Annotated in this window: 54 protein-coding genes (2 of these 54 only partly in view); 29 read left to right on the forward strand and 25 right to left on the reverse strand. The window is 66.9% G+C overall.

The window, feature by feature from the left end:
- Positions 1–118, forward strand: partial view of a 1,2-phenylacetyl-CoA epoxidase subunit PaaE gene (gene paaE / locus ACYVHH_RS16475; RefSeq protein WP_460566262.1) — the 3' end only. Its footprint begins 980 nt before the window's first position; the window shows 118 of its 1,098 coding nt (coding positions 981–1,098); its start codon lies beyond the left edge, outside the window; its stop codon occupies positions 116–118.
- Here paaE and ACYVHH_RS16480 read toward each other — a convergent pair whose 3' ends face one another.
- The 3 genes from ACYVHH_RS16480 to ACYVHH_RS16490 are packed head-to-tail and all read right to left on the reverse strand — an operon-like array spanning position 119 to position 2,498.
- Entirely contained in the window at positions 119–1,516 is a 1,398-nt protein-coding gene (locus tag ACYVHH_RS16480) for an ATP-binding protein (RefSeq protein ID WP_460566263.1), read from the reverse strand.
- Positions 1,517–1,518: 2 nt separating this feature from the next.
- Entirely contained in the window at positions 1,519–2,190 is a 672-nt protein-coding gene (locus ACYVHH_RS16485) for a response regulator transcription factor (protein WP_460566264.1), read from the reverse strand.
- The gene (locus tag ACYVHH_RS16490; RefSeq protein ID WP_460566265.1) at positions 2,190–2,498 is read right to left on the reverse strand and encodes a PepSY domain-containing protein; all 309 of its coding nucleotides are present in this window, start codon (positions 2,496–2,498) and stop codon (positions 2,190–2,192) included. Before ACYVHH_RS16490 ends, ACYVHH_RS16485 begins: the two co-directional genes overlap by 1 nt.
- Positions 2,499–2,624: 126 nt before the next feature.
- Here ACYVHH_RS16490 and ACYVHH_RS16495 point away from each other — a divergent pair, with 126 nt between their 5' ends.
- Genes ACYVHH_RS16495 through ACYVHH_RS16510 form a run of 4 tightly spaced genes read left to right on the forward strand, consistent with a single transcriptional unit; the run spans position 2,625 to position 6,868 of the window.
- Positions 2,625–3,038, forward strand: a complete 414-nt coding sequence (locus ACYVHH_RS16495) for a DUF1924 domain-containing protein (protein ID WP_460566266.1) — start codon at positions 2,625–2,627, stop codon at positions 3,036–3,038.
- Positions 3,039–3,064: 26 nt separating this feature from the next.
- Entirely contained in the window at positions 3,065–3,583 is a 519-nt protein-coding gene (locus tag ACYVHH_RS16500) for a diheme cytochrome c (protein WP_460566267.1), read from the forward strand.
- Between the two features lie 21 nt (positions 3,584–3,604).
- A complete protein-coding gene (locus tag ACYVHH_RS16505) occupies positions 3,605–4,336 on the forward strand; it encodes a cytochrome b/b6 domain-containing protein (RefSeq protein ID WP_460566268.1) in 732 nt (243 codons plus the stop codon).
- A 39-nt stretch (positions 4,337–4,375) separates the two neighbouring features.
- Entirely contained in the window at positions 4,376–6,868 is a 2,493-nt protein-coding gene (locus ACYVHH_RS16510) for a cation-translocating P-type ATPase (RefSeq protein ID WP_460566269.1), read from the forward strand.
- Here ACYVHH_RS16510 and ACYVHH_RS16515 read toward each other — a convergent pair.
- Together ACYVHH_RS16515 and ACYVHH_RS16520 are read right to left on the reverse strand one after the other, a co-directional pair.
- Positions 6,855–7,580 (reverse strand): hypothetical protein, encoded by a 726-nt coding sequence (locus ACYVHH_RS16515; RefSeq protein ID WP_460566270.1) that lies wholly within the window; start codon positions 7,578–7,580, stop codon positions 6,855–6,857. The genes ACYVHH_RS16510 and ACYVHH_RS16515 overlap by 14 nt on opposite strands.
- Complete coding sequence (locus ACYVHH_RS16520) at positions 7,577–8,281, reverse strand: phosphatase PAP2 family protein (protein ID WP_460566271.1); 705 nt, start codon at positions 8,279–8,281, stop codon at positions 7,577–7,579. Before ACYVHH_RS16520 ends, ACYVHH_RS16515 begins: the two co-directional genes overlap by 4 nt.
- Before the next feature lie 143 nt (positions 8,282–8,424).
- On the opposite strand from ACYVHH_RS16520, the gene ACYVHH_RS16525 reads away from it, so the two are divergent.
- The 4 genes from ACYVHH_RS16525 to ACYVHH_RS16540 all read left to right on the forward strand — a co-directional run bounded on the left by ACYVHH_RS16525 (position 8,425) and on the right by ACYVHH_RS16540 (position 12,471).
- Complete coding sequence (locus ACYVHH_RS16525) at positions 8,425–9,099, forward strand: response regulator (RefSeq protein WP_460566272.1); 675 nt, start codon at positions 8,425–8,427, stop codon at positions 9,097–9,099.
- Positions 9,099–10,466 (forward strand): sensor histidine kinase, encoded by a 1,368-nt coding sequence (locus ACYVHH_RS16530; protein ID WP_460566273.1) that lies wholly within the window; start codon positions 9,099–9,101, stop codon positions 10,464–10,466. The genes ACYVHH_RS16525 and ACYVHH_RS16530 overlap by 1 nt, the downstream gene beginning before the upstream one ends.
- 57 nt (positions 10,467–10,523) lie before the next feature.
- Positions 10,524–12,179, forward strand: a complete 1,656-nt coding sequence (locus ACYVHH_RS16535; protein WP_460566274.1) for a phosphoethanolamine transferase — start codon at positions 10,524–10,526, stop codon at positions 12,177–12,179.
- A 145-nt stretch (positions 12,180–12,324) separates the two neighbouring features.
- Entirely contained in the window at positions 12,325–12,471 is a 147-nt protein-coding gene (locus ACYVHH_RS16540) for a hypothetical protein (RefSeq protein WP_460566275.1), read from the forward strand.
- A 68-nt stretch (positions 12,472–12,539) separates the two neighbouring features.
- On the opposite strand, the gene ACYVHH_RS16545 is transcribed toward ACYVHH_RS16540, so the two are convergent.
- The 15 genes from ACYVHH_RS16545 to eat all read right to left on the reverse strand — a co-directional run bounded on the left by ACYVHH_RS16545 (position 12,540) and on the right by eat (position 28,285).
- Positions 12,540–13,832: a TRAP transporter large permease gene (locus ACYVHH_RS16545; RefSeq protein WP_460566276.1), complete on the reverse strand. Its 1,293-nt coding sequence runs from the start codon at positions 13,830–13,832 to the stop codon at positions 12,540–12,542.
- Positions 13,829–14,338, reverse strand: coding sequence for a TRAP transporter small permease (locus ACYVHH_RS16550; protein WP_460566277.1), 510 nt, complete (start codon positions 14,336–14,338; stop codon positions 13,829–13,831). Before ACYVHH_RS16550 ends, ACYVHH_RS16545 begins: the two co-directional genes overlap by 4 nt.
- 86 nt (positions 14,339–14,424) lie before the next feature.
- Entirely contained in the window at positions 14,425–15,432 is a 1,008-nt protein-coding gene (locus ACYVHH_RS16555; protein WP_460566278.1) for a TRAP transporter substrate-binding protein, read from the reverse strand.
- Between the two features lie 308 nt (positions 15,433–15,740).
- Positions 15,741–16,172 carry a PIN domain-containing protein gene (locus ACYVHH_RS16560; RefSeq protein WP_460566279.1) on the reverse strand — a complete coding sequence of 144 codons (432 nt, stop codon included), beginning with the start codon at positions 16,170–16,172 and terminating at the stop codon, positions 15,741–15,743.
- The gene (locus tag ACYVHH_RS16565; protein ID WP_460566280.1) at positions 16,169–17,467 is read right to left on the reverse strand and encodes a THUMP domain-containing class I SAM-dependent RNA methyltransferase; all 1,299 of its coding nucleotides are present in this window, start codon (positions 17,465–17,467) and stop codon (positions 16,169–16,171) included. Before ACYVHH_RS16565 ends, ACYVHH_RS16560 begins: the two co-directional genes overlap by 4 nt.
- Positions 17,468–17,481: 14 nt before the next feature.
- Complete coding sequence (gene rpoN, locus ACYVHH_RS16570) at positions 17,482–19,059, reverse strand: RNA polymerase factor sigma-54 (RefSeq protein ID WP_460566281.1); 1,578 nt, start codon at positions 19,057–19,059, stop codon at positions 17,482–17,484.
- A 7-nt stretch (positions 19,060–19,066) separates the two neighbouring features.
- A complete protein-coding gene (gene lptB / locus ACYVHH_RS16575; RefSeq protein WP_460566282.1) occupies positions 19,067–19,828 on the reverse strand; it encodes an LPS export ABC transporter ATP-binding protein in 762 nt (253 codons plus the stop codon).
- Positions 19,825–20,463 (reverse strand): lipopolysaccharide transport periplasmic protein LptA, encoded by a 639-nt coding sequence (lptA, locus tag ACYVHH_RS16580; protein ID WP_460566283.1) that lies wholly within the window; start codon positions 20,461–20,463, stop codon positions 19,825–19,827. The genes lptB and lptA overlap by 4 nt, the downstream gene beginning before the upstream one ends.
- 112 nt (positions 20,464–20,575) lie before the next feature.
- Positions 20,576–21,214 (reverse strand): thiol:disulfide interchange protein DsbA/DsbL, encoded by a 639-nt coding sequence (locus ACYVHH_RS16585; protein WP_460566284.1) that lies wholly within the window; start codon positions 21,212–21,214, stop codon positions 20,576–20,578.
- 100 nt (positions 21,215–21,314) lie between these two features.
- Complete coding sequence (locus ACYVHH_RS16590) at positions 21,315–21,947, reverse strand: SPOR domain-containing protein (RefSeq protein ID WP_460566285.1); 633 nt, start codon at positions 21,945–21,947, stop codon at positions 21,315–21,317.
- A gap of 6 nt (positions 21,948–21,953) precedes the next feature.
- Positions 21,954–23,627, reverse strand: a complete 1,674-nt coding sequence (argS, locus tag ACYVHH_RS16595) for an arginine--tRNA ligase (protein ID WP_460566286.1) — start codon at positions 23,625–23,627, stop codon at positions 21,954–21,956.
- 10 nt (positions 23,628–23,637) lie between these two features.
- Positions 23,638–24,576, reverse strand: a complete 939-nt coding sequence (locus ACYVHH_RS16600; protein WP_460566287.1) for an HTH-type transcriptional regulator ArgP — start codon at positions 24,574–24,576, stop codon at positions 23,638–23,640.
- 64 nt (positions 24,577–24,640) lie between these two features.
- The gene (gene eutC, locus ACYVHH_RS16605; protein WP_460566288.1) at positions 24,641–25,456 is read right to left on the reverse strand and encodes an ethanolamine ammonia-lyase subunit EutC; all 816 of its coding nucleotides are present in this window, start codon (positions 25,454–25,456) and stop codon (positions 24,641–24,643) included.
- A complete protein-coding gene (locus tag ACYVHH_RS16610) occupies positions 25,453–26,847 on the reverse strand; it encodes an ethanolamine ammonia-lyase subunit EutB (RefSeq protein ID WP_460566289.1) in 1,395 nt (464 codons plus the stop codon). Before ACYVHH_RS16610 ends, eutC begins: the two co-directional genes overlap by 4 nt.
- 43 nt (positions 26,848–26,890) lie before the next feature.
- Positions 26,891–28,285: an ethanolamine permease gene (gene eat, locus ACYVHH_RS16615; RefSeq protein WP_460566290.1), complete on the reverse strand. Its 1,395-nt coding sequence runs from the start codon at positions 28,283–28,285 to the stop codon at positions 26,891–26,893.
- A gap of 223 nt (positions 28,286–28,508) precedes the next feature.
- Between eat and ACYVHH_RS16620 the strand changes: the two genes are divergently transcribed.
- From ACYVHH_RS16620 to ACYVHH_RS16630, 3 genes are all read left to right on the forward strand, one after another.
- The gene (locus ACYVHH_RS16620; RefSeq protein WP_460566291.1) at positions 28,509–29,504 is read left to right on the forward strand and encodes a helix-turn-helix domain-containing protein; all 996 of its coding nucleotides are present in this window, start codon (positions 28,509–28,511) and stop codon (positions 29,502–29,504) included.
- A gap of 128 nt (positions 29,505–29,632) precedes the next feature.
- A complete protein-coding gene (locus ACYVHH_RS16625) occupies positions 29,633–30,301 on the forward strand; it encodes a LysE/ArgO family amino acid transporter (RefSeq protein ID WP_460566292.1) in 669 nt (222 codons plus the stop codon).
- Positions 30,302–30,314: 13 nt separating this feature from the next.
- Complete coding sequence (locus ACYVHH_RS16630) at positions 30,315–32,006, forward strand: flavin monoamine oxidase family protein (protein ID WP_460566293.1); 1,692 nt, start codon at positions 30,315–30,317, stop codon at positions 32,004–32,006.
- Between the two features lie 23 nt (positions 32,007–32,029).
- Here ACYVHH_RS16630 and ACYVHH_RS16635 read toward each other — a convergent pair whose 3' ends face one another.
- A complete protein-coding gene (locus ACYVHH_RS16635) occupies positions 32,030–32,365 on the reverse strand; it encodes an ankyrin repeat domain-containing protein (RefSeq protein WP_460566294.1) in 336 nt (111 codons plus the stop codon).
- Between the two features lie 109 nt (positions 32,366–32,474).
- Between ACYVHH_RS16635 and ACYVHH_RS16640 the strand changes: the two genes are divergently transcribed.
- On the forward strand, positions 32,475–33,293 hold the full coding sequence (locus ACYVHH_RS16640) for a carbon-nitrogen hydrolase family protein (protein ID WP_460566295.1): 819 nt from the start codon (positions 32,475–32,477) through the stop codon (positions 33,291–33,293).
- A 24-nt stretch (positions 33,294–33,317) separates the two neighbouring features.
- Here the strand turns inward: ACYVHH_RS16640 and ACYVHH_RS16645 are convergent, their stop codons facing one another.
- The 3 genes from ACYVHH_RS16645 to ACYVHH_RS16655 form a co-directional block, all read right to left on the reverse strand.
- Complete coding sequence (locus ACYVHH_RS16645) at positions 33,318–33,704, reverse strand: DUF2784 domain-containing protein (protein ID WP_460566296.1); 387 nt, start codon at positions 33,702–33,704, stop codon at positions 33,318–33,320.
- 160 nt (positions 33,705–33,864) lie between these two features.
- Positions 33,865–34,344 (reverse strand): cupin domain-containing protein, encoded by a 480-nt coding sequence (locus tag ACYVHH_RS16650; RefSeq protein WP_460566297.1) that lies wholly within the window; start codon positions 34,342–34,344, stop codon positions 33,865–33,867.
- 82 nt (positions 34,345–34,426) lie between these two features.
- The gene (locus tag ACYVHH_RS16655) at positions 34,427–35,359 is read right to left on the reverse strand and encodes a LysR family transcriptional regulator (protein WP_460566298.1); all 933 of its coding nucleotides are present in this window, start codon (positions 35,357–35,359) and stop codon (positions 34,427–34,429) included.
- A gap of 199 nt (positions 35,360–35,558) precedes the next feature.
- On the opposite strand from ACYVHH_RS16655, the gene ACYVHH_RS16660 reads away from it, so the two are divergent.
- The 3 genes from ACYVHH_RS16660 to ACYVHH_RS16670 all read left to right on the forward strand — a co-directional run bounded on the left by ACYVHH_RS16660 (position 35,559) and on the right by ACYVHH_RS16670 (position 39,304).
- Positions 35,559–37,763 (forward strand): malate synthase G, encoded by a 2,205-nt coding sequence (locus ACYVHH_RS16660; protein ID WP_460566299.1) that lies wholly within the window; start codon positions 35,559–35,561, stop codon positions 37,761–37,763.
- A gap of 105 nt (positions 37,764–37,868) precedes the next feature.
- Positions 37,869–39,083 (forward strand): polysaccharide pyruvyl transferase family protein, encoded by a 1,215-nt coding sequence (locus ACYVHH_RS16665; RefSeq protein ID WP_460566300.1) that lies wholly within the window; start codon positions 37,869–37,871, stop codon positions 39,081–39,083.
- Positions 39,080–39,304, forward strand: coding sequence for a hypothetical protein (locus tag ACYVHH_RS16670; RefSeq protein ID WP_460566301.1), 225 nt, complete (start codon positions 39,080–39,082; stop codon positions 39,302–39,304). The genes ACYVHH_RS16665 and ACYVHH_RS16670 overlap by 4 nt, the downstream gene beginning before the upstream one ends.
- A 7-nt stretch (positions 39,305–39,311) precedes the next feature.
- Here the strand turns inward: ACYVHH_RS16670 and ACYVHH_RS16675 are convergent, their stop codons facing one another.
- Entirely contained in the window at positions 39,312–40,424 is a 1,113-nt protein-coding gene (locus ACYVHH_RS16675) for a hypothetical protein (protein ID WP_460566302.1), read from the reverse strand.
- 183 nt (positions 40,425–40,607) lie between these two features.
- Here ACYVHH_RS16675 and hemB point away from each other — a divergent pair, with 183 nt between their 5' ends.
- From hemB to ACYVHH_RS16740, 13 genes are all read left to right on the forward strand, one after another.
- A complete protein-coding gene (hemB, locus tag ACYVHH_RS16680) occupies positions 40,608–41,615 on the forward strand; it encodes a porphobilinogen synthase (protein ID WP_460566303.1) in 1,008 nt (335 codons plus the stop codon).
- A gap of 14 nt (positions 41,616–41,629) precedes the next feature.
- Positions 41,630–42,745, forward strand: coding sequence for a magnesium transporter CorA family protein (locus tag ACYVHH_RS16685; protein WP_460566304.1), 1,116 nt, complete (start codon positions 41,630–41,632; stop codon positions 42,743–42,745).
- Between the two features lie 31 nt (positions 42,746–42,776).
- Complete coding sequence (locus ACYVHH_RS16690) at positions 42,777–43,187, forward strand: rhodanese-like domain-containing protein (RefSeq protein ID WP_460566305.1); 411 nt, start codon at positions 42,777–42,779, stop codon at positions 43,185–43,187.
- Complete coding sequence (gene recQ, locus ACYVHH_RS16695; RefSeq protein WP_460566315.1) at positions 43,187–45,100, forward strand: DNA helicase RecQ; 1,914 nt, start codon at positions 43,187–43,189, stop codon at positions 45,098–45,100. The genes ACYVHH_RS16690 and recQ overlap by 1 nt, the downstream gene beginning before the upstream one ends.
- Positions 45,101–45,689: 589 nt before the next feature.
- Entirely contained in the window at positions 45,690–48,437 is a 2,748-nt protein-coding gene (locus tag ACYVHH_RS16700) for a PAS domain-containing protein (protein ID WP_460566306.1), read from the forward strand.
- Entirely contained in the window at positions 48,434–49,069 is a 636-nt protein-coding gene (locus tag ACYVHH_RS16705) for a response regulator (protein ID WP_460566307.1), read from the forward strand. The genes ACYVHH_RS16700 and ACYVHH_RS16705 overlap by 4 nt, the downstream gene beginning before the upstream one ends.
- A 114-nt stretch (positions 49,070–49,183) precedes the next feature.
- Positions 49,184–50,194 carry a DNA adenine methylase gene (locus ACYVHH_RS16710; RefSeq protein ID WP_460566308.1) on the forward strand — a complete coding sequence of 337 codons (1,011 nt, stop codon included), beginning with the start codon at positions 49,184–49,186 and terminating at the stop codon, positions 50,192–50,194.
- A gap of 13 nt (positions 50,195–50,207) precedes the next feature.
- Positions 50,208–50,843, forward strand: coding sequence for a response regulator (locus ACYVHH_RS16715; RefSeq protein ID WP_460566316.1), 636 nt, complete (start codon positions 50,208–50,210; stop codon positions 50,841–50,843).
- Between the two features lie 4 nt (positions 50,844–50,847).
- Positions 50,848–51,654: a sensor histidine kinase gene (locus tag ACYVHH_RS16720; protein ID WP_460566309.1), complete on the forward strand. Its 807-nt coding sequence runs from the start codon at positions 50,848–50,850 to the stop codon at positions 51,652–51,654.
- Between the two features lie 127 nt (positions 51,655–51,781).
- Positions 51,782–52,984 carry a methyl-accepting chemotaxis protein gene (locus ACYVHH_RS16725; RefSeq protein WP_460566310.1) on the forward strand — a complete coding sequence of 401 codons (1,203 nt, stop codon included), beginning with the start codon at positions 51,782–51,784 and terminating at the stop codon, positions 52,982–52,984.
- A 14-nt stretch (positions 52,985–52,998) separates the two neighbouring features.
- The gene (locus ACYVHH_RS16730) at positions 52,999–53,367 is read left to right on the forward strand and encodes a response regulator (RefSeq protein WP_460566311.1); all 369 of its coding nucleotides are present in this window, start codon (positions 52,999–53,001) and stop codon (positions 53,365–53,367) included.
- A 10-nt stretch (positions 53,368–53,377) separates the two neighbouring features.
- The gene (locus ACYVHH_RS16735) at positions 53,378–53,710 is read left to right on the forward strand and encodes an STAS domain-containing protein (protein WP_460566312.1); all 333 of its coding nucleotides are present in this window, start codon (positions 53,378–53,380) and stop codon (positions 53,708–53,710) included.
- Between the two features lie 12 nt (positions 53,711–53,722).
- Positions 53,723–56,001 carry the 5' portion of a chemotaxis protein CheA gene (locus ACYVHH_RS16740; RefSeq protein WP_460566313.1) on the forward strand. 73 nt of this gene lie beyond the right edge of the window, so the window shows 2,279 of its 2,352 coding nt (coding positions 1–2,279); it begins with the start codon at positions 53,723–53,725; the stop codon falls past the right edge of the window.

Below are 56,001 nucleotides of genomic sequence, written 5' to 3' on the forward strand. Positions count from 1 at the left end.
CGTGACCATGGACAAGAACTTCACCCTGGACGACGCCGAAGTGCAGCAGGGCTTCGTGCTGACTTGCCAGGCCAAGGCCGCCACCGAACGGCTGGTGGTCAGCTTCGACGAACGCTGATCAGCCCGCAGGCAGGGCGAGCACGGCACGCAGGCCCCCCAGGGGCGACGTGCCCAGTGTGAGCTCACCCTGGTAGAGCCGGGCGACCTCGCGAGCAATGTCCAGCCCCAGGCCCGAACCGGGCACGCGTTCGTCCGCGCGGAAGCCGCGCTGGAACACCGCATCGCGCTGCGCCTGGTCCAGGCCGGGGCCATCGTCGTCGATGGTGATGGCGAGCCTGCCTTCGGCCAGAACGGCCTCCACGCGCACCTGCGAACGCGCCCATTTGCAGGCGTTGTCCAGCAGGTTGCCGGTCATTTCCTGCAGGTCCTGGGCCTCCCCGGCAAAGGCCAGTGCCGCGTCTGCGCAGACCAGCTGAATGGCTGGCGCACGCCGGTCTTCACGCAGGGCATGTACCTTGCTCATGACGCGTGCCAAACCTTCCAGCACCGGCAGCACGGGGGTGCGCAGGCCGGGCACCCCGGCGCTGGCCGCGCGCGCGCGGCCCAGGTGCCAGTCCACCTGCTGGCGGATGGTGTCCACCTGCTCCTGCAGCTTGCGCGCCTGCACGGCGGGTTCGGCGCTTTTGCACTCCTGGGCCAGGCTCGACAGCACGGCCAGCGGCGTCTTGATGGCGTGGGCCAGGTTGCCCGCCATCTGCCGGGCGCGTTGCACCACTTGCTGGTTCTGTTCCAGCACGCGGTTGAAGTCCTGCACCAGTGGGTCCACCTCGGCAGGAAAGTTGCCTTGCAGGCGCTGGGCGTCGCCCCGGCGCACGGCCTGCGCCGAAGCCTGCAGCTGGCGCAGCGGCATCAGTCCCAGGCTCACCTGCGCCCAGGCGGCGGCCAGCAGCGCGGCGCCCAGAACCGCCAGGTACAGGGCCAGCTGCCCGGTGAAGCTGTCCACCGCTGCCTCCAGTTCGCCGGTGTGGGCGGCCACCAGCATGCGCCATGCGGGCACTTGGCCGCCTGCGGGCAGGGCGGGGTTCTGGAAATGCACGGTGCGCTCCAGCACACGCACTGGCTGGCCCCCGGGGCCGCTGGACAGATGGCGGTGCACCTCGCCATGGCCCGGCTGGTCTGGCGGCACCTGCAGTGCCGCGTCCCACAGCGAACGCGAGCGCAGCAGCGCCGCTGCCGGGTTGTTCACGGGTTCGATCTGCCAGTACAGGCCCGAATAGGGCGCTTGCCAGCGCGGGTCGCTCAGCGGTGTCTTGAGCGTGGGCTGGCCTTGCGCGTCCTGCTCGAAGGCGGCGGTCAGCTGGTCGAGCTGGTGCAGCAGTTGTGCGTCGAACTGGCGCGTGACGTGCTGGCGGAACAGCCCCGCCAGAAAGAAACCCGTCACCAGCAGTGCCAGGGTGATGGCCACGCAGGTGGCCGCCAGCAGCCGCCAGCGCAGGTGCCGAAGCCAGCCCATCATGTTCAGGCCCCTGCAGCTCGTGCGCTGAGCCGGTAGCCCAGGCCACGCACGGTTTCGATCATGCCGGGGGGCAGCTTCTTGCGCAGCCGCGCCACAAAGACCTCAATGGTGTTGGAGTCGCGGTCCAGGTCTTGTGCGTACAGGTGCTCGTTGAGTTCTCCGCGCGAAACCAGCTCGTCCGGGTGGTGCATCAGGTAGGCCAGCAGCCGGAACTCGTGAGAGGTGAGGTGCACGGGCTGGCCATCCAGCAGCACGCGGGCGCTGCGCGTGTCCAGCGTCAACGGGCCGCACTGCAGCAGGGGCGAAGCCAGCCCCTGTGCGCGGCGGATGAGCGCACGCACGCGGGCCAGCAGCTCTTCGGTGTGGAAGGGTTTGGTGAGGTAGTCGTCGGCCCCGGCGTCGATGCCTGCGACCTTCTCGTGCCACTGGTCGCGCGCGGTGAGCACCAGCACGGGTGACGCCACGCCTTCGCTGCGCCAGCGCTTGAGCACGCTCAGGCCGTCCAGCACGGGCAGGCCCAGGTCCAGCACGATGGCGTCGTAGTTCTGCACCCCGCCCATGAACCAGGCTTCGCGGCCATCAGCGGCGTGGTCCACGGCGTAGCCTGCATCGCACAGCACCTGGCGCAGTTGGGCCGCCAGCGTGGGCTCGTCTTCCACCAGCAGCAAGCGCATCAGCGTTTCTCCTCGCGTTGGCGCAGCACCGTGCCGTCGCGGGCGTTCACTTCCAGCTTGAGCAGCCCGCCATTGGGTTGCAGCAGCTTGAGTTCGTAGACCCAGCGGCCTTGCTCGCGTTCCAGCTCCACTTCCAGCACGTTGCCTGGGTATTGGCGGCCCACCTTTTCCAGTATGGCCGACAGAGGCAGCACCTCGCCAGCTGCCAGCGCAGCACGCGCGCGGTCGTGGTCACCGCTGGCCTGGGCTGGCGCGCACACCAGCCCCGTGGCGGCAAGCAGCGTGGCCAGAGCAAGCGTTGGGCGCATGGAAGGCTCCTGTGGGGGGTATGCGTGGATTGTGTGCCCGGCTAGCTGAACGGCGGATGAATGCTTTCTTCAGTCTGTGTACAGGCGGTGCGGCGCACGATCAGTGTGTCTATTTTCACAGGAGCGATGATGTTTCCTCTTTCACGCACGTTCGCGACCCGGGCGGCAGCCGTGGGGTTGCTGGCCTGTTTGCAAGTGCAGGCCGCCGATACCAGCGCGGCCGATCAGCTCGCGCGCTGGTCGACCCAGGCAGCCACCCCCGCGAGCGCCGAGCGTGGCCGAGCGTTCTTCACGGCGCGCCATGGCGCGGAGTGGTCGTGTGCCTCCTGCCACGGCAACCCGCCCACCACCCAGGGCAAGCACGCCAGCACGGGCAAAACCATTGCGCCGCTGGCACCCGCCTTCAACCCCAAGGCTTTCACCGACACGGCGCGCGTGGACAAGTGGTTCCGCCGCAACTGCAACGATGTGCTGGCCCGCGAATGCAGCGCACAGGAAAAGGCCGACGTGCTGGCCTACCTCACCAGCCTGCGCCCGTGACGCGCCCGCCCAAAGGAGCATTGACCATGTTGACTCACCTTCTTCGCCCGGCAGGCCCGCTGGCCTTGGCTTTGGGCCTGTGCCTGGCGGCAACCGCACAGGCAGACGGCGGCCCCATGCTGCCGCGCGACATGCCCGCCGCCTATACACAGGAATGCGCCAGCTGCCACGTGGCCTACCCGCCCGGCATGCTGCCCGCCCGTTCCTGGCAGCGCGTGATGAGCGGCCTGGATCGCCACTACGGCACCGACGCCTCGCTGGACGAGGCCACCGTGCGCCAGCTCGCGGGCTGGCTGCAGCAGCACGCGGGCACCTACAAGCGCGTGGCCGAGGCGCCGCCGCAAGACCGCATCACCCGCTCGGCCTGGTTCGAGCGCAAGCACCGCGCGCTGGACGACGCGGTGTGGAAGCACGCCAGCGTCAAGAGCGCGGCCAACTGCGCCGCCTGCCATGGCGGCGTCGAGCAAGGTCGTTTTGACGACGACAACCTGCGCTTCCCGAAGGGCCTGGACGCGCGCTACCGCCGTGCCTTCCAAGGCGACTGACCCACCTACCAAGGAATGACCATGACCACCAGTGCCCCCGTCAGCAGCGCCGCCACGGCGCGGCCACAACCCACGCGGCGCGTGACCGACGCGCCCACCCGCATGTTCCACTGGCTGTTTGCCCTGTGCTTCGCCGGTGCCTACCTCACTGCGGACGGCGAGCGCCTGCGCCTGGTGCACGTGGTGCTGGGGTACAGCATGGCCGGGCTGCTGGGCTTTCGTGTGCTGTACGGCCTGTTCGGCCCGCGCCAGGCCAGTCTCAAGGCCCTGTGGGCCAAGGCCTCCAACGCCCCGCTGTGGCTGCGTTCCGTGCGCGCGGGCCTGACGGGCGGCGGCACCATCAACTGGCGCCAGGGCCAGAACATCGCCATGGGCGCGGCCATCGTTGCCCTGTTGTTGGCGGTGCTCCCCCTCACGCTGTCGGGTTACGCCACCTACAACGAATGGGGTGGCGAGTGGCTGGAAGACCTGCACGAAGTCGTGGGCGAATCCGTGCTCTGGCTGGTGCTGGCGCACCTGGGGCTGTTGCTGCTGATCAGCGTTCTGCGCCGCAAGAACCAGGCGCTGCCCATGTTGACCGGCCGCGTGGACGGCGCTGGCCCCGACCTGGTGAAGCACAACCGCCGCTGGCTGGCCGCGCTGCTGCTGGTGACGGTGCTGGGTTACTGGGCCTGGGAATGGCAGCAGGCGCCGCAGGCCACGGCAGGTGCGGTTACCGCGCCCTGGGCCGGTCACCATGACGACGATGACTGATGGTGGCGGTGGGGTATCCTGAGTGTTCAGGATACCCCCATGCCACAAGACCAAGGTGATTCCTCGGGGCTCACCGCAGGCGAGGCCACGCGCCGCCTGCTGGACCAGGGCCCCAACGAGCTCGGCTTGAGCCAGCGCCGCACGCTGCGCGACATCGCGTGGGAGGTGCTGCGCGAACCCATGTTCCTGCTGCTGCTGGGCGCAGGTGCCATCTACCTGGTGATGGGCGACGCGCACGAGGCACTGGTGCTGCTGGGTTTTGTGGTGCTCATCATGGGGGTGACGGTGCTGCAGGAGCGTCGCACCGACCGTGCGCTGGACGCCCTGCGCGACCTGTCCAGCCCGCGAGCGCTGGTGCTGCGCGACGGCGTGCCCACCCGCGTGGCAGGGCGCGAAGTGGTGGCGGGCGACGTGCTGCTGTTGGCCGAGGGTGACCGCGTGCCCGCCGACGGCGTGCTGTTGCAGGTGCACGAACTGGCGACCGACGAATCCCTGCTCACCGGCGAGTCGCTCCCGGTACCCAAGCGCCCGGAAGTGCCGGTGTTCGCGGGTACCTTGGTGGTGAGTGGCCAAGGCGTGGCGCGGGTCACGGCCACGGGCGGGCGCACCGAGCTGGGCCGCATCGGGCGTTCGCTGGACACGGTGGCGCTGGAACCCTCGCCCTTGCGCGACGAGGTGGCGCGCCTCACGCGCCGGCTGGTCGTGTTCGGCCTGATCGTCTGCGCGGTGCTGGTGGCGGTGTTCTGGCTGCTGCGCGGCACGCCGCTGCAGGCGCTGCTGGCGGGCATCACGCTGGCCATGAGCGTGCTGCCGCAGGAGTTCCCGGTCATCATGATCGTGTTCTTTGCGCTGGGTGCGCGCCGCATGGCCGCACGGCAGGTGCTCACACGGCGGCTCAACGCCATCGAGACGCTGGGGCAGACCACGGTGCTGTGCGTGGACAAAACCGGCACCCTGACGCAGAACCGCATGGCCGTGGCCGCGCTGTGCGCCAACGGCCATGCGCTGGACGTGCGCCAGCTGCCCCCGGGTGGCCTGCCCGAGCACTACCACGAGCTGCTGGAATACGCCGTGCTGGCCAGCGAGGTGGACCCCCACGACCCGATGGAGCAGGCCTTCCACCGCTTCGCGGGCACACACCTGGCGGATACGGAGCATCTGCACCCCGAATGGTCACTGGTGCGGGAGTACGAGTTGTCGCCTGTGCTGCTGGCCATGTCGCACCTGTGGCACGACGGCAGCGCCCCGCACCATGTGGTGGCCGCCAAAGGGGCGCCAGAAGCCATGGCCGACCTGTGCCACCTCGACCCCGAACGCCGCCAGGCCGTGGCCGATGAAGCCGCGCGCCTGGCCGAGCAGGGTTTGCGCGTGCTGGGCGTGGCCAAGGCGCGCCATCTGGCAGAACAGGCCTGGCCCGGCATCCAGCACGACTTCGACTTTGAGTGGCTGGGCCTGGTGGGCCTGGCCGATCCGCTGCGCCCCCAGGTGCCCGAGTCGGTACGGCAGTGCCAACGCGCGGGCATCCGCGTGGTGATGATGACCGGTGACCACCCGCAGACCGCCCGGCGCATTGCCGAGCAGGCGGGCATTGACGCCCGCGACGTGCTGACAGGTGACGACCTGGAGCGACTGGTGCCTGAAGAGCTGTCACACCGGCTGGGTACGGTGAGTGTGTTTGCCCGCGTGGCGCCTGCCCAGAAGTTGCTCCTCGTGCAGGCGCTCAAAGCCCGGGGCGAGGTGGTGGCCATGACGGGCGACGGCGTCAACGACGCGCCAGCGCTCAAGGCGGCGCACATCGGCGTGGCCATGGGGCAGCGCGGCACCGACGTGGCGCGTGAAGCCGCCGCGCTGGTGCTGCTCGATGACGACTTCGCCTCCATCGTGGACGCCATCCGCCTGGGGCGGCGAATCTACGCCAATTTGCGGCAGGCCATGCGCTACACGCTGGCCGTGCACGTGCCCATCATCCTGCTGTCCCTGCTGCCGCTGTTGCTGGGGCTGCCCCTGTTGCTGCTGCCGGTGCACATCGCGTTCCTGGAATTGGTGATCGACCCCTCCTGCTCGGTGGTGTTCGAGGCCCAGGAAGGCGCCCCCGGCCTGATGGAACAACCGCCCCGGCGCGCCAGCCAGCCGCTGCTGGTGGTGCCAGACATGGGGGCCGCGCTGTGGCAAGGCGCAGTCATCGCCCTGGGCGTAATGGCGGTGTACCTGCTGGCGCTGCACCTTGGCACCCCAGGCGGGCAGGCGCGCGCACAGGCCTTCGTGGCTCTGGTGGCGGCCAATGCCGCGCTGATCGCGCTGACGCGGGCCATGGCGCAAGGTTGGCGGCAGGGCTGGTTGCACTGGCCACCAGTCCAGCGCTGGGTGCTGGGCGTCACCTTCCTCGCACTGGCGGGTGTGGGCCTGTGGACGCCCGTGGCAGGTCTGTTCGGCTTTGCAGCCCTGGGCTTGGCGCAGTGGGCAGCGGCGCTGGCGGCGGGCGTGCTGTCGGTGGCTTTGCTGCAGGGGTTGTCGGCGTTCAGCCGAACCTGAGGAAGAGCTTGCTGTAGGGCGTTTTGAGCTTGCCCAAAGCGGCACGGGCAGCGCTGGCGTCCTGGCGCAGCAGGGCGTCCTTCAGTTGGGCCACGGATTGCTGCACGCCGCCCAGCAGTTCCTTGAACTCGGCTTGGTCGCGCAGCTGTGCCGGGGCTTTTGTCTGCAATTGGCTGGCCAAGTGTTCCAGCGCTCCGGTCTGTGCCATGACTGCCATGCGGCCCTCGGGCCGCTCCAGCGCGGCCGGGTCCTGGCCCAGCACATGTTCCATTACCTCGTGGTAGGCGTTCATGTGGTCGCTGTACACCACCACCTGATTGCGTTCGCGCAGCTGTGCCAGGATGTCGCGCACCTCTTCCAGTGAGTCGTGTGCGGCTGCCAGCTGCCCGGCCTGCACCTCGGCGGAGGCCTTGTCGTACACGGCAGCCACGTCTGCCAAAGAGCGGGCAAAGGCGGCGTCGCGGTCGTAAGGGGCGGGTGCCACCGTGAACTGGCGTGCCATCTGTGCCCAGGCCTGGCTGGCCTGTTCCACGGCCTGCCGCGATGCTTGTGCATCGCCCGTATTGGTACGGAACAGTGCTGCGCGGTAAGGCGCGTAAGCCGCCTGCATGGCATCGGTGAACGGGTCGGCGGCCCAGGCTGGGGCGGCCAGCGCCACGCAGGCCGATGCCATGCCAAGACCTTGCAGGAAGCGGTTTGCGCGGTTTTTCATGTTTTGCCTTTGACGAAGGTGAACAGCCCGTGGTTGACCAGGGCCACGCCCCAGCAGATCAGCGCCGTCCACCAGGTGTGACTGGGGTAGTGCGCGCCGCGCAGGGTCTGCGTCAGGCCCAGCAGCAAGCCCACGGAAAATACCCCTGCCAGCATACGCAATCCTCTTTGCCGTTGCAAGGCATCCTGGCTGGCCAGCCAGGGCAGTGCCAGCGCCAGAAAGGCCATCGCCGCTGACGCATGCCCCCCGGGAAAGCAGTTGCCGCCGCCGCCGTCGGCCAAGCCCCAGGACCAGTGCGACACATAGCTGGCCGGGCCGCCAAAGTCCTGCAGGTCCCAGGGGCAACTCGTCAGGCTGTGGCGTTTGATGGCGTTCACCGCCGCCAGCGCCAGCCCGGTGCCGGTGGCGATCTCGGCCCGCTGCCAGCGGCTCAGCTGGCGCAGCGGCCCCAGGGGCAGCCACACCATGGCTACCAGTAACAAAAAGGCCAGCGTGGCCAGCTGCCGCGCCACATCGTGCAGCACACGCTCCAGCAGCCACTGGTGGCGCAGGGCAAAACCGCTGCTGTCGGCCAGCCAGTGCATCACGGCGCGGTCCAGGCCGCTGGCGTCCCAGGCCAGGGTGGCGCCCAGCAGGGCAAACGATGCCAGCCACAGTTGGCGTGACAAGGGTTGGGGGCGGGGCAGGGCCAGGGTAGACATGCCCGCGATTGAAAGCGTACCGGGTTAAGCCAGCCTTAAAAATCCGCAGACAGGGTCACGGGCCTGGGTGAACTGAGACAATTCCCGCTGGAATACGCAGACCAAGGCGCCCGCGCGAGTCGGGCCAGGAGGAAACCCAGACCATGCGGGTGCTGATCGTGGAAGACGACGCGGGCATCGCCAGCGGCCTGGCGGCAACGCTCAAGGCCGCCGGCTACGCCGTGGACGTTTGCGGCACGCTGGGCCAGGCCAGCGCCGCCCTGGAAGTCGAGACCTTTGACCTGGTGCTGCTGGACCTCAACCTGCCCGACGGTGACGGCATCGACTGGCTGCGCCGTTTGCGCGCCAATGGCCAGTCCATGCCCGTGCTCATCATGACCGCCCGCGACGCGCTGCCGGACCGGGTGGCAGGGCTGGACCAGGGGGCTGACGACTACATCGTCAAACCCTTCGAACCCGAAGAGCTGCTGGCCCGCATGCGGGTGGCCTTGCGCCGCAGCGAGGGGCGGGCGTCTCCCTTGCTGCACCACGGCGACCTGGAGGTGGACCCGGCTGGCCGCACCGTGCGCCGCGCGGGCCAGCCCGTGACGCTGCGCGCCAAGGAGTTTGCGCTGCTGATGGTCTTGCTGCGCGCCAGCGGCCAGGTGGTGACGCGCCAGCGCCTGGAAGAGGCGCTTTACGGCTTTGACGAAGCACTGGAAAGCAACGCCCTGGAGGTGCACATGCACCACCTGCGGCGCAAGCTGGGTGACGGTCTGGTCAAGACCGTGCGTGGCGTGGGTTACTACGTGCCCCGGCCCGGGGCGGGGGGCGCCTGATGCAGGCCCTGCGCCCCGCCAGTGCACCGCGCCGTCTCTGGCGTTACCTGTGGGGCTGGACGCTGCTGACGCTGCTGACCATCTGGCTCACCTTGGCAGGGGTGTCGTACTACACCGGCGTGCACGAAGCCGAGGAAATCACTGACGGGCAGCTCGTCTCGGCCGCCGAACTCCTGTTGCGCCAGGCCGGGCTGGGAGAGTTGAACCCCTTTGACCTGACGCCGCAGCACATTGCCCGAAGCCCCTTTGTGAGCGGTTACACGCCGGAGTTGCGCGTCGTGGCCTGGGAGGGAGCTTCCCTGGCATGGGACACCCATGGCATGGCGCCCAGTCTGCCGCCGACGCTGGTGGCCGGACACCACACCCTGGTGTTGACCATCAAGGGCGATGTGCGCACCTGGCGTGTGTTCGTGGCCGACGCCGAAGGACCCGGCGCCGCACCGCGCAGGGTGGCTGTGATGATCGATACCCACCGCCACCGGGCCTTGGGGCGCGACATTGCCGAGCACATCGTGCGCCCCGCGCTGGTGCTGCTGCCTCTGGTGGCGCTGCTGCTGGCCTGGGCCATCCGGCGGGGGCTGCGTCCGCTCAACGAGTTGTCCAGCGCCATTGACACCCTGGACATGGATTCCGGGCAGACCCTGCCCGCGAGCCAGCCGTTCCGCGAGCTGACCAGCACGGTCCACGCCATCAATGCCCTGGTGGAGCGCTTGCAGGCGCAATGGCTGCGCGAGCGGCGCTTCACCTCCGACGTGGCACACGAACTGCGCACGCCCCTGGCGGCCATGGTCTTGCAGGCCCACCTGGCCCGTGAGGGCGACTCCGAGGATGTGCGCGCCACCGCCTTGCGCCAGATAGAGCATGACGCCCTGCGCGCTGGCCGCATCCTGTCGCAGCTGCTGGATCTTGCCAGGGTGCAGGGGCTCGAAGTTGGGGCCGAGCAGCCAGTGGACCTGTGCGCGCTGGCGCGCCAGGTGATCAGCGAGTACGTGCCCCAAGCGCACGAACTGGGGCAGGAACTGTGGCTGGAGGCTCCCGAGCCTGCCGTGAAGGTGCCTGGTCGGGCCGCCATGCTGGAGCTGGCACTGCGCAACCTGGTGGACAACGCCTTGCGCCACACCCCGGCGGGCACGCAGGTGGAAGTGCGGCTGGCGCCGGGTGAGGGTGGGGCGGTGGAGCTGTCCGTCAGTGACGACGGGGCCCGCCAAGGCCCGCAGAGCAGTGCCCGCCCGGGCATGGGTGTGGGCTTGACGCTGGTGCAGCGCATCGTCGACGCGCACGGCATCCAGCTGCGTCAGGACCAGGGCATTCCACCCTTCACCACACGCTATGCACTGGTCTGGCCAGCCAGCGCAGAGCAGCGTTAATCCTGCGATAAGGCTGGCCCAGAAGAATCGCGGCAGTTCTCTGCCCGTCCTTCACACATGCCCCCTGTTTCCCTCGCGCAGGCCTCCGCGCGCAACCCTTGGCACCCTACCGCCTTGCTGACCGTGCTCGCCCTTTGGCTGGCCACCCTGGGTAACCTGCCGCTGTGGCTCGCCCTTTGGGCACAGCCCGAAAGCCATGGCTGGCGTGCCATGTTCACGCTCTCTGCCTGGGCGCTCGTGCTGCTGGCTATCACGCTCACGTTCCTGTCTCTGTGGGTCTGGCCGCGCTGGCTCAAGCCCGCAGGGCTGGTGTTGCTCCTTACCGCGGCTGTGGCCAGTTACTTCATGCAGACTTATGGCGTGGTGATCGATTCCACCATGTTGGCCAACGCGCTCAACACCGATGCTGCCGAGGTGCGCGACCTGCTCTGCGGCACCATGGCGGTGGCTGTGCTGGCGGGTGTGGTTTTGCCTGGCTGGTGGTGGTGGCGCCAGCCGGTCCGGTCCGTGCCGCTGCGCCGCCTGCTGCCGCGCCAGCTGGGTGTGGGCCTGCTGGCGCTGCTGGCCGCCATCGTGCTGTTGTGGCTGTCCTTTCAGGACCTGGCGTCCCTCATGCGCAACCACAAGCCCTTGCGCTACATGATCAACCCGTTCAACACCGTCTACGCTGTCACGCGGCATGCCGTGGGCCGCGCGGCGCATGCCCAGCAGCCCCTGCTTCCTCTGGGGCAGGACGCCACGCTCGGCGCGGCGGCGGATGGTGGCGACAACGCCCCTCTCATCGTGCTGGTGGTGGGGGAGACCGCCCGCGCCGCCAACTTCGGCCTGGGGGGCTATGCGCGCGACACCACCCCACGTCTGGCGGGGCTGCGCGACGGAGGACAGCTGGTTTACTTCCCCAACGTCAGCTCCTGCGGCACCAACACCCAGACGTCGGTGCCCTGCATGTTCTCGGGCCAGGGCCGTGCCCGGTACGACGCCGACATGCGCCAAGAAAACCTGCTGGACGTGCTGCAGCGAGCAGGGCTGGCCGTGCTGTGGCTCGACAACCAGTCTGGCTGCAAAGGCGTTTGTGATCGCGTCCCACACGCCGATACCCGCACGCTCAACGTTCCGGGCCTGTGCGAGGGTGGCGAGTGTTTCGACGAAGTGATGCTGCGCGAACTGCCCGGTCAGCTGGAGAAACTGGAGCCGGAACGGCGTGCCCGAGGCACCGTCGTCGTGCTGCACCAGATGGGCAGCCACGGCCCCGCGTATTACAAGCGCACCCCAGCCAACTTCAAGCCCTTCGGCCCCGAATGCACCAGCGCCACCCTGCAACAGTGCCCGCCGCAGCAGCTCGTAGACGCCTACGACAACACCATCCGCTACACCGACCACTTCCTGGCCGAAACCATCGCCTGGCTGCGCGAACAAAAGCGCCCTGCCGTGCTGTATTACGTGTCGGACCATGGCGAGTCCCTGGGCGAAAAAGGCCTGTACCTGCATGGCATGCCCTACAGCATGGCCCCCCGGGAGCAGACCCATGTGCCCATGGTGATGTGGTTCTCGCCCGCCTGGGAGGCGCGCCGTGCCGATGCCGCCAGGTGCGCCGCCAAGGTCTCGGACCGGACGTGGTCGCACGACAACCTGTTCCACACCCTGCTGGGCCTGGCTGGGGTGCAGACCAGCGTTCACGACGCAGCGCAGGACATTCTCGCGGGCTGCCGATAGACCAACGATGGCGGGTTGGGGCGGATGCCCGGCGCCGCCGGAGTCGCCTGCGCGACGGTCACATGCAGGAAAACCCTGTTGCCGGGCGGGCTTGCCGGGCCTAAGGTAGATTGATATTTGTCAATCGCCTTTGCGCAGCAACACCATGCCCATCGAACTGTATCTGGTCGGGTTCGCCGGCCTGGCCCTTTTTGGCCTGTTCCTTTACCGTTGTGTCGGTCTTGGCGGCCCGCTGCCCCACACAGAGGCCACGCACAACGACGCTCCCGCGTCCGGCGCGCAACAGTCCTGACCGGCGGACGCGCACGCGTCCCCCTGATTGGACGGTGCCGGGCCGCCTGAGGGCCCGGCAGATCTGTCTTACTTCATGTAACTCGGCAGCCACAGGGAAATCGCCGGTACGGCGATCAGCACGCCCAGCCGCACGATGTCCGCCACCACGAAGGGCCACACGCCGCGGTATATCGCCGTCAGCTTCACGTCCTTGAGCAGGGCGTTGATGACGAACAGGTTCAGTCCCACCGGGGGCGAGATCAGCCCGATCTCCACGATCGTCACGATCAGGATGCCGAACCACACCGGATCGAACCCCAGCCCGACGATGATGGGGAAGAACACGGGGATTGTCAGCAGCACGATCGCCAGCTCCTCCATCACCATGCCCAGCAGCAGGTAGATGGCCATCATCACCACCACCACCATGATCGGGTGAGGGCTGAACTGCAGGACAAAGTCCTTCAGGTCCGCCGGCATGGTGGTGAAGTTGATGAAGTTGGTGAAGATCATCGCGGCGATCAGGATGGTGAACAGCATCGCCGTCGTGCGGGCGCTTTCCACCAGGATCTCCAGCAGCAGCCGCGGTGTGAGTGTGCGGCGCAGCAGCGCGAAGAAGAACGCGCCTGCCGCACCCACGCCAGCCCCCTCGGTGGCGGTGAACACGCCGCCATAAATGCCCCCGATGACCAGCAGGAACAGCAGTGCCACGCCCCAGATGTTGCGCACCGCGGCCAGCCGTTCGGCCCAGGTGTGACGCTCGGCGGGCGGGCCGGCACTCGGGTCGCGCCACGTCACTACCACCACCGCCAGGCACAGCAGTGCCACGGCCACGATGCCCGGGAGAATGCCTGCGATGAAGAGCTTGCCAATGTTGGTTTCGGTGATGATGCCGTAGATCACCAGGATGGTGGACGGCGGGATCAGGATGCCCAGGGTGCCGCCCGAGGCGATGGCGCCGGTGGCCAGCGTGTCGCTGTAGCCATGCTTGCGCATTTCCGGGTAGGCCACGCGTGCCATGGTGGCTGCCGTGGCGATGGACGAGCCGCAGATGGAGCCAAACCCTCCGGAGGCGATGATGCTGGCCATGGCCAGCCCCCCAGGCCGGTGACCGACGAAGGCATTGGCGGCCACGAACAGTTCGCGTGCCATGCCCGCGCGCGCCACGAAGTTGCCCATCAGCACGAACAGGGGCACCACGGACAGCACATAGGCAAAGCCCGTTTCGAAGACCACCTGGCTGACACCTGCAAAAGCGGGTGCCCACCCGCGCATCAGCCCCAGGCCCGCGACGCCAGCGATCGTCATGGCCACGGCCAGCGGAATCCGCAGAAAGGCCATCACGAAGACGGCCACGAAACCCAGCAACGCCTCTGTCATGATGACTCCCCCCCCGCGTGTGCGTGGTGTGCCTGCACCGAGGGCGGGAGCACGAACACGAAGAAAAGGTGGACCAGGGCCGTTACCAGCAGCATGGCCGCCATCAGGTAGGCCACCGGGGCCATGGGCAACTGCAGATGCGACGTCACGTCACCGTAGTCCGCGAAGCGGTCGCCGCGCTTGACCAGCAGATGCGCCAGAAAGGCGAACACCACACTCGAAACCAGATGCACCAGCCGGTGCTGGATGCCCTTGAAAGCCCGGGGAATCAGGGCGTCCAGCGAGTCGAAGACCACGTGTTCATTGCGCCACGACACCAGAGGCAGGGCACCGAAAATCACCATCACCATGAGGATTTCGGTGATCTCCAGCCCGCCGGGCACGGAGTTGTTGAAGAACTTGCGGCCGCTCACATCGACCAGTGTGAGCCACATGATGGCGAACAGTGCACCGGCGGACAGCAGTCCGCACGACCAGTGCAGCAGGCGTTCCAGAGACTTGACCATGGGTTTGCGCAGAGCAGGAACAGAAAAAAGCCAGCGGGGCACGAAAGGCCGGCCACCGCTGGCTGAAGCAGGGACGAACGCCCCTGTTACTTCACCTTGCCGATTTCAGCACGGAACTCGGCAAGCACGGCCTTGGCGTTCTTCAGGCCCTTGGCCTCGGCGGCGGCAGCCCATTTGTCTTCCAGGCCGGCCTGCTTGGCGCGCACCTCGTTGATGAACGCTTCGCTGGCCTGGATGCGGGCGACGCCCTGGTCCTTCTGGGCACCGTCGCGAGAAGCCTTGTCCAGGGCATCCCAGCCCTGGCCGAAGACGCGTGCGGCGTACTCGCCCGAGAGCTTGTCCACCGCGGCCTTCTGCTCAGCGCTCAGGCTCCTGTACTTGTCCTGGTTCATCATGAAGACGAAGCTGGTGTTGTACAGGCCACCGGGGAAGGTGGTGGCGTGCTTGATCATGTTCAGCTTGAAGGACGCCACCGACTCATCGGGGAAGAAGGTGCCGTCCATGACGCCCGTGGACAGCAGTTCGTAGGATTCCGGTGCGGGCTTGAGGGTGGTGTTCCAGCCCATGGCCTTGGACAGTTCGTTGATGTTGCCGCCGCCGATGCGGAACTTCAGCGACGACGCATCCGCCGCGGATGTCACCGGCTTCTTGCTGTTGAAGATGATGCCGGGCCCGTGGGTGAACACGCCCAGTACCTTCACGCCGCGGTGTTCGCCCAGGGGAGCGAAGTGCTTGCTGTAGATGCGCTGGTAGGCCACCGACGTCGCTTCGGCACTGTCACCCAGGAAGGGGAATTCCGCCACCTGCGTGAACACGAAGCGGCCCGGGGTGTAACCGTCTACGGTGTAGGAAATGTCGGCCAGCCCGTCGCGCACGGCATCGAACGTGCCGGGGGCTGCGGCCACCCCCTTGGGCAGGATGTTGCATTTGATCGTGCCCTTGGCCTCCTTCTCGAGCGCCTCGCACCATTTCTGCTGGCTCATGCTCAAGGTGTGCGTGGGCGGCAGCCAGCTTGACACCGTCAGCACGGTCTGGGCAAAAGCGGTGGAAGTGCCAGCCAGGGCCAGTGCAGCGGCAACTGCGCGAAGTTTCATTTCTGTCTCCGTTGGGTATGTGAATCAAAGCGATACAAATGACCAAGCCTTAAGTTGAGACTTGTAACGGATGACTGTAGGCCAGGACGCCGTGGATGCACACCCAGACTTACCCTGAAGAAGTGCAGGGACAAAAAAAATCCCGACCCTAAAGGGGCCGGGATGGAAGCCTTTTTGCTGTCACACACAAAGGCACCCGCTCAGGGAGGAAAAGCGGGGAGCTGTCACAGACAGCCCGAATTGAGTATAGACGAGTCAGCAAAAAAAACAAGATATCTGACCAAAAAATTTTCCAAATGATATCAATATCATTTTTTTGGGATGGCCGATGCACAAGGCCAACGGTCGCTGACCGTCACTCCCCAGTCGAGCATCCGGCGGCGAAGGCGAAGCACAGCGCGGTCCTTGCTCAGCAGCGTGGTGCGTTGGTGCATCGCCAGATCTACGAAGACCTGGTCGTCCGGGTCGTCACAGCGCAGCACGTGCCGCGGGGGTACATCCACCAGCTGTGCCTGTTGTCGGATCTGTCCCAGCACCGTGGTGAGATCCCGTCCACCATCCAGGAGGCGCTGGGCCACGGCGGGGTAGGTCAGCACACGGGCCAGCTCGTCCAGCATGGGCTCGCAGGCGAGCCACTGGCAGTGGCCTGCCGCCAGCGCCTCGCGCAGCGCGGCGGCGCGCGGGTCGTCGAACGCCCACAGGTCCAGCACCCAGTTGGTGTCGATGACGAGCCGGGTCATTCGCTGGCAGGGGCGCCCGGCGCGCGGGCAGAGCCCGCGATCAGGTCAAAGCGGAAGAGCCGGCATTCAATCGGGCCGTTCCACAGTGGCACGCGGCGCGATTCCTTGAAGCGCATCTTGCCGGGCAGCTTCAGGTCGGGGGTGAGCAGCCAGGCGCTCCAGCCCGCGTAGTGCTTTTTCCAGTGGGCGGCGAGCTGGGCGAAGAAGTCGGTGTTTTCGCCGCCCTCGGCGAACTGGGCCGTTTCGCGGCCCACGGTGCGTGTCATGGGGCGGCCGGCCTGTGCGCGCTGTTCGGCGCGCTGGCCCGCCACGCCAGCGGCGGCAATGCGCTCGCCATAGGGCGGGTTGAGCAGCATCACACCCGGCGCGGCGCTGGGGGGCATGCGTTGCAGGGCGTCGCCGCCGCGCAGTTCGATGGCGTGGGCCACCCCGGCTCGCTCGGCGTTGCGGCGGGCAAAGTCCACCATGCGGAAAGCCACGTCGCTGCCGAAGATGAAGGGCGCGCTGCCAGCGGGCAGTTTCTTCTCGGCGGCCTGTGCCTCCTGCTTGAGTACCTGCCACACATGTGCCTGGTAGGGCATGAGCTTTTCAAAGGCAAAGCGGCGCTGTCGTCCGGGCGCAATGTTCAAGGCGATCTGAGCCGCTTCGATGGGAACGGTGCCGCTGCCGCAGCAGGGGTCGTACAGCGGCACGGGCTGGCCGTTTTCATTCCAGCCGGTCCAGCCGGTGGCGGCAATCATGGCGGCGGCCAGCGTTTCCTTCAGTGGGGCGTCACCCTTGTCTTCACGCCAGCCGCGCTTGAACAGGGGTTCGCCCGAGGTGTCCACGTACACCGTCACGTCGTCCTTGGTCAGGTGGGCAAACACGCGCACGTCGGGGCGGGCGGTGTCCACGCTGGGGCGTGCGCCGCGCTTGTCGCGCAGGCGGTCGCAGATGGCGTCCTTCACGCGCAGCGCGGCAAAGTTCAGGCTCTTCAGTGGGCTGTGCTGCGCGGTGATCTCAACCTTGATGGTCTCTTTCGGTGTGAACCAGATCTCCCAGGCCACGCCGTGGGCGGCGGCGTAGATGTCCTGCTCGCTGCGGTAGGGCTGGCGTGCCAGGCGCACCAGCACGCGCTGGGCCAGGCGGCTGTGCAGGTTGAGCTTGAGGGCGTCACGCCAGCTGGCGTTCACCTCCACGCCGCCGCGCGAGCGCTGCATGGCGGTGTCTGGCAGGCCGGTGACGCGCTGCACCTCGGCGGCCAGAAAGTCTTCCACGCCAGCGGCGCAGGGCAGGAAAAGGGTCAGTGCATTCATTGGTCAAATATCGGTCAGATGGCTTTGCGCAGGTTGGCTGGCGCAATGCGCAGCGATTCGCGGTACTTGGCCACGGTGCGCCGCGCGCACTCGATGCCTTGTTCCTTGAGCATGTCGGAAATCTGGTTGTCGCTCAACGGTTTCTTGGGGTTCTCGCTGGCGACGAACTGCTTAATGAGGGCGCGCACGGCGGTGCTGGAGGCATTGCCTCCCGTTTCGGTGCCCAGCGCCGAGCCGAAGAAGTACTTCAGTTCGTAGGTGCCGAAGGGCGTGGCCATGTACTTGGCGGTGGTCACGCGGCTGATGGTGGACTCGTGCAAGCCCAGCTCGTCGGCAATCTCGCGCAGCACCAGCGGGCGCATGGCCAGTTCACCGTGCATGAAGAAGTTGCGCTGGCGCTCGACAATGGCGCTGGCCACGCGCAGGATGGTGTCGAAGCGCTGCTGGATGTTCTTGATGAACCAGCGCGCCTCCTGCAGCCGCTGCTGCATGCCTTGGGCGTTTTCGCCGCGCTGGCCGCGCATGGCGTTGGCGTAGATGTCCTGCACGCGCAGGCGCGGCATCACGTCGGGGTTGAGCTGCACCTTGAAGCCCCGGCCAGCGGCGGTCACGATCACGTCGGGCACGACCACGTTGCGCTGCACGTCGGCAAAGCGGCGCCCGGGCTTGGGTTCGAGCCGGGCGATCAGCGCCAGTGCCGCGCGCACGAGTTCGTCGCCGCAGCCGCACAGGCTGCTCAGGCGCTTGACGTCGCGCTTGGCCATCAGCTCCAGCGGCTGTTCGCAGATGCTCAGCGCGGCGCGGGCCTCTGGGGTGTTGCGAAGTTCCAGGATCTGCAGCTTCAGGCATTCGGCCAGGTCGCGCGCGCCCACGCCTGCGGGCTCCATGTTGTGCAGCCAGTGCAGCGCGGTCTGCAGCAACTGGTGCAGTTCCTCCTGCCGGGCCAGACGCTCGTCGCCCTGCAGCGTGCGCCCGCGCGCCTGTTCCTCCTGGGCGAGCACGGCGTCGGCCAGTTCGGCCAGGGGTTCGATCAGGTAGCCGTCCTCGTCGAGCGACTCGATGACGAAATACAGTGCGGCGCGCTCGTCGTCGTTCAGGCGCAGGGCCAGGGCTTGTTCGTGCAGGTGCGCGGGCAGGGTGATGTGCTCGCTGGCCAGATCGGCGGCGCTGACGTCTTCGTCGTCGTCGCGCGCGCCGTTGCGCGGCGGGGCGTCGCCACCCCATTCGCTGTCGTCGGGCGTGAATTCCACGCTACCGTCGCCTTCCCAGCTTTGCTCCAGCGGTGTCGCGTCTTCCAGGGGTTCGCTGGACACGTCGGCGGCCGTGTCCGGGCTGCCTGCGGCGGGGGCCTCACCGCTTGCCCACTCGCTTACCTGGTCGCCCAGGCTGGGCGTGGCATCCACCTGGGCCACGCCGAAGTCCTCGCGCTCGGCCGTTTCCGTGTCCCGTTCCAGGAAGGGGTTTTCGTCGAGCATCTGCTCGACTTCCTGGGCCATCTCCAGCGTGCTCAGCTGCAGCAGGCGGATGGATTGCTGCAGCTGCGGCGTGAGCGCCAGATGCTGCGAGACGCGTAAAGACAGGCCCTGCTTCATGCCGGCCTTACATGCGGAAGTGTTCGCCGAGGTAGACGCGGCGCACGTCGGCGTTGTCCACGATCTCGGCCGGGGTGCCCTGGGCCAGCACGTGGCCGTCGCTGATGATGAAGGCGCGGTCGCAGATGCCCAGCGTCTCGCGCACGTTGTGGTCGGTGATAAGCACCCCGATGCCACGCGCCTTGAGGAAACCGATGATGCGCTGGATCTCGATCACGGCGATGGGGTCGATGCCGGCAAAGGGTTCGTCCAGCAGGATGAAGCGGGGGTTGGTGGCCAGCGCGCGGGCGATTTCCACACGACGGCGCTCACCGCCCGACAGCGCGGGGGCCGGTGAGTGGCGCAGGTGTTCCACGTGCAGGTCTTCCAGCAGCTGGTCGAGCCGCGTGGCAATCTCGGGTTCGCTCAGGGCACGGCCCTGGGCGTCGGTTTGCAGCTCGAGCACCGCACGCACGTTCTGTTCCACCGTGAGCTTGCGGAAGATCGAGGCCTCCTGCGGCAGGTAGCCCAGGCCCAGGCGGGCACGGCGGTGTATGGGCAGGTCTTCGATGGATTGTCCGTCGAGGGTGATGTGGCCGTCGTCGGCCCGCACCAGGCCCACGATCATGTAGAACGACGTGGTCTTGCCTGCGCCGTTGGGGCCGAGCAGGCCCACCACTTCGCCGCTGCGCACTTCCAGTGAAACGTCCTTCACCACCAGGCGCTTGCCATAGCTCTTGCGCAGCCCGCGCGCTTGCAGCCGGCTGTCGGATGCGCTGGCCGCCGTCACGGGCGGGTCTCCATCCGGGGGCTGGGTTGCAGGGGGCGGGTGTTGGGGGCCGGGGCCGCGGGAGGCGCAGCCGTGGCGGAATTGGGGGTGAGCACGGCGCGCACGCGGCCCGAGGGGTTTTCGGGGGTGCGGTTGGGGCTGCCACCGTCGACCGAGAACGTTTCGGACTTGTTGTCGTAGATGATGACGCCGCCACTGGTCTGGTCGTTGAGCGTAGCGCCCTTGAAGCGGCGCAAGACCGCCTGGCCGGTGAACTTCACCGTGTCTGCCTGGCTGTCGTAGTCGATGCGCTGGGCCTCGCCCTCGATGAATTCCTGCAGGCCTTCGCGCTTCTGGCGGAAAAAGGCCAGCTTGTCCTTGCCGCCGGTCACCGTGCCGAACTGGTTGCCCTGGGGGTCCTGTCTGACGTCGACCTGGTGGCCGCGGATGACGATAGTGCCCTTGGTGATGACGACGTTGCCGGTGAACACACTGGTCTGCCGCGCGTCGTCGTAGCGCAGGGCATCTGCCTCGACGTTCATGGGCTGGAGGCGGTCTGCGCGTTCGGCGTGGGCGGGCAGCCAGGCAATGGCCGCCACGGCCAGCAGCACGCCACCGAGCAGCGGACGGGTTGGCAGGGGGCGGTTTGAGGACATGGTGGCTAGAGGCACGAAACTTGCATTTAGAGAATGCAACGATTGTAGCCACCCCCTGCGGGGTTTGTGGCGGGGCGTGCCGGCATGCCCCGTGCAAACGCTGGTGGAGTCGTCAGCCCTTGCGGGTTTCGGCGATCAGTGCATTGGCGATCTGAACCGTGCGCGCGGCCTGGCCCGGCACGTAGAAGCGCCCGGCAATGCCCAGGGCGGGGGTGCCCTCCACCTCGTAGGCTTCCTGCAGCTGGGTGGCGCGCTTGACCTTGCCCGTGACGCCGAAGGAGTTGAAGGTCTGGGTGAACTGGGTCTTGTCCACGCCCTGCTTGGCCACCCAGTCGGCGATGTTGTCGAGCTTGCTGAGCCGCTCGTTCCCTTCGTGGATGGCCTTGAACACCTTGTCGTGCAGGGCGTCGAGCTTGCCCATGGCCTCCAGCGCGTAGTAGAAGCGCTGCAGGGGTTCGAAGGCAGCGTTGAAGCCCACCGGCGTGCGCTTGACGACGACGTTGGCGGGCAGGGTCTTCATCCACTCCTTCATCACCGGTTCAAACCGGTAGCAGTGCACACACGAGTAGGAGAAGAATTCGAGCACCTCGATCTGGCCTGACGGGGCGTCCACCGGCACCGGGCGGGCCAGGCGGCGGTAGTCGCTGCCGTCCTTGAAACCGCCAATCTGGGCCCAGGCCATCCCGCTCCAGCCTGCAGTAGCCAATGCGCCAGCGCCTGCCAGGGCACGGGAGAATTCACGTCGTTGCATCTTGTTACGCTCCATCGGTAAGAAAAAGGCCGCATGCGCGGCCAGGCTTTGGGCTGTTGGGTTCACCACCTGCCGGGAAAGTTCCAGCGGGCCGGCATGGTCAGCGCTGCACCCGGACCAGCGTGTTCTCGACGTTCTGGCCATTGAGCCGCTCCTGCATCACGTCGGCTTCCACTTTTTTCTCGAAAGGTCCGATCCGCACGCGGAACACCGGCTTGCCGGCCTGTTCGCGCTCGGTGATCCTGGCGTCGAAGCCCAGCATGGCCAGGCGGGCGCGCTGGGCTTCGGCCTCGTCCGGCCCGCGGAACGCGCCGGCCTGCACGTAATAGACGAAGGGGTCAGGCTGGGGCGCCGCTTCGACGGTCGGCACCTGGCCGGGGCTGGTGGCGGTGCGTGACTGGATCAGTTCACCCAGCGGGTCGCCCTTGCCGGTAGCAGGGGCTTGAGCGGGCGCAGGCGCGGGGGCCGGTGCAACGGCCGTGGCGTCGGGCGCTGGCGCGGTGGCGTCGGGTGACGGGGCCGCCACAGGTTTGCCCCCGAGCGTGGCGTTGGGATTCCAGTCGCGGTTGCGTTCCTTCTCGATGGCTTCCTGGTCGGGTTTGCGCTGCACGCCGCGGTCGACAAAAGGCGCCGGAACCTTGGTGATGTACACGGCCACGGCCAGGGCCACGCCCAGTCCGACGATCAGCCCGACGATGAACCCGACGAGCGTTCCACCTGCTTGTTTCTTCATGTGCATTTACATCTTCCGCGGCGCGCTTACCCCGAGCACCGCCAAGCCATTGTGCAACACCTGCGCGGTGGCTGCCACCAAGGCCAGGCGGGCACGCTTGACGGCCTCGTCGTCGACCAGAATGCGTTCGGCGTCGTAGTAGCTGTGGTACGCGGCAGCCAGTTCGCGCAGGTAGAAGGTCACGTCGTGCGGGGCGAAGTCCTGCGCGGCGGCGGTCAGCATCTCGGGGTACTTGGCCAGTTGCAACATCAGCGCCTGGGCCTGCGGGCCCTCCAGCGCGCCCAGATCGGCGTCTTTCAGGCTGGCGACGTCGCCACCCCAGGACGCCAGCACCGAGCAGATGCGCGCGTGGGCGTACTGCACGTAGAACACCGGGTTGTCGTTGTTCTGCTGGATGGCCAGGTCCACATCGAAGGTGTATTCGGTGTCGGGCTTGCGGCTGAGCAGGAAGAAGCGGACGGCGTCCTTGCTGGTCCACTCGATCAGGTCGCGCAGCGTCACGTAGCTACCCGCGCGCTTGCTGATCTTCACCTCCTCGCCGCCACGCATCACGCGCACCATGGTGTGCAGCACGTAGTCGGGGTAGCCCTGGGGAATGCCCACGCCTGCTGCCTGCAGGCCCGCGCGCACCCGCGCGATGGTGCCGTGGTGGTCGGTGCCCTGGATGTTGATGACCTTGGTGAAGCCGCGCTCCCACTTGGTGATGTGGTAGGCCACGTCGGGCACGAAGTAGGTGTAGCCGCCGTCGCTCTTGCGCATGACGCGGTCTTTGTCGTCACCGTAGTCGGTGGACTTGAGCCACAGCGCGCCGTCCTGCTCGTAGGTCTTGCCCGCGTCCACCAGCTTCTTCACGGTCTGCTCCACGCGGCCGCTGGTGTACAGGCTGGACTCCAGGTAGTACTGGTCGAACTTGACCTGGAAGGCTTGCAGGTCCAGATCCTGCTCGTGGCGCAGGTAGGCCACGGCGAACTGGCGGATGCCGTCCAGGTCGCTCGCGTCGCCGCTGGCGGTGAACTCGCGGTCGTCGGCCTTGACGGTCTTCCTGGCCAGGAAGTCGTTGGCAATGTCCTGGATGTAGTCGCCGTTGTAGGCGGCCTCAGGCCACTCGCCGTCGCCGGGCTTAATGCCCTTGGCGCGCAGCTGGGTGGAATTGGCCAGTGTTTCGATCTGCACGCCCGCGTCGTTGTAATAGAACTCGCGGTGCACGTTCCAGCCCTGGGTCTCGAACAGGTTGCAGATGGCGTCGCCCAGCGCGGCCTGACGGCCGTGGCCCACGTGCAGCGGGCCGGTGGGGTTGGCGGAGACGAACTCCACCAGCACGCGCTGACCGTTGTCCTTCTGTTGACCAAAAGCGGTGCCTGCGGCCAGCACCTCACGCACCACTTCCTGCTTGGCGGCAGGCTTGAGCTTGATGTTGATGAAGCCGGGGCCAGCGATTTCGATGGCATCCACCCAGCGCTGGTAGGCGGGTTGCGCGTTCAGTGCGTCCACCAGGGCCTGCGCCACCTGGCGCGGGTTCTGCTTGAGCGGCTTGGCCAGTTGCATGGCAGCGGTGCAGGCGTAGTCGCCATGGGCAGCCACCTTTGGGCTTTCGAAAACGGGGGCGGGCGCGGTGTCGCCGGCGAGCGCGCGCAAGGCGTCGCCCAGCCCGGCCAACAGGTCTTGTTTGATTTGCAGCATGGGGGAGATTTTAGGCGGGCGGGTCGCCAGCTGCTGATTGCCGCAAAACACCCGCTGCCTGCTTCACCGCAGCCGTGAGCCGCTGGGCCGACACGGGTTCGCGCGCCCAGTGCTGCCAGTACAGCGCCACGTCCACGGTGGCGCCGGGCAGTACCTCTACCAGTTCGGGGCGGCCAAGGCGGCGCGCTAGGTGGTGTTCGGGCACCATGCCCCAGCCCAAACCGAGTTCGATGGCCGTCTCGAAGGCGTCCACGGCGGGGGCGTAGTGGCGCGGGTAGCTGGCCTGGCGCAGGCCAAAGTGCTGCTCCAGAAAGGCGTCCTGCAGGGCGTCCTTGCGGTTGAAGATGATGGCGGGCTGCGCCAGCAGCTTGTGGGGGGAGACGCGGCCCTGCGGGGTCAGGCACTTCTGAGCCACGGCTGGCGCGGCCACACAGCGGTATCGCATCACGCCCAGGGGTTCGGCCACGCAGCCGCGCATGGCCTGGGACAAGGTGGTGACGCAGCCCATCACCTCGCCGCTTTTCAGCGCATCGTGGGTGTGGTCCTGGTCGTCGATGACGATGTCCAGCAACAGCCGGTGGCGCTGCAGGGTGGCCGCCACGCCGGGTACGAACCAGCTGGCGACGGAGTCGGCGTTGATGGCCACGCCCAGGGTCTGCCAGGCCTTGCCGCGCCCGCTGCCTGAGGCCCCGGCGGGGCCTTGCAGGCCAGCCAGCAGGTCGGCTTCCATCATCTGCACCTGTTTGGCGTGGGTGAGCAGCGCCTGCCCTGCAGGTGTGGCGCGCACCTGCTTGCCGCGCACCAGCAGACGCTGGCCCAACTGGTCTTCCAGCGCCTTCACGCGCAGCGAGACGGCGGCCAGCGTCAGGTGCAGCGACTGGGCCGCAGCGCGAAAGCTGCCTTGCTCGACAACGGCGTTGAGGGCTTCAAGTTGGCGGGGGTCGAGCATGGCTTGAGTAAAACTTGACCGATCAGGAAAAAGATCGGTTCAGTTTAAACCTGCCCTTGGTGATTCAAGCTGCACCCACCAGCGGCAACCCGCTGTGGTCCTTCAGCGCCACGCCGGTCTGCCCCAGGCGCAGACCTTCGCGCACCAGCCAGGCCAGGCGGCCAGCGGCGGTGCTCACGTCCTGCCCCGCCGGGCGGACGTTGGAGATGCAGTTGCGCTGCGCGTCGGTGCAGCCCACGCGGGGGGCGATCGTCAGGTAAATGCCCACGCTGTCGGGCGAACTCAGCCCCGGGCGTTCGCCCACCACCATGGCCACCATGCGGGCGCCCAGTTGCTCGCCCACCTCGTCGGCCACGGCCACGCGGGCCTGCTGCACCACCACGGGCGGCGCCAGTGTCACGGTGCCGTCAAGGGCTTGCCTGATGGCGCGCAGCAGCGGCGCTGCGTGGCGCTGAATGCCCAGGGCCGACAGGCCGTCACCCACCACCAGGGCCAGGGTGGGGGCGGCCTGCCCTTCGCGGCACTGGGCCAGGCGTTCCAGGCTGGCGTCGTCCAGGCGGCGGCCCAGGTCCGGGCGCAGCAGGTACTCGTGCCGGTCGTGGGCGCGGCTGTGCAGCAGCAGGGGGGCGGGCCAGCCGTCGGCTTGCAGTTCGGCGCACAGGGTGCTGGTGTCCAGCGGCAAGTGGATGGCGTCGCGCGCCTGGGCATGTGCCAGCGAAAACTCCAGCACCTCGCGCGTGGGCAGGCTCACGCCGCTGCGCCCCAGTGCGATGCGTGCGGGGGTGTGCCGCTTCAGGTGGAACCAGGGGTCGGGCAGTGGCGGAGGCGTTTCGTTGGCTGCCAGCTCCAGCGGGTCGGGTGCCACGACTTCAAGTTTCATGCAGCCTCCGGCAGGGTCCACAGCGTGTGGGGCAGGGCGGGCTGGCGGCCAGGGGGCCGCAGGCGGCCCGTTGCGTCGGTCACGCCCACGCGCTGGAGCCAGGCCTCGAATTCGGGCGCGCGTTTCAGGCCCAGCATCTCGCGCAGCACCAGCGCGTCGTGGAAGGATGTGCTCTGGTAGTTCAGCATCACGTCGTCCGCGCCGGGCACGCCGATCAGGAAGTTCAGCCCCGCCGTGGCCAGCAACACCATCAGGTTGTCCATGTCGTCTTGGTCGGCTTCGGCGTGGTTGGTGTAGCAGATGTCGCAGCCCATGGGCAGGCCCAGCAGCTTGCCGCAGAAGTGGTCTTCCAGCCCGGCGCGGGTGATCTGCTTGCCGTCGTACAGGTATTCCGGGCCGATGAAGCCCACCACCGTGTTCACCAGCAGTGGCCGGTAACGGCGCGCCACGGCGTAGGCGCGCGCCTCGCAGGTCTGCTGGTCCACCCCGTGGTGGGCGTTGGCCGACAAGGCGCTGCCCTGGCCGGTTTCAAAGTACATCACGTTGCTGCCCAGCGTGCCGCGGCCCAGGGCGTGGGCCATGGCGTGGGCCTCGTCCAGCAAGGCCAGGCTGATGCCGAAGGAGCGGTTGGCCCCTTCGGTGCCCGCAATGGACTGGAACACCAGGTCCACCGGCGCGCCCATGCTCATGGCCTGCATGGTGTTGGTCACGTGCGTCAGCACGCAGGTCTGTGTGGGTATGGCACCGCGCTCCAGCACCTCAGCCAGCACGTGGTTCAGGCGCACCAGATCAGGCACGCTGTCCGACACGGGGTTGATACCCACCACCGCGTCGCCCGCGCCGTGCATCAGCCCGTCGATCATGCTGGCCACGATGCCAGCCGGGTCGTCGGTCGGGTGGTTGGGCTGCAGCCGCACCGTGAGGTGCCCGCGCAGGCCCTGCGTGTTGCGAAAGCGGGTGATCACTTCGCAGCGGCGCGCCACCAGCATCAGGTCCTGGTTGCGCATCAGCTTGCTCACGGCGGCCACCATTTCGGGCGTCAGGCCGGGGGCCAGGCGGCGCAGCGCGTCGGGTGTGGCCTGCTCGCCCAGCAGCCAGTCGCGCAAGCCCCCTACCGTCAGGGCCGAAACCGGTGCGAAGGCCTGTGCGTCGTGGCTGTCGATGATGAGGCGCGTGACCTCGTCGGCCTCGTAGGGCACCAGCGCTTCGTTCAGGAAGCGCGCCAGCGGCACGTCCGCCAGCACCCAGCGCGCCGCCACGCGTTCCTGTTCAGAGGCCGCGGCCAGCCCGGCCAGGCAGTCGCCCGAACGCAGCGGCGTGGCCTTGGCCATCACCTCGCGCAGGCTGCCGAAGCGGTAGGTGACGCCGCCCAGGGTGGTGCTCAGGTTCAAGGCTGCCTCCTATTGGCGGGGGCGGCGTTCACCGCCTCATGGGTCATTCTGCCGTGGCACCCAGCATCGCGTCCAGGGGGGCCGCGTCGCGCTGGGCCGAGGTCAGGCGGAAGTACAGGTAGGCCAGTGCCATCAGCGCCAGGAACAGCAGCGACAGCATGGCGTTGAAGTACACCACCGCGAACAGGCACACCAGCCCGCAAACCAGGGCAATGCCCGGGAACAGCGGATAGAACGGGGCGCGGAAGGGGCGGTCCAGCATCGGCTCGCTGGCGCGCAGCTTGAACAGCGCCGCCATGGAGACGATGTACATCACCAGCGCGCCCAGCACGGCCATGGTCACGATGTTGGCCGTCAGCGGCTGGCCGCCGAAGGTCACCCATTGGTCGCTGAACACGGCCGCCACGCCCACCACGCCGCCACCCACCAGGGCGCGCACGGGGGTCTTGAAACGCGGGTGGACCTTGGCGAAGTAGGCGGGCAGGTAGCCCGCACGGGCCAGGGCGAACATCTGGCGCGAGTAGCCCAGGATGATGCCGTGGAAGGACGCCACCAGCCCGAACAGGCCGATCCACACCAGCATATGCAGCCAGCCGCTGGACTCGCCCACCACCATCTTCATGGCCTGGGGCAGGGGGTCGTTGATGTTGGCCAGCTGCTGCCAGTCTCCCACGCCACCGGCCATGACCATCACCAGGAACGCCAGCGCCACCAGGGTGAGGATGCCAGCGATGTAGGCTATGGGAATGGTGCGGCGCGGCTCCTTGGCTTCTTCGGCGGCCATGGCGGCACCTTCGATGGCCAGGAAGAACCAGATGGCAAACGGGATGGCTGCGAAGATGCCCGCCCAAGTGCCCACGGTGAGCGTGCCCGAGCCCGCCCAGCCGTTGGCCACGAAGTTGGTGAGCGACCAGCCCGGCGCCACCACCCCGGCAAACACCAGCAACTCGGCCACGGCCAGCAGCGTCACCACCAGTTCAAAGACGGCGGCAATGCCCACGCCCAGCGCGTTGAGCGTGATGAAGATGACGTAGGCCCCCAGCGCGGCGACCTTCGGGTCCAGGCTGGGGAACTGCAGGCCCAGGTAGGCACCAATGGCCAGCGAAATGGCGGGTGGCGCGAAGACGAATTCCACCAGCGTGGCAAAGCCCGCGATGAAGCCGCCCGTGGGCCCGAAGGCACGGCGCGCATAGGCGAACGGGCCGCCCGCGTGCGGGATGGAGGTGGACAGCTCGGTGAAGCTGAAGATGAAGGTGGTGTACATCAGTGCCACGAAGACCGTGGCCAGCAAGAAGCCCAGGGTGCCGGCGCTGGCCCAGCCGTAGCTCCAGCCGAAGTACTCGCCGGAGATGACCAGCCCCACGGCAATGCCCCAGAGCGAGAAGGTTCCCAGCACGGGCTTGAGCTCCCGCGAGACCTGTTTGGGTGTGGTTGACATGTCTGTTGCTCGTGTTCAAGTCGCCCGAAACGGCTCGGGCAGCCTGGGGCGAATGTTGGGCCGCTTGGGGTGTGGGGTGGTATCCCATTTGAGCAACTGGCGTGCCGGGCGCAGTGTTTTTTCCGAAACGGGATAGCGTGGCACGGGTTTTCCCTCAAGCGAGCCGTGGCACGGAACTTGATACTCGTGCCCGGTTGGAGGGAATCCCTGGAAGGAGCACGCCATGTTGGTGCAGCCTGATGCCGCCGAGGCCTGCTTTCGCGTCAAACACACGCGAGAGGTGCACATCCACGCCCGCAATCTGGACGCGTGGGATCAGGAGTACGAGCAAACCTCACCCGGCGTGTTCCACGGCGAGGTGCGCGAACTGTTCGACCACGACCTGCAGGTGTTCGAAGAAGTGGCCACTTGCGCTACCAGCCAGCACTGCCGCACCTGGCAAGGGGGCATCTGGGTGGGCCTGGCCGTGCCGGAGGCCGCCGAGGGCCTGCGCTTCATGGGGCGGCCCGCCCACGGGTTGCAGCTCATGCTGGCGGGGGGCGACGAACCCTTTGACCTGCAGGTGCCCGCTGGCCATGGCTTGTACGGCATGGTGTTTGCCCGCGAGCAACTGACCCGCCATGTGCGTGAGCTGCACCACCGCGACTGGCCCGGCGATGGCCCGGGCGGCTGGGCAGGCGGGCCCAGCGTGCAGACGCTCACCCCCTTGCAGCGTTTGCGCCTGGTGGGCATGCTGCGTGAAGTGCTGCGCAGCCTGCAGGGCCAGCCGCAGGTGCTGCACCACGAAGCCAGCCGGCGCGCTCTGCGTGAAGCCCTGCTCACCGTGTTGAGCGACACCCTGGTGCCCGACACCCTGACCGAGGCGGTCAACCCCCGCCAGCTGCGCCGCCAGGAGCTGGTGCACCGCGTGCGCAGCCTGGTGTTCGAGCAGCCCCACGAACCCCTCAGCGTGCAGCGCCTGTGCGTCGAACTGCACGTCACCCGCCGCACCTTGCAGAACTGCTTCCAGGAGGTGCTGGGCATGAGCCCCGTGGCCTACCTGCGCGCCGTGCGCCTCAACGCCGTGCGCCGAGCACTGCGCGAGGAGGCACCGTCCATCACCATTGCTGATGTGGCCGCACGCTGGGGCTTCTGGCACATGGGCCACTTCAGCCAGGAGTACAAGGCCCTGTTCGGCGAAACCCCTTCCCAGACGCGACAGGCCATCAGCGTCAACTGAGTAAGTAATTTTTAACCAAATTGATTTTGGATTGATTGGGTTTAACTGTCAGGGCAAAAAGGGCACACTTCGCTCCATCACACATCCAAGCCGTGGGCTGCGCGCCCCGGTCTGTGCCGGAGATTCCCATGACCGCCTTCGTTCCCGCCCTGTCGCTCCCTGCCTTCATGTCGCCCACCTTCACGGCGGGCATGGCTTTGAGCCTGTCGCTCATCATGGCCATTGGCCCGCAAAACGCCCACGTGTTGCGCATGGGCCTGCAGCGCCAGCACCTGTGGCTTACCGTGGCGGTGTGTGTGCTGGCCGATGTGGCCCTCATCGCCCTGGGCGTGCTGGGGCTGGCGCAGCTCGGGGGGCTTTCCGACAAGCTGCAGGGCGCCCTCATCGGCGCAGGGGTGCTGTTCCTGCTGGTGTACGGCACCCAGGCTGCGCGCCGCTGCTGGCGCCCGGCGGCGCCCGCCATTCAGGCCGACGCTGACGCCAGCGCCGCCAAGCCCAACCTCACCCGCCGCCAGGCCGTGCTCACCGCCCTGGCCTTCTCGTGGCTCAACCCCCACGCGTGGCTGGACACGGCGGTGCTCATCGGCACCGCGTCGCTGGCCTACGGCGTGCCGGGCAACAAGGTGTTTGGCGCAGGTGCGGTCATGGGCTCCATGGTGTGGTTTCTCACATTGGGTGTGGCCGTGTTCTGGCTGGGCCGCCGCCTGGGTTCACTGTCCATCTGGCGCTTCATCGACGGGGCCGTTGCCCTGATGATGTGGGGTACCGCTGCCGCCCTGGTGTGGGGCCTGTTCTGAGGAGATGCGCGCCATGAACCAAGCCATGAACCACGCCACCCCCCTGCGCCCCGCCGATGCACCCGTCACCATCTTCGGCCCGGACTTCCCCTTTGCCTACGACGACTGGTTGGCCTCGCCCGCTGGCCTGGGCCAACTGCCTGCCAGCCGCCTGGGCACCGAGGTCGCCATCGTCGGCGGCGGCATGGCTGGCATGGTGGCCGCCTTCGAGTTGATGAAGCTCGGCCTCAAGCCCGTGGTGTACGAGGCCTCCCGCATGGGCGGGCGCTTGCGCTCGCAAGCCTTCGAGGGCGGACGTGGCGTGGTGGCCGAACTCGGCGGCATGCGCTTCCCCCGCTCGTCCACCGCCTTCTTTCATTACGTCAACCAGCTGGGCCTGCAGACGCAGCCCTTCCCCAACCCGCTCACCCCTGCGGCGGGTAGCACCGTCATCGACCTGGAAGGCCAGACCCACTACGCCCGCACCTTGGACGACCTGCCGCCACTGTTCCGCGAGGTGGCCGTGGCCTGGGCTGAGGCCCTGGAAACCGGGGCAGGTTTTGGTGATTTGCAACAGGCCCTGCGCCAGCGCGACGTGCCGCGCCTCAAGGCCCTGTGGGACCAACTGGTGCCCCTGTGGGACGACCGCACCTTCTACGACTTCGTGGCCCAGTCGCCTGCGTTCGCGCGCTTGTCCTTCCGCCACCGTGAGGTGTTCGGCCAGGTGGGCTTTGGCACCGGCGGCTGGGACTCGGACTTCCCCAACACCATGCTGGAGATACTGCGCGTGGTGCTCACCGGCTGCGACGAAGACCAGCACCTCATCGTGGGCGGCGCGCAGCAGGTGCCGCTGGGTCTGTGGGACCTGGCGCCAGCGCAGCTGAAGCATTGGCCTGCGGGCACCACCCTGTCAGCCCTGCACCAGGGCGGGCCGCGCCCCGGCGTGCGCGCCATCGCCCGCGCGGCTGATGGCCGCCTGGCCATCACCGACGCCTGGGGCACCACGCGCCATTACGAGGCCGCGCTAGTTACCTGCCAGAGCTGGCTGCTCACCACGCAGATTGACTGCGACGAGGCCCTGTTCTCGCAAAAGATGTGGATGGCGCTGGACCGCACGCGCTACATGCAGTCGTCCAAGACCTTCGTGATGGTGGACCGCCCCTTCTGGAAAGACTTGGACCCCGCCACAGGCCGCGACCGCATGAGCATGACGCTCACCGACCGGCTCACTCGTGGCACCTACCTGTTCGACAACGGCCCCGACCAGCCCGGCGTCATCTGCCTGAGCTACGCGTGGATGAGCGACGCGCTCAAGATGCTGCCACAGTCCCCCGAAAAGCGCGTGCAGCTCGCCCTGGCCGCGCTCAAGAAGATCTACCCCGACGTGGACATCGCCAGTCACATCATCGGCGATCCCATCACCGTGTCATGGGAGGCCGACCCCCACTTCCTCGGCGCCTTCAAGGGCGCGCTGCCCGGCCACTACCGCTACAACCACCGCATGTACGGCCACTTCATGCAAGACGGCCTGCCCGCCGCCGAGCGGGGCATCTTCCTGGCGGGGGACGACATTTCCTTCACGCCCGCCTGGGTGGAAGGCGCGGTGCAGACCTCGCTCAACGCGGTGTGGGGCATCGTGCGCCACCTGGGTGGCGGCAGCGCGCCGGGCAACCCCGGCCCGGGCGACCTGTATCCGCAGATCGGCCCCGTGGCCTTGCCGGACTGACGGGCGCGCGGTGGGCAGAGCCCCTAAACCGGCAGCCAGCGCCGCCAGAACGGTTGGCGTGGCTCCCGCGCGCCCAGGGCAGCGAGCCGCTTCGCAAACGCGTCGTGCCCATGCCTGCGCGCCGCCTGCAAGGGCGTCAGACCATCGAATTCGGAGAGCAAATGAGGGCTGGCGCCATGGTCCAGCAGGTATTGCGCAATCTCCAGATGCTCGTGGACCAGGCTGGCCACGAGAGGCGTGCACAGAATCTCGGGGTGCTGGTAATTCGGGTCCACCCCTTCACTGATGTGGTGCCGCACCAGCGCCAAGTCACCCGTTAGCGCGGCCTGGTAAAGATCCTTCCAGTCTCCTGCCGACATGACCATCCTCCTTGTGACACACACCTTCGATGCACCAGCCCATTCTCATGGGGGGATACTCACAAAGCAGGCCGTTTCTAGCACACGACGCGGCGAGGAGCAAAGTGGAATGAACAACGCACTGACCGTGGCGCTATGGCAGACGCACTACACCGACGAATCGGTGAACGCCGATGATGCCGTGCCGCACATGCTGGAGCGGCTTGACGCTGCAGCCGCCCAGGCAAGTGCTGTGGGCGCGCATCTGTTGATCACGCCAGAGATGGCGCTGACCGGCTACCACCGCGACCCCGAATGGCTGCGCGCCGTGGCACAGCCTGCTGACGGGCCATGGGCCCGCGCCGTGGGCGCCATCGCCCGCCGCCATGGTCTGGCACTGGTCTACGGCTATCCTGAAGCTGCGCCAGCCGGGCAGCGCCCCTACAACGCCGCCCAGGCCGTGGGGCCGGATGGTGCGCCCATGGCCACCTACCGCAAGACCCACTTGTTCGGCGCGGTGGACGAAGCCCGCTTCACTCCCGGCCCGCAGCCGCCCGCCACCTTCGTGTACCGCGGCTGGTCCCTTGGGCTGCTCATCTGCTACGACGTGGAGTTCCCCGAGGCCGTTCGCCTGCTGGCGCTGCAAGGGGCCGATGCCGTGCTGGTGCCCACCGCCAACATGCCCGCCTTTGACGAGGTGCAGCAACTGCTGGTGCCTGCGCGGGCGTGCGAAAACCACCTCTACGTGGCCTACGCCAATGCCTGCGGCCAGGAGGCCGGCCTCGCCTACGGAGGCCTGAGCACCGTGGCCGGGCCGCATGGTCAGGTGCTGTCGCTCGCCGGGCGGGACGCTGCTTTGTCGGTGGTCACCCTGATGCCGCTGCCTCCGGAACGCCAGGGGCAGCTTGCCGGGCGGCGGCCGGAACTGTATGGCGCATTGGCCGGTTGAGCGGTCAGTAAGGCAGGACGCCTGTTAACCCTGCCTGGGCGGGAATCGCCACCATGCCAAGGCCACCAGCACAGCAAACGCCGTGTACGCCAGTGTGAAAACCCAGAGCGGTGCTTCGTAGTAAAGCATGCGCTGCAGCCAGTGCTGCACGAAGCTGCCGCTGTAGCCCGCCTCGCCAGCCTGTGCCCGCAGCCACGATTCCAGCGTGGTGAGCGGGCACAGCACGCCCAGCCAGGCCTGCGCGGCCACAACCGCCACCGCGGCCAGGTGCAGCAGCCGGAAACCCCGGCGGTTGACCCAGCGCCACCGCAGCCCGTTGCCCACCAGCACCGCCAGCAGCCCGCCCACCACGAACACCACCACCCCAAAATGCAGGGCGAGCACGGCGTCGGCGAGCAGCTGGTAGGGCATGGTCTGTGGTCAGGCGGTTCGCCTGTGCCATTCCTGGAAGGTTTCGGCCAGCAGGCGGGCACCAAACACCCCCATCACCGCCCAGTGCAGCAGCGCAATCGTTACAAGCGAAGCGGTCATCCGTGTCTCCAGTGCCCTTGTCTGGCGGGTGTGCCAACCTTCAAGCTTGCGGGTACGGCTCACCATTCTTGTGGAAGAACTTCCATTGACCATCCACCTGCTGCGCCACCAAATCCTCGTCCGGGTAGCTGGCCGCATCGCCGGGCGTGCGGTCGCCCACCTCCAGGTAGATGACTTCTTCGGCCGACTCGTTGACCAGCCGGTGGGCATTGCCCGTCCCGGCCTTGAAGCCCGCGCACATACCCGCCTGCAGCTGCGTGGGGCCCTCGTCCGTGTAGAGTGTGGGGCAGCCTGCCACCACATAGATGAATTCGTCTTGCTGCGTGTGTGCATGGCGCAGCGCCGATACCGCGCCCGGCGGCAGCACGGTCAGGTTGACGCCAAAGTTGGTGAGCCCGAACAGGTCGCCCAGCGGGCGCTTGACCCGCCCGGCCATCATCGAGCGGAAGGGCTCGGGGTAGTTGGACGGCTTGGTCCGGGGAGGGGCTTCCAGGGCGGTGATGGCGGTGGCGTTTGGCATAGTGTCTTGCCGGTGAATGTTGGCAGCAGAGGTCATGTTTAACACATGGCCTGATGTCCGGCAAACCGGTACCCGGCGACACTCAGGCCCGCCGGGACCAGAAATCCGGCTGCCCGTAGTGGCTCTTCAGGAAGTCGATCCACAGCCGCACCCGCAGCGCCAGGTGCTTGCGCTGCGGGAACACCGCGTAGATGCCGTTGGGCGGCGCGGCAAATTCGTCCAGCACGGTTTGCAGGCGGCCCGCTGCCACGTCGCTTTCCACTTCCCAGATGCTGCGCCAGGCAATGCCGTAGCCAGCCAGGCACCACTCGTGCAGCACCTGCCCGTCGGAACAGTCCAACGGGCCGCCGGGGCGCAGGTGGATCAGTTCGCCGCCCTTGCCGTCTTCACCCGGCGGCAGCTGGAAAGCCCAGCCGCGCGTCTGCGACGCGTCGGACGACAGCGTGAGGCAGTCGAACCGGGCCAGGTCGTGCGGGTGCCGGGGCTGGCCGTGCAGGCGCAGGTAGCGCGGCGTGGCCACGCACAGGCGGCGGTTGTCGGCCAGGCGGATGCTGACCAGCGACGAATCGGGCAGATCCCCCACGCGCACGGCGCAGTCATAGCCCTCGGCCGCCAGGTCTATGACGCGATCGCTCAGGTTGAGCGAGATGGTCACCTCGGGGTGCAGCTCGCGAAAGTGCGGCACCAGCGGCGCCACGTGCCGCCGTCCGAACCCGGCAGGCGCGGTGATGCGCAGGTGCCCTCGTGCGCGCACCCCCCCGGCGCTCACGCTGGCCTCGGCGTTGGCCAGTTCGGCCAGCAGACGCTGGCAGTCTTCCAGAAAGGCGCTGCCTTCGTGGGTGAGGGTGATGCGCCGCGTGGTGCGCACCAGCAGCTTCACGCCCAGGTGGGCCTCCAGCGCGTCCAGCCGCCGCCCCACGATGGCGGGCGCCACACCCTCGGCGCGGGCGGCGGCGGTCAGGCTGCCGCGCGTGGCCACGGCCACGAAGGTTTCCATCGCCTTGAGCTTGTCCATGGGGTCGGCTGTCGTGATTTAGGTGGTTGAGAGGATGTTTTTGTCCGTTAATGGGTGTTGATTATGTATAAATAAGTCATTGCTGAGTACCCCTGGCGTTGATCAATCCCGCGCGATGGTTGGCGTACAGTGTTCCTCATGCAAAGTGGGGCACAGCCCCCGCTTTCCCCGGATGTCTGTCTTTCTTGGAGGTTCTCTCATGACCGCTCGCACCCAAGTTGGCCGCCTGCAGGTGGCTACCGTTCTGCACCAGTTCGTTGAAACCCAGGTGCTGCCCGGCACCGGTATCGACAGTGCCAAGTTCTGGGCCGGTTTCGACGCCATCGTGGCCGACCTGGCCCCCAAGAACATTGCCTTGCTGGCCGAGCGTGACCGCATCCAGGTGGAACTGGACAAATGGCACACCGCCAACCCCGGCCCCATCCAGAACATGGCTGCTTACCGCCAGTTCCTGGAAACCATTGGCTACCTGGTGCCCCAGCCTGCTGGCGCCAAGGCCACCACCACCAACGTTGACGCTGAGCTGGCCACCCAGGCTGGCCCGCAGCTGGTGGTGCCCATTCTGAACGCACGCTACGCGCTCAACGCAGCCAACGCGCGTTGGGGCAGCCTGTACGACGCGCTCTATGGCACCGACGCCATTTCCGAGGCCGATGGCTGCGCCAAAGGCCCTGGCTACAACGAAAAGCGCGGCGCGAAGGTCATCGCATTCGCCCGCAACTTCCTGGACCAGGCCGCGCCCCTGGCTGGCGGCTCCCACAAGGACGCCACGGGCTACGCCGTTGTGGGCGGTGCTCTGCAGGTGAGCTTGCAGACCGGTGGCAGCACCGGCTTGAAGAACCCGGCCCAGCTGGTCGGCTACCAGGGTGACGCCGCCGCGCCCAAGTCGGTGCTGCTGGCACACAACGGCATCCACCTCGACATCATCATCAACCGCAACACTCCCATCGGCCAGACCGACCCCGCTGGCGTGGCCGACGTGGTGCTGGAATCTGCCCTTTCCACCATCCTCGACCTGGAAGACTCCGTGGCCGCCGTGGACGCCGAGGACAAGGTCCTGGGCTACCACAACTGGCTGGGCATTCTCAAGGGCACGCTGACCGAGTCCTTCGAGAAGGGCGGCAAGACGCTGACGCGCGGCCTCAACCCCGACCGCCTCTACACCGCCCCCAACGGTGGCGAGGTGCGCCTGCACGGCCGCAGCCTGATGTTCGTGCGCAACGTCGGCCACCTGATGACCAACCCGGCCATCCTCTACACCGCCGCCGACGGCTCGGTGAAAGAGATCCCCGAAGGCATCATGGACGCGGTGGTCACCACCACCATCGCTCTGCACGACCTGAAGGGCAACGGCGCCAACGGTATCCGCAACAGCCGCACCGGCAGCGTCTACATCGTCAAGCCCAAGATGCACGGTCCCAAGGAAGTGGCCTTCGCCGCCGAACTGTTCGGCCGCGTGGAGCAACTGCTGGGCCTGCCCGACAGCACCGTCAAGCTGGGCATCATGGACGAGGAGCGCCGCACCTCCGTCAACCTCCAGGCCTGCATAGCCGCCGCCGCCAGCCGTGTGGCCTTCATCAACACCGGTTTCCTGGACCGCACCGGCGACGAAATGCACACCGCCATGCTGGCCGGCCCCATGGTGCGCAAGGGCGACATGAAGACCAGCGCCTGGATTCAGAGCTACGAGCGCAACAACGTGCTGGTGGGCTTGAAGTGCGGCCTGCGCGGCCGTGCGCAGATCGGCAAGGGCATGTGGGCCATGCCCGACCTGATGGCCGCCATGCTGGAGCAGAAGATCGGCCACCCCAAGGCCGGAGCCAACACCGCCTGGGTGCCCAGCCCCACCGCCGCCACGCTGCACGCGCTGCATTACCACCAGGTGCTGGTGTCCGACATCCAGAAAGAGCTGGAGAAGATCGACGCCGACGCCGAGCGCGACAACCTGCTCACCGGCCTGCTGACCGTGCCCGTGACCGCCACCCCCAACTGGAGCGAGACCGAGAAGCAGCAGGAACTGGACAACAACATCCAGGGCATCCTGGGCTACGTGGTGCGCTGGGTGGACCAGGGCGTGGGCTGCTCCAAGGTGCCCGACATCAACGACGTGGGCCTGATGGAAGACCGCGCCACGCTGCGCATCAGCAGCCAGCACGTGGCCAACTGGCTGCACCACGGCGTGGTGACGGAGCAGCAGGTGCGTGACACCTTTGCCCGCATGGCCGCCAAGGTGGATGGTCAGAACGCGGGCGACCCGGCCTACAAGAGCCTGGTGGCCAACCCGCAAGGCGCTGCCTACCAGGCCGCGCTGGACCTCGTGTTCAAGGGCAAGGAGCAGCCCAGCGGCTATACCGAACCCCTGCTGCACGCCTGGCGTCTGAAGGTCAAGGCCGGGCAGGCCTGACCGGTACAGCACAAGCGGCAGTGGAGACAGCGGCGCCTTCGGGCGCCGTTTTTTCTGGCGGCAGTTTTCTTGCGGGGCCGCCGATGCCGGGCCATGATGACGGGGATGAAGCGCACCACCGTCCTTTTCGGCGCGTTCGACCGCCACAACTTCGGCGATCTGCTTTTCCCGCATGTGCTGGGGGCGTTGCTGCCCGGTGAAAACATCGTCTGCGCCGGGCTGGCCGAGCGCGATCTGCGCCCCTGGGGCGGCCACCGGGTGCGGGCCTGGCATGCCCTGCGCGACGAGCTGAAGGGTGCCGAAGTGCACCTGCTGCACGCGGGCGGCGAACTGCTCACCTGCAGCGCCTGGCAGGCGGCGGTGATGTTGCTGTCGCAGGAAGACGCGCCAGCCCACATCGCCTACCTGGAGCGGCACCCGCAAGAGCAGGCCGCGTGGATGCAGCACATGACCGGCAGCGGCGCACAGGCACCTTACGTGATGGGACGCAGCCGCTGGCCCGAACTGGCGAGTGTGGGCTTCCACGCCGTGGGCGGCGTGGGCCTGCCCAACTTGCCCGCCCCCATGCGGGCCGAGGTGCTGGCCAGCCTGCAGTCGGCCAACCGCGTGAGCGTGCGCGACCAGACCTCCCAAACCCACCTGCAGGCGGCAGGCTTGACAGCCGAACTCGTGCCCGACGCCGCCGTGCTTGTGGCGGAACTGTTCGGCACCACCATCGGCCAGCACGCAGCGCAGGGTGAGGTGCTGCGCCTGCGCCAAGCCACGCCCCAGGGTTACCTGGCCGTGCAGTTCAGCGCCGCGTTCGGTGACGACACCACCGTCGCCACCCTGGCCGCGCAACTGGACGAACTGGCCGCCAGCACCGGCCTGGGCACCGTGTTGTTCCGCGCTGGCGCGGCCCCCTGGCACGACGATCTGGCCCTGCTGCAGCGCGTGGCCGCACGCATGGCCTCGCCGCATGTGCGGGTCATGGAGTCCCTGCACCTGTGGGATATTGCCGCGCTCATCGCCTCCAGCCAGGGGTACTGCGGCAGCAGCCTGCACGGGCGCATCGTGGCCATGGCATACGCCTTGCCCCGCGTGGGGCTGGCGTTGGCCCATGCGGGCATAGGTGCCAAGCAGAGCGCGTTCACGCACACCTGGGAGCCCGCGGGCCAGCCAGACATGGCTTCGGTGAACGCCCTGGCGCAAACCATGCTGCGGGCCTTGGCCGTGACGCCAGAAACCAGGCGCATCGTGGCAGCCAGCCTGGCAGAGGCACACCGGCAGGGGAGTGGTTTGGTTACCCCTGGGGGTGTAGACTCTCGCCCATGTTCATGACATGGCTTGACCGTTTTCCCCTGGGCTGGCTGGTGGCCATCGCGCTGTGGCTTGCCGTGGCGCCGGTGGTGCCCGAACCCCATCTCTGGGAAAAGCTGAAGATGCTCGCTTCGGGCACCCTGGCGCGGCCCATCGACATCTTCGACCTCTTCATGCACGCCACGCCCCTGGTGTTGCTGGCGTGGCGTCTGTGGCGCGACGCCGTGCGCCGTCAGGGCTGACGGGCACTCACATCATCTTGGACAAGGTGAACATCACCGCAGAGCCAAGCGACTGACGCAAGGCATCGCGCGGAATCAGCGGCCGTTCGCCGCTTCGCGCAGGCGCGCCCGCCGCACCTATCTCCACCACGGGCATCAATGGATGTGAATCCTTCAAGCCATTCTGCAAGGCGGCCACGTCGGCAGGCGGGTGTGCCAGGTCCTGAACCAGCAGGTGCACTTCGCGTCCGCGCATGGCGTCCAGCGCCTGCGTGCCGCTGGCCACCCCGTCCACGGCCACGCCCAGCTTGCGCACGATGTCTACCGCCTCCAGGCGTGTCTCCGCGTCAGCGGAGCAGACAACCACATAGGCTCCGGTGATGGTCCGGAAGATCGATTCGGGGTGGAGTCCGGCGTCAGGCAGGCCAGCGGCTGGCGCCGCGGCCCCGGCACCCAGGGTACGTCTGAAACAGGCGGTCAGCTCCACGCCGTCCCCGGTCACGTTGCGTTCCACGTCTATGCCGCCATCGGTTGTCGCGATCTGACGCAACAGCAGCCAGTGGATGCTGTCTTCGAACACGGCGCTCTGCACGGGCTCGTGTTCGGTATAGGTCTTCATCCACAGCCGGGCCCGCGCCGGGTCACCCTCGGCGTCCAGGCGAAGGTCGATCCGGTGGCCGAAGTGCGTGCTCCATTCCAGCATCGCGCTCGTCAGGCTGAAACCCAGCGTGGGGTCGATCAGCACGTCCACCGGCTTGAACTTGCGGCGCACGGCAATGCCCTGGATCGCCAGTTCGTTGCGCCGCTCCTGCAGCACCGATTCGATCAGGTAGGCCAGGTCGATCTTCTCGTGTGATTGGCGCACACGCCCGCTCTGGAAGCGCACGATCTGCTGGGCGTTGATGCCGCAGTGCTTCAGGCGTTCGGCGGGCATGGCCAGCACCTTGTATTCGGCAGGGGTCAGCCGTCCACGCTTGACCAGCAGGTCCAGCCCACGCAGCAGCAGGCTCACTGATTCGATCGACTGGTCCGTGACGGCCACCACCAGCTCGGGCCAGTGGTCGGCCATGCGCCACTGGTCAGGCGCACTGCTGTCCGGCGGGCGGTGCCCGGCGGGGGCTTGCGGGTCGCTGGGAGACATGCGATTGGACTCCATGTGTAAGCCGTGCCGAATGGACGAGCCCCGTGGGGCAAAGCGTCCGCCATCTGGGGGGGAGTACCCATGGCGCGCCTGAGTGTACTGTGCCCCGGTGCCGTGGGCAAACCCGCGCGCAAGGGACACTGGCCGCAACACCCGTCGCGGTCGATTTGCCACAATACCACCATGAACGCCAACACCGCCCCCTACCCCCTGGCGCGTCCGCGCCGCCTGCGCCGCGACGTGTTCACCCGCAACCTGGTGCGCGAGCACCACCTCACGGTGCACGACCTGATCTACCCCGTGTTCGTGCTGGAAGGCAGCAACCGCCGCGAACCCGTGGCCTCCATGCCCGGCGTCGAACGCCTGAGCCTGGACCTGCTGCTGCCCGTGGCACAGGAGTGTGTGGACCTGGGTATCCCGGTGATGGCGCTGTTCCCCGTCATCGACCAGTCGCTCAAGACGCCCGATGGCCGCGAAGCCTTCAACCCCGACGGCCTCATTCCCCGCGTGGTGGCAGAACTCAAGGCCAAGGTGCCCAACCTCGGCGTGATGACCGACGTCGCACTGGATCCCTACACCAGCCACGGCCAGGACGGCCTGCTCGATGAGCACAACTACATCCTCAACGACCCGACGGTCGAGGTGCTGGTGAAACAGGCCCTGTGCCAGGCCGCGGCTGGCGTGGACATCGTCGCCCCCAGCGACATGATGGACGGGCGCATCGGCGCCATCCGCCAGGCCCTGGAGGCCCATGGCCACGTGCACACCCGCATCATGGCCTACAGCGCCAAGTACGCCAGCGCCTTCTACGGCCCCTTCCGCGACGCGGTAGGCAGCGCCGCCAACCTGGGCAAGGCCGACAAGAAGGTCTACCAGATGGACCCCGGTAACACCGACGAGGCCCTGCGTGAAGTGGCGCTGGACCTGGCGGAGGGCGCCGACATGGTGATGGTCAAGCCTGGCATGCCCTATCTGGACGTGGTGCGCCGTGTGAAAGACGAGTTCAAGGTGCCCACCTTCGCTTACCAGGTGAGCGGTGAATACGCCATGCTCAAGGCCGCCGCGCAGAACGGCTGGCTCGACCACGACGCGGTGATGATGGAGTCCCTGCTGGCCTTCAAGCGCGCCGGGGCTGACGGCATCCTCACCTACTTCGCGCGCGACGCGGCGCGTCTGCTGCGCCGGGGCTGACCGGCCGCACCGCCATGCGCATCTTTACCGTTCAGGGCCACCAGATCCGGCAGCGCGATGCCCTGCCGCCAGCCGTTCCCGACCAGGGTTTCGTCTGGGTGGCCCTGCACCGGTCCGAGGTGGAGGCCCGGCTGGGCGAGCTCCAGGCCGGCCTGCAGCGGCTGTGCGGTGCCACGTTGGTGGACCTGCACGTTTCCGATCTGCTCAACCCGCACCTGCCCTCGCATTTCGATTACACCGGGCAGTACGACGTTCTCGTGTTCCGCCGCCTGGCCCAAGGGGCGGGTGCCATCTCCGGCAAAGGGGAAGAGCCAGAAGTGCCACGGCGCAAGGGGGGCCCGCCGGTCCTGCGCCGACTGGACACCGTGCCCGTGGGCTTTGCCGTGTTCGACAACGTGCTGCTCAGCGTCCATCCCGAAGGGTGTCCCGTCCTGGAGAGCTACGCTTCCCGGTTGCTGACCCTGTCGGTGGGTGAGGCCGACGAGCCTGGGCGCAGCGCACCCGTGCGCATGGTGCCCTCCGGCCCGGCCGATCTGATGCTGCGCCTGGTCGGCCAGATGGTCGACGGCTTCCTGGAGTTGCGCCGCGAACTCACGCGCCAGCTCGACCACTGGCAGCAGGAACTGCTGAGTCCGCGCACCCGCTTCAGCAACTGGGGCAGCATGCTCGATGCGCGCATCGCGCTGCACCAGCTTGACGAGATCTGCGAGGACCAGCGTGTGGCCGTGCAGGACTGGATCACCGCGCTGGGCGACTGGCCCGAAGCCGAACACCCCAGTGCCCGCCGCGAGCAGGAACTGCTCAAGGTGCGCAGCCGCGACGTGCTGGAGCACATCGAGCGCGTGGTGCACCATGTGCGCCGCCTGGAGCAGAGTGCCGAGACGGCGGTGCAGATTCACTTCTCCGCGCAAAGCCACCGCACCAACGACATCATGCGCACGCTCACCGTGCTCACGGCGGTGTTCCTGCCGCTCAACCTGATCGCGGGCATCTTCGGCATGAACTTCGAGTTCATTCCCTTGCTGCACCTGCAATCGGGGTTCTGGCTGGCCATCATCGGCATGCTGGTCGTCGCCGTGGCGCTCAGCGGGTATTTCTGGCGCAAGCGCTACCTGGACAACGGCCGCTGAAGCCCTCCGTGGCAGGCGCGACAATACGCACATGAAGCATCTCCAACCGACCGAGGCCTGGGCCTGGTTGCAGTCCCATGCAGACAAGGCGCCCGAGCAGGCGCCGCTGTTCCTTGACGTGCGCATGGAAATCGAGTCCCTCTACGTGGGACGGCCGCCTGGTGTGGTGCACATTGCCTGGTACGACTATCCCGACCTCACCCCGGATCCCGAGCGCTTCGCACGCCTGGTCGAAGAGGAAGCGGGCAGCAGGACTAGGCCCATCCTGCTGATCTGCCGCAGTGGCAAGCGCACGCTGGACGCGGGCAAGGCGCTGGAAGCGGCAGGGTTCACCGACGTGTCGCACGTCGTCCACGGCTTTGAGGGCGAACTCAACGAGCATTTTCACCGCTCGACCGTCAACGGCTGGCGCTTTTCGGGCCTGCCCTGGGAGCAGATGTGATCGATTCGGCCTATGCCGCCGTCGCACCAGCGGCGGTGGCCCTTGCGTGCCGTGAGGTGCTGGGCGAGGTTTTCGGGTACGACCATTTCCGGGGTCACCAGCAGGCCATCGTCGAACATGTGAGCGCGGGCGGTGACGCCCTGGTCCTCATGCCCACGGGCGGCGGCAAGTCCCTGTGCTACCAGATTCCGGCCATCGTGCGCCACCGCGCCGGGCAGGGCGTGGCCATCGTCGTCTCGCCGCTCATTGCCCTGATGCACGACCAGGTGGGCGCCTTGCTCGAAGCAGGCGTCGAAGCCGCCTTCCTCAACTCCAGCCTTGACAGCGAGCAGGCCGCCGACGTGGAGCGCCGTCTCTTCCGGGGCGAACTCACGCTGCTCTACGCTGCGCCCGAGCGCCTGACCACACCGCGCTTCATGGCGCAACTGCAGTCGCTGCACGAGCGCGGGCGGCTCAGCCTGTTCGCCATCGACGAGGCCCACTGCGTGAGCCAGTGGGGCCACGACTTCCGGCCCGAATACCGGGGCCTGGCCACACTGCACGAGCGCTTTCCCAGCGTGCCGCGCATCGCGCTCACCGCCACGGCCGATGCCCTCACCCGTGCCGACATCGTGCACCACCTGCGCTTGGAAGAGGCGCGCCACTTCGTCAGCAGCTTCGACCGGCCCAACATCCGTTACGCCATCGTCGAGAAGAAAGACAGCCTGCAGCAGCTGCTGCGCTTCATCGAGCGCGAGCACAGCGGCTCCCAGGGGCACGATGCGGGCGTGGTGTACTGCCAGTCGCGCCGCAAGGTAGAAGACGTGGCCGCGCAGCTGGCCGAGGCCGGGCTCAACGCCTTGCCCTACCACGCCGGGCTGGACGCCACCACCCGCCAGCGCCACCAGGACCGCTTCCTGCGCGAGGAAGGTATCATCATGGTGGCTACCATCGCCTTTGGCATGGGCATCGACAAGCCCGACGTGCGCTTCGTGGCCCACCTGGACATGCCCAAGAACATCGAGGGCTACTACCAGGAGACCGGCCGCGCCGGGCGCGATGGCGAACCCGCCAACGCCTGGATGGCCTACGGGCTGCAGGACGTGGTCAACCAGCGCCGCATGATCGACGAAAGCCCGGCCGCCGACGAATTCAAGCAGGTGCTGCGCGACAAGCTCGACGCCCTGCTGGCGCTGGCCGAAGCTACCGACTGCCGCCGCGTGCGCCTGCTCAATTACTTTGGCGAAGCGTCACACAGCTGCGGTAACTGCGACAACTGCATCAGCCCGCCCCAGACCTGGGACGCCACCGAAGCCGCCCGCAAGATGCTTTCATGCATCTACCGCGTGCAGCAGGCCAGCGGCACCGCCTTTGGTGCCGGGCACCTCATCGACATCCTGCGCGGCAAGCGCACCGAAAAGGTCGAGCAGCACGGGCACGAGACCCTGAGCACCTTCGGTATCGGCGCCGACCTGGGTGAAAGCGAATGGCGCGGCCTGCTGCGCCAGCTCATAGCCCGTGGAGCCGTGTGGGTGGACGCCAACCACTTCAACACCCTGCGTCTGGGGGAGGCGGCACGCCCGCTGCTCAAGGGCGAAGGCGAAGTGCGCCTGCGCGTGGCCACAGCCGCCAAGTCCGGCGGGCGCAGCCGTGCCGACCGCCAGCGCGTGGTGGCTGCCGAAGCCAGCCTCACCCTGGCCGCGCGCGAAACGCTGGCCGCCCTCAAGGCCTGGCGCGCCGAGGTGGCGCGAGAGCACAACCTGCCCGCCTACGTCATCTTCCATGACGCCACCCTGCGTGCCATTGCCGAGCGGCAGCCCCAGCGCCCGGCCGACCTGCAGGGCATTCCCGGTCTTGGCCAGAAGAAGCAGGAAGCCTACGGGGCAGAAGTGTTGCGGGTGGTCAACAGCGCGGCAAATTCCAGCACGGCTTGATGCAAGGTGCGGGACGTCTTCGTCCGCCTGTCTCACGGGGCCCTCGTGAGTTGCGTGCTCCTCAACCAGTTCGTTCTGGAAGAGGACGAGCTCCCGGTGTGCGTCCGGCACATCCCGGCAGGCATTTCGATCCAGAGGTGATGAATGCCTTCGCGGCGCTGGCTGGCGCGCTGCACGAGCGCCTGGTGGGGTGCAACGAAGACGCCTGCCGAAACATGCTGGAGGAGCGTGTTCGCCTGCATTTCGGTTTGTTTTGATGCAGCGAATAATTGAGAGAAATAGTAAATTTATCTATCTCCCCATGCGTGCGGGCATAGAATTCCACCCATACATCCGGGGTGCACTCAACCTTCCCAACGCTCATGATCACGCAGCGGCTCTCTCCAGCGGTTTGGCTGCTTGCCTTCGCAGCAGCGGGTGCGTGGGCGGTGCGTTGCTCATACTCTGGCGCCACTTGGCCATGGAGCATCTGGACCGATGACTTCCAGCTGGCCGCTTCCTCAATTGGCCCGATTGACCCGTGATGCTCCGTCTGATTTGTCTATTGCTGGCCTTTTGGGCACCTGCCAGTGTTGTCAGGGCTGATGCCATGGCCGACTGGCGCCGCGACTTGAACGCCGCCGCGCAGTTGGTTGAGAGCGACGTTCCCGCCGCGTGGCGTCAGGTTGAGCGCTTGCGATCAGGATTGCCTGAACAGGTATCAGAGGCAGATCACATACGCTTGCTCATCCTGCGGGCCAGGGTGCTAGAGATGTTGTCTGAGGTGCAGACCGCAGCCACGCTGGCGCAGGAAGCGCTGGAACGGGCCAGGCGTACCGGTGACAAGGCCTTGCAGGCCGAGTCGCATCTCTTGATCGGGCTCATCGGGCTGGTCCAGGGCAACCTGGGGCTGGAGCGGCAATCGGTACAAGATGCTCTGACCGTGTTGGGTGATGTGCAGCGGCCTGACCTGCTGGCCGAAGCCATGTTGCGAGCGGCGCTGCACTACTGGCGCACCTTGCAGCAGGATGCTGCCGTGACCATGGCCATGCACACCATGGACATTGCCAAACGCAGTGGTGACCCCAGGGCAATGGTTTTTGCCAACAGGGCGCTGGGGGTGCTGTACCAGCAGGTCGGCCGTGACCAGGACTCGATAGCGTATTTCGAGCAGATGCGGGCATCGGCCCGCGCGGTCGGCAGCCGCTTGCAGGAAAGTTACGCCTTGGAGGGCGTAGCTGCGGGGTTGAGGGCACTCGGCAGGCTGGAAGAAGCGGAGCCCGCTTACCGGGACGTGCTGGAGATTCGCCAGAAACTGGGCTCACCTTTCAACATGGCCAGCGCCGTTTATGGATATGCCGACATGTTGCGGGGGCAACAGCGGCATTCCGAGGCGGTTCAGTACCTCGATCAGGCCCTGGCCATCTATCGACAGCACCCCAACCCGCTGGGGAGCTGGCGGACGCTGAACGCCCGCAGCACCAACATGCTTGCGCTCGGTCGGCTCGACGCGGCCCAGGCAGATGCCGACGCTGCGCTGGCCATCGGCCAACAGGCAGGCTTGGCGTTCATGAAGGCAGAGAGCACCAAAAACCTGGCGGCCATCGCGGCGGCCGAGGGAAATCACCGCAAAGCCTATGACCTGCTGGCTCAGGCCGACGAGCTCCAGAGCGAGCGGGACAGGTCGCAATCCAGCGAACGCATGCTGGAGCTGACTCAGCGCTACAGGCTGGAGAGCCAGCAGCGCGAGATCGAGGAGCTCAAGAACCAGGACGCGCAGAGCGAACTGCAAATGCGCTGGTTGTGGACGGTTTTCGCTGCCAGCGTCGTGCTGTTCGCGCTCACTGCGTACTTTCTGGTGCGTCAGCGCCGCAGCAACGCCCAGCTGGCGCTTCTCAACGCGCAGCTGCAGCAGTCACGCAACCAGTTGCAGGCCACGATCGAGGCCATCCCTGATCCCCTGTTCGTTGTCGACCGCCAGGGAACGTATCTTGACGTACACACATCCCACCCGGAGTTGCTTGCTGCACCGCCCGAGCTTTTGCTGGGCAAGAAGGCTATTGATGTGCTTCCTCCAGATGCAGCACGGACCTGCCTGGAGGCCATTGAAGAGGCCTTGAAGCATGGTGCTTCCGTGGGGCGGGAGATGGAGTTGCCCTTGCCGATTGGCAGCCGCTGGTTCGAGGTGTCGATCGCGCTCAAGAAGGGGCGGCCGCAGTCCGACCCGCGCTTTGTCGTCATGTCGCGCGACATCACCGACCGCAAGCGCGCAGAGCAGCAGCTCCACGCCAGCGAGCAGATGTTCCGCGCCATCGTCGAAAACTCCCCGGACATCATCGTGCGGCTTGACCGGGACTGCCGGCGCATCTACATCAACCCGGCCATGCAGAAGCTGGCGGGCGTCGATCCTTCCCGGTTGCTGGGCAAAACGCCCTTGGAAACGTATTTCGTCGATACCCCTGAAGCCAGGGCCACAGCCCACCTGGCGGAGGACTCGGTCCGCGAGGTGATCAAGACCGGCAAAGCCATCGAACGGGAAACGTTCTGGGGGGTTGTCAACGGCCGGCGGCTGCATTTCTACACGCTATATGCCCCCGAGTTTGATCAGGAAGGTAACGTCGTGGGTGTGGTCTCGGTGGCCCGCGACATCCGTGAACTCAAGGAAAAAGAGCTCAATCTGGAGGCGTCTCGCAACATGCTGCGGGTCCTGGCTGCACGGCGTGACAGTGCACGGGAGGAAGAGCGCAAGCGCATCGCCAGGGAAATCCACGATGAACTCGGCCAGATGCTCACCGCCTTCCGGCTCGACATCGCAACGCTCAAGTTCGAGCATGGGCGCAAAGACCCGGCTGTCGCTCAGCGCTGCCAGAAACTCATCGACATGACCGACCAGACCATACAGGTCGTGCGCAACATTGCCTCGGCGCTGCGCCCGGCCTCGCTCGACATGGGCATGTCTGCCGCCCTCGAGTGGCTGGCCAACGAATTCCAGGCGCGAACAGGCGTGCCGTGTCAACTGCGCATCAGCCCGACGCTGGGCACCTTCAACGAAGAGCAGTCCACAGCCGTGTTCCGCATCGTTCAGGAGTCTTTGACGAACGTGGCCAGATACGCCCAGGCCACCGAGGTTGGCATCGAACTGAAGCCCTCCTCGGCCGGGTGCACCATGAGCATTCGGGACAACGGCAAGGGGTTCGATCCCGACGGCGTGCGCAGCCGTTCTTTCGGCCTCATGGGCATTCGGGAGCGGGCCCTGATGCTCGGTGGAGACGCGCGCATCGACAGTGTTCCGGGGCATGGCACCACCGTCGAGGTGGACATACCCTGGCATGACAACAGCAGAAGGCGTACAGCATGATTCATGTATTGATGGCGGACGACCATGGTCTGGTGCGCGAGGGGCTCAAGCAGCTGTTCGGGCTGACGTCGGACATCCGGGTGGAAGCGGAGGCGACAAACGGGGCGCAGGTGCTGGAGGCGCTGCGTCAGCAGAGGTACGACCTGGTGTTGCTGGACATGACGATGCCCGGGATATCGGGGCCGGACCTGATCGCGCGGATTCGGGCGCAGGAGAGCGCGCCGCCGGTGCTGGTGCTGTCGATGCACAACGAGCCGCAGATAGCCAGGCGTGCGCTGTCGGCCGGAGCGAGCGGCTACCTGACGAAGGACAACAATCCCGAGGTGCTGCTGTCGGCGGTGAGGAAGGTGGCGGCCGGCGGGCGTTACCTGGACCCGACGCTGGCAGAGGCGATGGCGTTCGAGAACACGTTGACGGCAAGGGCGAAGCCGCCGCACGAGGCGTTGTCGGACCGGGAGCTGCAGGTGTTCAACCTGCTGGCCAAGGGGATGGGCGTCAACGAGATCGCGCAGGAGCTGTCGATCAGCAACAAGACCGTGTCCACGCACAAGGCCCGCCTGATGGAGAAGCTGGGGCTGGTCACTACCGCCGACATTGTCCGTTATGCGATGTCCTATCGATTGCTGGAGTAGGAATATTCCTACCCATACATCCTGCTGTCCTACCTAAAAATCATCCCGGACTGATGGTGCCAAAAGCCGCGTATTGAGATTCTTGGGCTATTCGAATCAAGTCTGAGGATAGCCGTGAGAATCTCGCCGCCCTTTTCGCCATGGCTCGGTGGCAAGTCCAAGCTTGCTGCCCGTGTCGTCACCCATTTCCCGAAGCACCATACCTACGTCGAGCCCTTCGGCAGCAGTGCTGCCGTGCTCATGGCCAAGCAGCCTTCCGAGGTCGAGGTCTACAACGACATGGACCTCGGTCTCACCAACCTTTTTCGCGTGCTGCGCGACACCGAGCTGTTCAAACGGCTCGAAGAAAGCTGTCACAACACCGCGTATTCCCGTGCCGAGTTCGAGCTGGCCCTGCAGCCTTGCGAAGACCCCGTCGAGGCGGCCCGCCGCTTCATCGTGCGGCAACGCCAGTCACACGAAGGGCAGGGGCGCCGCTGGAGCTACAGCGTCGATGACGCCGAGAGCGGCGTCTCGTCAGCCGTCAGCCGCTGGCTCACCGGTCTGGACCGCCTGCCTGCCATTCACCACCGCATGCGGCGGGTGCAGATCGAGTCCGACGACTGGCGCAGCGTCGTGAAACGCTACGACACACACCGTACATTGTTCTACCTGGACCCGGCCCACATGGCCCGCCTGCCCGCAGGCGATGGGCGCAGCGCAGGCTTCACCGAAGACGATCACCACCGCCTGGTCGACACGGTGCTGGGTCTGCAGGGCATGGTCGTGCTGTCCGGGCACCGCTGCCCAGCCTATGAGCGGCTGGAGCAGGCGGGCTGGCTGCGCGTCGACTATGCCCTGCCGGGTGGTTATGCCATGTACCGCCGCGAAAGGCCCCAGGAATGCCTCTGGCTGTCACCGGCCGCCAGGCCGCAGGCAGAGGTTTCGTCCATCGAACGCATGCGCCAGGGCGCCTACATCACCCACCGGCAGCGCACGCTGGTCACCGAAACCCAGGTCATCGACTCCATCTACCGGTTGCGTGCCGCGGGCAAGCGGGTCACGTTCACGGCGGTCGGCAAGGAAATCGGCATGAGCCGCGAGCACCTGTGCCGCCGCTACCGCCATCTGTTCGAAACCGCCTGAGGCTGAGCAGATGATTCATCATCTCTTGCTCGCGGACGACCACGGTCTGGTGCGCGAGGGGCTCAAGCAGCTGTTCGGGCTGACGTCGGACATCCGGGTGGAGGCCGAGGCCACAAACGGTGCGCAGGTGCTGGAGGCCCTGCGCCAGCACGATTACGACCTGGTGCTGCTGGACATGACGATGCCCGGGATATCGGGACCGGACCTGATCGCGCGGATTCGGGCGCAGGAGAGCGCGCCGCCGGTGCTGGTGCTGTCGATGCACAACGAGCCGCAGATAGCCAGGCGTGCGCTGTCGGCCGGAGCGAGCGGCTATCTGACGAAGGACAACAATCCCGAGGTGCTGCTGTCGGCGGTGAGGAAGGTGGCGGCCGGCGGGCGCTACCTGGACCCCGCACTGGCAGAGGCGATGGCGTTCGAGAACATGCAGGCGCCGAAGGCGAGGCCGCCGCACGAGACGCTGTCGGACCGGGAGCTGCAGGTGTTCAACCTGCTGGCCAAGGGGATGGGCGTCAACGAGATCGCGCAGGAGCTGTCGATCAGCAACAAGACCGTGTCCACGCACAAGGCCCGCCTGATGGAGAAGCTGGGGCTGACCAGCACGGCCGACATCGTCCGCTACGCCATCCTGCACGCCATGCTGGACTGACCCCGTGGGCGCCTCCGAGGTCGATGCCATGTCCCGGGTGCGTACGCTGGAAGCCGAGTTGCTTCAGGCGCGTGCCAGTCTGGCGGCTGCCGTCAAGGATGCCGAGCACAGGGTGCGGCGCTCGCACGATTTGTTGCGCGCGCTTGTGCTGCGCCAGCAAAGCGAGCGCGAGAACGAGCGCCGCACGCTGGCACACGGCATCCACGAGGACCTGGCCCAGAACCTCACCGTGTTGCGCATGGGCCTGGCCCTGCTCGGCCAGCAGCCGGACGCGGACTCGCATGCCCGGCAGCTCGAGGGGATGCGCCAGATCGTCGACCGCAGCCTCGAGCGTTTGCGTGAAATGGTGGCGATGATCCGTCCTGCCGCACTGGACATGGGCGTTGGAGTGGCGTTGCGGTGGCTGGTGGACGATTTCCAGAAAGGTGTGCAACTGCCCATCGACCTGTACCTGCCCGAACAGGAGCTGAGTCTGGACGAACCGGTCACCACCTGCCTGTTTCGCTCCACCCAGGAGGCGCTGTTGAACGCGGTCATGCACGCGCATGCCACGCGTGTGGTTGTCCGCCTGACGGTTCAGGCAGGTATGTGTGAACTGGTCGTGGCAGACAACGGCCACGGGTTCGATCTTGACGCGTTGCGCCCCGAAGGCGCCTTCGGGCTCATACACATCAATGAGCAGGCCCGCCACCTTGGCGGACAGGTGCGCATTTCCACCTGTCCCGGGCAGGGAACGAAGCTGCGTCTGCAGGTGCCGGCCACGCTTTGCATGCAGTCACAGTCCGGGGCGGACGGCCTCGTCCGCGCCTGATGGCGGGGTAGGAATATTCCTAGACGTTTGCGTTTTTTCCCTACGGATAAATCAGCGGCGGCTGATTTATCAATGGGCAAGTAACTGCGAAGCTCACAGCATCAGAAAGTGCCGCAGGAGCAAACGCATGGACTTCCGGTCCGCAGAGAGCAACAACGCAAAACCGAAGCAGGGCGGGACCGTGCGCACCAAGCTTCGCATGGGCATCTTCTGGCCATTCGCCGTGCTGGGGCCGCTGTGGGCCCTGGCCTGTGTGTTCGCCGGAGGGGCGGAGGCTGCCACCCTGGTGGTGGCCGGTGTGCTCCTGTTCGGTACGCTGGTCACCGGCTACCTGCAAGCTACCCGGCGCAAGCGTTCGTCGCGCTATTCCGGCGAGGACAACGATCAGCTTGACCAGCTGTGCCAGGAGGTGCTGCCCGTGTGGTCCGGTCAGATCGAGTTGGCGCGCGGCATCACCGAATCCTCCATCAACGATCTGGCGCACCGTTTTGCCGAGATATCCCGAAGGCTCGACGCGGCGGTGGACGCTTCCAACCGAACCGGCGGCTCAGCCCTGGTCGAGCTCCTCAACGACGCCCGGCACCAGCTAGACGCGATCGTCGACTCGTTGCGCCAGGCGGTCACCACGAAAGACGTCCTGCTGCGCGAGATCAATTCACTGTCGGGCTACACCGCGTCCCTGCAGCGCATGGCCAAGGACGTGGGCGACATCGCTCGCCAGACCAACCTGCTGTCCATCAACGCGGCGATCGAGGCTGCACGTGCCGGTGATGTCGGCCGCGGGTTCGCCGTGGTGGCCGCTGAAGTGCGCAAGTTGTCCAACCTCTCTGCCGAGACCGGCAAGAAGATCGGCGACACCATCAATGCCGTCAGCGGGGCCATAGAGCACACGCTCAACGTATCGCGCTCCTTCGCCGAGAAGGACGACGTGCTGGTCACGCAGTCCAGCGAGGTCATCGGCAACGTGGTGGAGCGCTTCCAGCAGGCCGCCACCGATCTGGCCGACACGGCCGAACACCTGCGCCAGGAAAACCACTCCATCGCGGGCGACGTCTCCAGCGTGCTCGTGGCGCTCCAGTTCCAGGACCGTGTCAGCCAGATCCTTCAGCACGTTGGCGGCGACGCGGGCAGGCTGCTTGAGCAGCTGGCGCACAACGAGGACGCCAAGGCGGGCGGTCAACCCGTGTCCCCGTTCGACGTGGCCGCCTGGAAAGACGACATGGCGCGCGCCTACACCATGCCCGAACAGTACGCGGTGCATCAGGGGGATGCCCCGTCCGCAGGCAGGCCTGCCGCTGCTCCCGCCCCCGCCGAAATCACCTTCTTCTGAAACCCGGAGACACCATGTCAAAAACCATTCTCATCGTCGACGATTCGGCATCGCTGCGCCAGGTCGTCAACATTGCTCTCACCGGGGCGGGCTACAGCGTCATCGAGGCGTCCGACGGCAAGGACGCTCTGACCAAGCTGGATGGCCGCAAGGTCCACCTGATCATCAGCGACGTGAACATGCCCAACATGGACGGCATTTCCTTCGTGAAAGCAGCCAAGCAGATGGCGCTGTACAAGTTCACGCCGGTGATCATGCTCACCACCGAGGCGGGCGAAACCAAGATGAACGAAGGCCGGGCGGCGGGCGTCAAGGCCTGGGTCGTCAAACCCTTCCAGCCTGCGCAGATGCTTGCCGCCGTGTCCAAGCTGATCCTCCCCTGAGGTGCAAGCCATGGACAACACCATCCAGGAACGCGCGGGCATCGGTTCGGCCGCGCTGGCCATCGAAGGCGACTTCACCATCCTTCGCGCGGTCGAACTCAAGCAGCAGATCGAACAGGCCGTTGCCCAGGCCAGCCAGCCTGGTGCCGACATCGACCTGAGCGGCGTGACCGAGATCGATTCGGCAGGCCTGCAACTCATGGTCATGGCCAAGCGCGAGGCCGTGCGCCAAGGCAAGCAGCTGCGTTTCGTGCGGCACAGCGAGGCCGTGGTGGACCTCATCGAGCTGTGCGACCTGGCCGGTCAGCTCGGCGACCCCTTGCTCATCGGCCCCAAGAACTGAGGAAATCATGCCATGAACCTCGACGACGCCCTCAAGACCTTTGTCATCGAAAGCCGGGAACTCCTGCAGACCATGGAGGACTCCCTGTTGCAACTGGAGCAGTCGCCCGGTGACGTCGACCTCATCAACGCCATCTTCCGTGCCGCCCACACCATCAAGGGGTCGGCTGGCCTGTTCGGCCTGGACGGTCTGGTGGCATTCACGCACCACGCCGAGAACGTGCTCGACAGGGTGCGTGCAGGGGGACTTCTCATCACCGAGGAGCTTTCTGCCCTGCTGTTGCAGGTGTGTGATCACCTGGGCGTCTTGATCGACCATGTCGACCATGGCAGTGCAGCCGACGAAGCCACACTGAACCGCAGCAGTGTTCTGGTGGCACAGCTGCGCACCTTCGAAGAGGAAAGTGGTGCGCTGGCTGACGCGGAGCAAGCCGCACCCGAGGGGCGCAGCGTGGCGGCGGAACAAGGGGCGTTCGTACGCACTGGCGGGCCTGGGGCCGAGACCGACAACTGGCACCTTTCGCTGCGTTTCGGGCGGGATGTGCTGCGCAACGGCATGGACCCGCTCTCCTTCATCCGGTACCTCAACACCTTCGGCAAGATCGTCGCCATCGTCACCTTGACCGACGACATTCCCGGCGCTGACGACATGGACCCCGAGTCCTGCTACCTCGGCTTCGAGATCAGCTACCGCACGGATGCCGACAAGGCCAAGATTGAAGGCGCCTTCGAGTTCGTGCGCGAGGACGCCCGCGTCAGCATCCTGCCGCCGCACAGCAAGGTCGTCGAGTATTTCGACCTGATCCAGAGCCTGCCCGAAGAAGAGATGCTGCTGGGCGAAATCCTGGTTCGTTGCGGCACGCTCACGCGTGTGGAACTGGACGCTGCGCTCAAGGCCCAGGCCAACGCGCAAGTGGCGGCGCAGGAAAGCGGCGAGACCGTGCCCACCATCGGACAGGTGCTGGTGGCGCAGCACGTGGTGCAGCCTGCCGTGGTCAGCGCCGCCTTGCAAAAGCAACAGCAGGTCAAGCAGAACCGGGGCGGCGAGGCTGGTCTCATTCGTGTCAACGCCGACAAGCTCGATGAGCACATCAACCTCATCGGTGAACTCATCATCGCCGCCGCTGGTATCAACCTGTCCGCGCTGAAGAGCGGTCTGCCCGAACTGCAGGAGGCCGCCGAACTGATGAACCGGCTGGTCGAGGACGTGCGCGACTCCGCCCTGCAGCTGCGCATGGTGCAGATCGGCGCCACCTTTGGCAAGTTCCAGCGCGTGGTGCGCGACGTCTCCAAGGAGCTGGGCAAGGACATCCGCCTGGAAATCAGCGGTGCCGAGACTGAGCTGGACAAGACCGTGATCGAGAAGATCGGCGACCCCCTCACGCACCTGGTGCGCAACTCCATGGACCACGGCATCGAACCGGCCGAGGTGCGCCGTTCGCGCGGCAAGCCCGCTCATGGAACGCTCAAGCTCAACGCCTACCACGACTCCGGCAGCATCGCCATTGAGGTGTCGGACGACGGCGGCGGCCTCAACAAGCAGAAGATCCTGGCCAAGGCCATCGAGCGCGGCATCGTCAAGCCCGACCAGGTGCTGACGGACAACGAGATTCACAACCTCATCTTCGAGCCGGGTTTCTCCACTGCCGACCAGATCAACAACCTATCTGGGCGTGGTGTGGGCATGGACGTGGTCCGCCGCAACATCACCGACCTGCGCGGCAGCATCGAAATCCTCAGCACCGAGGGCATGGGCTCTACCATGCGCATCCGCCTGCCGCTCACGCTGGCCATCATCGACGGTTTCCTGGTCGGTGTGGGGGACTCGTCCTTCGTCATCCCGCTGGAGCTGGTGGTCGAGTGCGTGGAGCTGTCGCCGCAAGAGGTGCGTGCCGCACATGGCCGCCAGCAGATCAACCTGCGCGGCGAGGTGCTGCCCTTCATCCGGCTCAAGGAACTCTTCAACATCAACGAACTTCCGTCCACAGCGCCTGCCGCCGGGGCGGACACAAGCTTCGGCACGGGCGCCACCCCCTCTGGCACCCAGCCCTCGGCGGGCCCCCTCCCTGCCGAGGGTGCCGAAGGCCTTCGGGCCAACCGGCGCGAGAACATCGTGGTGGTTCAGTACGCGGGCCAGCGCGCAGGCCTCGTGGTGGACACCCTGCAAGGCGAATACCAGACCGTCATCCGCCCGCTGGGTGCCGTGTTCAACGGTTTGCAGGGCGTCAGCGGTTTCACCATTTTGGGCAGCGGGCGCGTGGCGCTCATTCTCGACGTGCCAGGCCTGGTGCG

It is taken from the genome of Hydrogenophaga aquatica (assembly GCF_054780915.1).

Coding starts and splice junctions, on each gene's coding strand:
- ACYVHH_RS16480 (WP_460566263.1), bottom strand. CDS start 1,516: ATGATGGGCTGGCTTCGGCACCTGCGCTGGCGGCTGCTGGCGGCCACC.
- ACYVHH_RS16485 (WP_460566264.1), bottom strand. CDS start 2,190: ATGCGCTTGCTGCTGGTGGAAGACGAGCCCACGCTGGCGGCCCAACTG.
- ACYVHH_RS16490 (WP_460566265.1), bottom strand. CDS start 2,498: ATGCGCCCAACGCTTGCTCTGGCCACGCTGCTTGCCGCCACGGGGCTG.
- ACYVHH_RS16495 (WP_460566266.1), top strand. CDS start 2,625: ATGATGTTTCCTCTTTCACGCACGTTCGCGACCCGGGCGGCAGCCGTG.
- ACYVHH_RS16500 (WP_460566267.1), top strand. CDS start 3,065: ATGTTGACTCACCTTCTTCGCCCGGCAGGCCCGCTGGCCTTGGCTTTG.
- ACYVHH_RS16505 (WP_460566268.1), top strand. CDS start 3,605: ATGACCACCAGTGCCCCCGTCAGCAGCGCCGCCACGGCGCGGCCACAA.
- ACYVHH_RS16510 (WP_460566269.1), top strand. CDS start 4,376: ATGCCACAAGACCAAGGTGATTCCTCGGGGCTCACCGCAGGCGAGGCC.
- ACYVHH_RS16515 (WP_460566270.1), bottom strand. CDS start 7,580: ATGAAAAACCGCGCAAACCGCTTCCTGCAAGGTCTTGGCATGGCATCG.
- ACYVHH_RS16520 (WP_460566271.1), bottom strand. CDS start 8,281: ATGTCTACCCTGGCCCTGCCCCGCCCCCAACCCTTGTCACGCCAACTG.
- ACYVHH_RS16525 (WP_460566272.1), top strand. CDS start 8,425: ATGCGGGTGCTGATCGTGGAAGACGACGCGGGCATCGCCAGCGGCCTG.
- ACYVHH_RS16530 (WP_460566273.1), top strand. CDS start 9,099: ATGCAGGCCCTGCGCCCCGCCAGTGCACCGCGCCGTCTCTGGCGTTAC.
- ACYVHH_RS16535 (WP_460566274.1), top strand. CDS start 10,524: ATGCCCCCTGTTTCCCTCGCGCAGGCCTCCGCGCGCAACCCTTGGCAC.
- ACYVHH_RS16540 (WP_460566275.1), top strand. CDS start 12,325: ATGCCCATCGAACTGTATCTGGTCGGGTTCGCCGGCCTGGCCCTTTTT.
- ACYVHH_RS16545 (WP_460566276.1), bottom strand. CDS start 13,832: ATGACAGAGGCGTTGCTGGGTTTCGTGGCCGTCTTCGTGATGGCCTTT.
- ACYVHH_RS16550 (WP_460566277.1), bottom strand. CDS start 14,338: ATGGTCAAGTCTCTGGAACGCCTGCTGCACTGGTCGTGCGGACTGCTG.
- ACYVHH_RS16555 (WP_460566278.1), bottom strand. CDS start 15,432: ATGAAACTTCGCGCAGTTGCCGCTGCACTGGCCCTGGCTGGCACTTCC.
- ACYVHH_RS16560 (WP_460566279.1), bottom strand. CDS start 16,172: ATGACCCGGCTCGTCATCGACACCAACTGGGTGCTGGACCTGTGGGCG.
- ACYVHH_RS16565 (WP_460566280.1), bottom strand. CDS start 17,467: ATGAATGCACTGACCCTTTTCCTGCCCTGCGCCGCTGGCGTGGAAGAC.
- rpoN (WP_460566281.1), bottom strand. CDS start 19,059: ATGAAGCAGGGCCTGTCTTTACGCGTCTCGCAGCATCTGGCGCTCACG.
- lptA (WP_460566283.1), bottom strand. CDS start 20,463: ATGTCCTCAAACCGCCCCCTGCCAACCCGTCCGCTGCTCGGTGGCGTG.
- ACYVHH_RS16585 (WP_460566284.1), bottom strand. CDS start 21,214: ATGCAACGACGTGAATTCTCCCGTGCCCTGGCAGGCGCTGGCGCATTG.
- ACYVHH_RS16590 (WP_460566285.1), bottom strand. CDS start 21,947: ATGAAGAAACAAGCAGGTGGAACGCTCGTCGGGTTCATCGTCGGGCTG.
- argS (WP_460566286.1), bottom strand. CDS start 23,627: ATGCTGCAAATCAAACAAGACCTGTTGGCCGGGCTGGGCGACGCCTTG.
- ACYVHH_RS16600 (WP_460566287.1), bottom strand. CDS start 24,576: ATGCTCGACCCCCGCCAACTTGAAGCCCTCAACGCCGTTGTCGAGCAA.
- eutC (WP_460566288.1), bottom strand. CDS start 25,456: ATGAAACTTGAAGTCGTGGCACCCGACCCGCTGGAGCTGGCAGCCAAC.
- eat (WP_460566290.1), bottom strand. CDS start 28,285: ATGTCAACCACACCCAAACAGGTCTCGCGGGAGCTCAAGCCCGTGCTG.
- ACYVHH_RS16620 (WP_460566291.1), top strand. CDS start 28,509: ATGTTGGTGCAGCCTGATGCCGCCGAGGCCTGCTTTCGCGTCAAACAC.
- ACYVHH_RS16625 (WP_460566292.1), top strand. CDS start 29,633: ATGACCGCCTTCGTTCCCGCCCTGTCGCTCCCTGCCTTCATGTCGCCC.
- ACYVHH_RS16630 (WP_460566293.1), top strand. CDS start 30,315: ATGAACCAAGCCATGAACCACGCCACCCCCCTGCGCCCCGCCGATGCA.
- ACYVHH_RS16635 (WP_460566294.1), bottom strand. CDS start 32,365: ATGTCGGCAGGAGACTGGAAGGATCTTTACCAGGCCGCGCTAACGGGT.
- ACYVHH_RS16640 (WP_460566295.1), top strand. CDS start 32,475: ATGAACAACGCACTGACCGTGGCGCTATGGCAGACGCACTACACCGAC.
- ACYVHH_RS16645 (WP_460566296.1), bottom strand. CDS start 33,704: ATGCCCTACCAGCTGCTCGCCGACGCCGTGCTCGCCCTGCATTTTGGG.
- ACYVHH_RS16650 (WP_460566297.1), bottom strand. CDS start 34,344: ATGCCAAACGCCACCGCCATCACCGCCCTGGAAGCCCCTCCCCGGACC.
- ACYVHH_RS16655 (WP_460566298.1), bottom strand. CDS start 35,359: ATGGACAAGCTCAAGGCGATGGAAACCTTCGTGGCCGTGGCCACGCGC.
- ACYVHH_RS16660 (WP_460566299.1), top strand. CDS start 35,559: ATGACCGCTCGCACCCAAGTTGGCCGCCTGCAGGTGGCTACCGTTCTG.
- ACYVHH_RS16665 (WP_460566300.1), top strand. CDS start 37,869: ATGAAGCGCACCACCGTCCTTTTCGGCGCGTTCGACCGCCACAACTTC.
- ACYVHH_RS16670 (WP_460566301.1), top strand. CDS start 39,080: ATGACATGGCTTGACCGTTTTCCCCTGGGCTGGCTGGTGGCCATCGCG.
- ACYVHH_RS16675 (WP_460566302.1), bottom strand. CDS start 40,424: ATGTCTCCCAGCGACCCGCAAGCCCCCGCCGGGCACCGCCCGCCGGAC.
- hemB (WP_460566303.1), top strand. CDS start 40,608: ATGAACGCCAACACCGCCCCCTACCCCCTGGCGCGTCCGCGCCGCCTG.
- ACYVHH_RS16685 (WP_460566304.1), top strand. CDS start 41,630: ATGCGCATCTTTACCGTTCAGGGCCACCAGATCCGGCAGCGCGATGCC.
- ACYVHH_RS16690 (WP_460566305.1), top strand. CDS start 42,777: ATGAAGCATCTCCAACCGACCGAGGCCTGGGCCTGGTTGCAGTCCCAT.
- ACYVHH_RS16700 (WP_460566306.1), top strand. CDS start 45,690: ATGGCCGACTGGCGCCGCGACTTGAACGCCGCCGCGCAGTTGGTTGAG.
- ACYVHH_RS16705 (WP_460566307.1), top strand. CDS start 48,434: ATGATTCATGTATTGATGGCGGACGACCATGGTCTGGTGCGCGAGGGG.
- ACYVHH_RS16725 (WP_460566310.1), top strand. CDS start 51,782: ATGGACTTCCGGTCCGCAGAGAGCAACAACGCAAAACCGAAGCAGGGC.
- ACYVHH_RS16730 (WP_460566311.1), top strand. CDS start 52,999: ATGTCAAAAACCATTCTCATCGTCGACGATTCGGCATCGCTGCGCCAG.
- ACYVHH_RS16735 (WP_460566312.1), top strand. CDS start 53,378: ATGGACAACACCATCCAGGAACGCGCGGGCATCGGTTCGGCCGCGCTG.